35 protein-coding genes are annotated in these 41,076 nt (G+C 67.0%); 20 read left to right on the top strand and 15 right to left on the bottom strand.

What is annotated here, in order from left to right:
- Positions 1-403: 403 nt before the first annotated feature.
- On the bottom strand, positions 404-1,615 hold the full coding sequence (gene tyrS, locus LL964_RS19325) for a tyrosine--tRNA ligase (RefSeq protein ID WP_104588902.1): 1,212 nt from the start codon (positions 1,613-1,615) through the stop codon (positions 404-406).
- 170 nt (positions 1,616-1,785) lie between these two features.
- Here tyrS and LL964_RS19320 point away from each other — a divergent pair, with 170 nt between their 5' ends.
- Positions 1,786-3,204 carry a M23 family metallopeptidase gene (locus tag LL964_RS19320; protein ID WP_104588901.1) on the top strand — a complete coding sequence of 473 codons (1,419 nt, stop codon included), beginning with the start codon at positions 1,786-1,788 and terminating at the stop codon, positions 3,202-3,204.
- Between the two features lie 374 nt (positions 3,205-3,578).
- A complete protein-coding gene (locus LL964_RS19315; RefSeq protein WP_104588899.1) occupies positions 3,579-4,712 on the top strand; it encodes an anhydro-N-acetylmuramic acid kinase in 1,134 nt (377 codons plus the stop codon).
- Between the two features lie 242 nt (positions 4,713-4,954).
- On the opposite strand, the gene LL964_RS19310 is transcribed toward LL964_RS19315, so the two are convergent.
- The 3 genes from LL964_RS19310 to LL964_RS19300 form a co-directional block, all read right to left on the bottom strand.
- A complete protein-coding gene (locus LL964_RS19310; protein WP_047692723.1) occupies positions 4,955-5,182 on the bottom strand; it encodes a hypothetical protein in 228 nt (75 codons plus the stop codon).
- Between the two features lie 75 nt (positions 5,183-5,257).
- The gene (locus LL964_RS19305; protein WP_104588898.1) at positions 5,258-6,622 is read right to left on the bottom strand and encodes an AmpG family muropeptide MFS transporter; all 1,365 of its coding nucleotides are present in this window, start codon (positions 6,620-6,622) and stop codon (positions 5,258-5,260) included.
- Positions 6,619-7,419: an exodeoxyribonuclease III gene (locus tag LL964_RS19300; RefSeq protein WP_104588897.1), complete on the bottom strand. Its 801-nt coding sequence runs from the start codon at positions 7,417-7,419 to the stop codon at positions 6,619-6,621. Before LL964_RS19300 ends, LL964_RS19305 begins: the two co-directional genes overlap by 4 nt.
- Before the next feature lie 118 nt (positions 7,420-7,537).
- Here LL964_RS19300 and pyrE point away from each other — a divergent pair, with 118 nt between their 5' ends.
- From pyrE to LL964_RS19255, 9 genes are all read left to right on the top strand, one after another.
- Positions 7,538-8,197: an orotate phosphoribosyltransferase gene (gene pyrE, locus LL964_RS19295; protein WP_104588896.1), complete on the top strand. Its 660-nt coding sequence runs from the start codon at positions 7,538-7,540 to the stop codon at positions 8,195-8,197.
- A gap of 22 nt (positions 8,198-8,219) precedes the next feature.
- A complete protein-coding gene (locus tag LL964_RS19290) occupies positions 8,220-8,885 on the top strand; it encodes a PALP domain-containing protein (RefSeq protein WP_146092454.1) in 666 nt (221 codons plus the stop codon).
- Between the two features lie 114 nt (positions 8,886-8,999).
- Positions 9,000-9,797, top strand: coding sequence for a ParA family protein (locus tag LL964_RS19285; protein ID WP_104588895.1), 798 nt, complete (start codon positions 9,000-9,002; stop codon positions 9,795-9,797).
- Complete coding sequence (locus LL964_RS19280) at positions 9,797-10,732, top strand: ParB/RepB/Spo0J family partition protein (RefSeq protein ID WP_104588894.1); 936 nt, start codon at positions 9,797-9,799, stop codon at positions 10,730-10,732. The genes LL964_RS19285 and LL964_RS19280 overlap by 1 nt, the downstream gene beginning before the upstream one ends.
- Positions 10,733-10,759: 27 nt before the next feature.
- Complete coding sequence (locus LL964_RS19275; protein WP_104588893.1) at positions 10,760-11,098, top strand: helix-hairpin-helix domain-containing protein; 339 nt, start codon at positions 10,760-10,762, stop codon at positions 11,096-11,098.
- Between the two features lie 19 nt (positions 11,099-11,117).
- Positions 11,118-12,083, top strand: coding sequence for an NAD-dependent epimerase/dehydratase family protein (locus LL964_RS19270; RefSeq protein ID WP_104588892.1), 966 nt, complete (start codon positions 11,118-11,120; stop codon positions 12,081-12,083).
- A gap of 256 nt (positions 12,084-12,339) precedes the next feature.
- Complete coding sequence (locus LL964_RS19265; RefSeq protein WP_104540963.1) at positions 12,340-13,062, top strand: glycosyltransferase family 2 protein; 723 nt, start codon at positions 12,340-12,342, stop codon at positions 13,060-13,062.
- The gene (locus tag LL964_RS19260; protein ID WP_104588891.1) at positions 13,062-13,403 is read left to right on the top strand and encodes a lipid-A-disaccharide synthase N-terminal domain-containing protein; all 342 of its coding nucleotides are present in this window, start codon (positions 13,062-13,064) and stop codon (positions 13,401-13,403) included. The genes LL964_RS19265 and LL964_RS19260 overlap by 1 nt, the downstream gene beginning before the upstream one ends.
- A 185-nt stretch (positions 13,404-13,588) precedes the next feature.
- Positions 13,589-14,182 carry a hypothetical protein gene (locus LL964_RS19255; protein ID WP_323132953.1) on the top strand — a complete coding sequence of 198 codons (594 nt, stop codon included), beginning with the start codon at positions 13,589-13,591 and terminating at the stop codon, positions 14,180-14,182.
- A gap of 95 nt (positions 14,183-14,277) precedes the next feature.
- Here LL964_RS19255 and LL964_RS19250 read toward each other — a convergent pair whose 3' ends face one another.
- The 3 genes from LL964_RS19250 to coaBC are packed head-to-tail and all read right to left on the bottom strand — an operon-like array spanning position 14,278 to position 18,374.
- On the bottom strand, positions 14,278-16,626 hold the full coding sequence (locus tag LL964_RS19250) for a phosphomannomutase/phosphoglucomutase (protein WP_146092453.1): 2,349 nt from the start codon (positions 16,624-16,626) through the stop codon (positions 14,278-14,280).
- Positions 16,627-16,638: 12 nt separating this feature from the next.
- Positions 16,639-17,106 carry a dUTP diphosphatase gene (gene dut / locus LL964_RS19245; RefSeq protein WP_104588890.1) on the bottom strand — a complete coding sequence of 156 codons (468 nt, stop codon included), beginning with the start codon at positions 17,104-17,106 and terminating at the stop codon, positions 16,639-16,641.
- Positions 17,103-18,374: a bifunctional phosphopantothenoylcysteine decarboxylase/phosphopantothenate--cysteine ligase CoaBC gene (gene coaBC, locus LL964_RS19240; RefSeq protein ID WP_104588889.1), complete on the bottom strand. Its 1,272-nt coding sequence runs from the start codon at positions 18,372-18,374 to the stop codon at positions 17,103-17,105. The genes dut and coaBC overlap by 4 nt, the downstream gene beginning before the upstream one ends.
- 96 nt (positions 18,375-18,470) lie before the next feature.
- Here coaBC and radC point away from each other — a divergent pair, with 96 nt between their 5' ends.
- From radC to LL964_RS19215, 5 genes are all read left to right on the top strand, one after another.
- The gene (gene radC / locus LL964_RS19235) at positions 18,471-19,148 is read left to right on the top strand and encodes a RadC family protein (protein WP_104588888.1); all 678 of its coding nucleotides are present in this window, start codon (positions 18,471-18,473) and stop codon (positions 19,146-19,148) included.
- A gap of 86 nt (positions 19,149-19,234) precedes the next feature.
- Positions 19,235-20,923: an arginine--tRNA ligase gene (gene argS, locus LL964_RS19230; protein ID WP_104588887.1), complete on the top strand. Its 1,689-nt coding sequence runs from the start codon at positions 19,235-19,237 to the stop codon at positions 20,921-20,923.
- 168 nt (positions 20,924-21,091) lie between these two features.
- On the top strand, positions 21,092-21,982 hold the full coding sequence (locus tag LL964_RS19225; protein ID WP_104588886.1) for an SPOR domain-containing protein: 891 nt from the start codon (positions 21,092-21,094) through the stop codon (positions 21,980-21,982).
- 9 nt (positions 21,983-21,991) lie between these two features.
- On the top strand, positions 21,992-22,516 hold the full coding sequence (locus LL964_RS19220; RefSeq protein WP_267190502.1) for a hypothetical protein: 525 nt from the start codon (positions 21,992-21,994) through the stop codon (positions 22,514-22,516).
- A gap of 28 nt (positions 22,517-22,544) precedes the next feature.
- Positions 22,545-23,306, top strand: a complete 762-nt coding sequence (locus tag LL964_RS19215) for an SDR family NAD(P)-dependent oxidoreductase (RefSeq protein ID WP_104588884.1) — start codon at positions 22,545-22,547, stop codon at positions 23,304-23,306.
- Positions 23,307-23,480: 174 nt separating this feature from the next.
- Here LL964_RS19215 and LL964_RS19210 read toward each other — a convergent pair whose 3' ends face one another.
- The 5 genes from LL964_RS19210 to speA form a co-directional block, all read right to left on the bottom strand.
- A complete protein-coding gene (locus LL964_RS19210; RefSeq protein ID WP_104588883.1) occupies positions 23,481-24,581 on the bottom strand; it encodes an acyltransferase family protein in 1,101 nt (366 codons plus the stop codon).
- A 137-nt stretch (positions 24,582-24,718) separates the two neighbouring features.
- Entirely contained in the window at positions 24,719-26,062 is a 1,344-nt protein-coding gene (locus LL964_RS19205; protein ID WP_104588882.1) for a glycosyltransferase, read from the bottom strand.
- Positions 26,055-30,020 carry an amino acid adenylation domain-containing protein gene (locus tag LL964_RS19200; RefSeq protein ID WP_425478218.1) on the bottom strand — a complete coding sequence of 1,322 codons (3,966 nt, stop codon included), beginning with the start codon at positions 30,018-30,020 and terminating at the stop codon, positions 26,055-26,057. The genes LL964_RS19205 and LL964_RS19200 overlap by 8 nt, the downstream gene beginning before the upstream one ends.
- Before the next feature lie 520 nt (positions 30,021-30,540).
- On the bottom strand, positions 30,541-30,756 hold the full coding sequence (locus LL964_RS19195) for a hypothetical protein (protein ID WP_146092452.1): 216 nt from the start codon (positions 30,754-30,756) through the stop codon (positions 30,541-30,543).
- Between the two features lie 149 nt (positions 30,757-30,905).
- Positions 30,906-32,792 (bottom strand): arginine decarboxylase, encoded by a 1,887-nt coding sequence (gene speA, locus LL964_RS19190; protein ID WP_104588880.1) that lies wholly within the window; start codon positions 32,790-32,792, stop codon positions 30,906-30,908.
- Positions 32,793-33,027: 235 nt separating this feature from the next.
- Here speA and speE point away from each other — a divergent pair, with 235 nt between their 5' ends.
- Positions 33,028-33,885: a polyamine aminopropyltransferase gene (gene speE / locus LL964_RS19185; protein ID WP_104588879.1), complete on the top strand. Its 858-nt coding sequence runs from the start codon at positions 33,028-33,030 to the stop codon at positions 33,883-33,885.
- Between the two features lie 99 nt (positions 33,886-33,984).
- Here the strand turns inward: speE and LL964_RS19180 are convergent, their stop codons facing one another.
- A complete protein-coding gene (locus LL964_RS19180; protein ID WP_104588878.1) occupies positions 33,985-34,776 on the bottom strand; it encodes a hypothetical protein in 792 nt (263 codons plus the stop codon).
- A gap of 534 nt (positions 34,777-35,310) precedes the next feature.
- On the opposite strand from LL964_RS19180, the gene LL964_RS19175 reads away from it, so the two are divergent.
- A complete protein-coding gene (locus LL964_RS19175) occupies positions 35,311-35,997 on the top strand; it encodes an RIO1 family regulatory kinase/ATPase domain-containing protein (RefSeq protein ID WP_167395458.1) in 687 nt (228 codons plus the stop codon).
- A gap of 240 nt (positions 35,998-36,237) precedes the next feature.
- Here the strand turns inward: LL964_RS19175 and LL964_RS19170 are convergent, their stop codons facing one another.
- Complete coding sequence (locus LL964_RS19170) at positions 36,238-38,202, bottom strand: glycoside hydrolase family 84 protein (protein ID WP_104588877.1); 1,965 nt, start codon at positions 38,200-38,202, stop codon at positions 36,238-36,240.
- Between the two features lie 451 nt (positions 38,203-38,653).
- The gene (locus LL964_RS19165; protein WP_104588876.1) at positions 38,654-38,992 is read right to left on the bottom strand and encodes a P-II family nitrogen regulator; all 339 of its coding nucleotides are present in this window, start codon (positions 38,990-38,992) and stop codon (positions 38,654-38,656) included.
- Positions 38,993-39,178: 186 nt separating this feature from the next.
- On the opposite strand from LL964_RS19165, the gene ubiK reads away from it, so the two are divergent.
- Entirely contained in the window at positions 39,179-39,463 is a 285-nt protein-coding gene (gene ubiK / locus LL964_RS19160) for a ubiquinone biosynthesis accessory factor UbiK (RefSeq protein ID WP_104588875.1), read from the top strand.
- Positions 39,464-39,477: 14 nt separating this feature from the next.
- Positions 39,478-40,998 (top strand): YifB family Mg chelatase-like AAA ATPase, encoded by a 1,521-nt coding sequence (locus tag LL964_RS19155; RefSeq protein WP_104588874.1) that lies wholly within the window; start codon positions 39,478-39,480, stop codon positions 40,996-40,998.
- The last annotated feature ends 78 nt before the right edge of the window (positions 40,999-41,076 follow it).

Here is a 41,076-nt window from a genome sequence, read left to right as displayed (position 1 = left end):
GAGCCGGCCATATTAGCAGGCTTTTCATCCTCGTCAACCCCTCGTGAAGAGGAAGTTGCCGCCGCATCACCTCAATCTGCCGTAGCGTCTTTCCGTGTTGCTAGCCGCCCATCATAGCCGGCTTTTGCGTTTCGTCAACACCCTGGATCAGGGAATTTCCGAACCCTTCTGCGCTGTCACCGCGTTTGCGGGTCCGTTGCGTCGGGGGAGGCGAACTATAGGCCCCTAAAACCGTTTTGGGAAGAGCTTTGTGAAAGAAAAATCACCGCTGCCGCCAGAATCTTGCGCCACGCCTCAGACGCGCAGCCATCCGTGGCTTCAGCAGGCTTCTGAAGCCGCCACACGACATATAGATGTGGCGACATCCATCTGCGATTGCCGCTGCGCATCAGCCTTGCGCGCGTCAGCCGTTGACCAGCATCACCCGAGCGAAATTGCGCTTGCCGACCTGGATCACGCCCTCGAAACCTGGCGCGAACACACGCGCCGCGTCCTCGATGACCTCCCCATCGATCTTGACGGCGCGCTCCTTGAGCTTGCGCGTGGCTTCCGAGTTGCTCGGCGTGAGGCCGGCTGCGGTCAGCAGACCAGCGATACGCAGGCCCTCGGCCGGCACTGCAACCTCCTGCAACGGCAGCAGGCTGGTGTCGCCCTGCCCTGTCACCACGGCATGCCAGCCGGCAATCGCCTGCTCGGCGGTGGCCGCATCGTGAAACCGGGTGGCCAGTTCGCGCGCCAGCCGCAGTTTGACCTCACGCGGATGCAGCTCGCCGGCGGCGACCTGCTCCTTTAGACGCACCGCTTCGGCCACACCGATGTCGAAGGACAACAGATCGATCCAGCGCCAGGTCAGCTCATCGCCGATCTTCATGGTCTTGGTGACGATGTCGATGGCCGGCTCGTTGATGCCGATATAGTTGCCCAGCGATTTGGACATCTTGGCCACGCCATCCAGGCCTTCCAGCAGCGGCATGGTCAGCACGATCTGCGGGGCCTGACCGTAGTGCTCCTGCAGCCCTCGGCCCATCAGCAGGTTGAACTTCTGATCGGTCCCACCCAGTTCGACGTCCGCCTTCAAGGCCACCGAGTCGTAGCCCTGCACCAGGGGATAAAGGAATTCATGGATGGCGATCGGCTGCTGCCCGGCGAAGCGCTTGGCGAAGTCGTCGCGCTCGAGCATACGGGCCACCGTGTGCTGGGCTGACAACTTGATCATGTCGGCGGCCGTCATCTGGCCGAACCACTCGGAGTTGAAACGCACTTCGGTGCGCTCGCGGTCCAGGATCTTGAAGACCTGCTCTTCATAGGTCCGCGCATTGGCCAGCACGTCCTCGCGGCTGAGCGGCTTACGGGTGACGTTCTTGCCGCTGGGGTCGCCGATCATGCCGGTGAAGTCGCCGATCAGGAAAATGACCTGGTGCCCGAGCTGCTGGAACTGCCGCATCTTGTTCAACAAGACAGTGTGGCCCAGGTGCAGATCCGGCGCGGTGGGATCGAAGCCGGCCTTCACCCGTAGCGGCACACCCGATGTGAGCCGGGTTTCCAGCTGATCGAGCTTGAGGATCTCGTCGGCGCCGCGGCCGATGAGGGCGAGGGATTCTTCGATAGTGGCCAACCACGGACTCCAGCGGCGTTTGCCGTCAATAACGTGAATGATGTTAAACGCGGGTTAATTCCGCGCCAAGTGAAAATAATGAACAGGCTCAATGGTTTGACGCGCTGTTACAGCCTGTCTATGGTACCGGCGATTGGGCTCGCACTTCGAGCCAGCGAGGATATGGAACGATGCAGAACTCAGAGCAGGGCCGTGCACGCAAGCGGCGCTTTCACGAACGCCTCCACGTTCTCCACGACACTGCCCTGCATCGCAAGCTCAAGGCGCATCTTCCGGCGGCTTTCAACGACCGCTGGACGCGCCGCCACTGGATCCACGCCAGTCTGTTCGCCACCATCGGTGCAATGGTAGCGACCATCGTGCCAGGCTTCTCCAACGCGATCGATGCCCCGCTGTCCAGCCATTCCACGCTGGCGCTGCCGCTGCCGCCGCTGGTACCCAGCCGCAAGCAACTGGCGCCGAGTACGGAATGGGAAATCCTGCAGGTCAAATCCGGGCAGACACTGAGCACCTTGTTCGGCGAGCTGGGAATTCCGACCGCGGTGATGTACCAGGTGCTGGCGCATCCCGGCACCAAGGAGGCGCTGACCAGGCTGCATCCGGGCGCTGAAATCGCCTTCGACATGCCCACGCCCGGCCAGTTGCGGGCGCTGCGCTTCGATCGTGACGACAGCCACCGGGTGGAACTGCGCCTGCTGGGCGACAGCGTGCGCGAGAAGGTGACCGAGCGCGCAACGACCACGCGCACCGTGGTGGCCAGTGGTGAAATCACCAGTTCGCTGTCTGCTTCGGCCGGCAAGTCGGGATTATCGCCTGCGGCGGTGGCGATCATGACCGACGAGATCTTCAAGTACGACATCGACTTCGACAAGGATCTGCAGCCCGGCGATCGCTTCAGCGTGGTGCTGGACGAAACCTGGCGCGAAGGCGAGCGGATCGGTACCGGCGACATCCTGGCGGCCACCTTCACCACCGGCGGCAAGACCTATACCGGTTTTCGCTTCGAGCGCGCCGGCAAGCCCGCCGAGTATTACGACATCACCGGCCGGCCATTGAAGAAGAGCTTCATCCGCATGCCGGTGGCGTATAGCCGGATCAGCTCCACCTTCGGCGCACGCCGGCATCCGGTGCTGGGCACGATGCGCATGCACAAGGGCGTGGACTACGCGGCGGCCTCGGGAACGCCGATCATGGCGGCCGGCGATGCACGGGTGGTGTTCGTCGGCACCCAACGCGGCTACGGCAATGTGGTCATCCTGGACCACGGCAAGAGCTACAGCACGCTGTACGGCCACATGTCGCGCTTCGGCAAGATCAAGGCCGGCCAGCGCATCAACCAGGGCACGGTGATCGGCTATGTCGGCATGACTGGTCTGGCGACCGGCCCCCATCTGCACTATGAATTCCGCGTGGGCGGGCAGCAGCGCAACCCGATGTCGGTGACCATGCCGCCGCCGGAGCCGTTGCAGGGCGCCGAACTGGCCGCCTTCCGTGCGCAGACCGCACCGGCCATGGCGCGCATCGAGGGCATGGAAAAGCTGATCTACGCCGATGCCAGCAAGCCTGCCAAGGGCAAGTCGCGCGGCTGAGTCCGCGCAGCGGGGCGGCGGCGGAAGCGGCGACGCGGGGTGGATCCGGCGGAAGGCCGGCCCTGCATTCCGGCCACGCCGCTTGGCCGGGCAGCGGCGCAGCCGCGTGACACCGTCTGCTGCGCGCGATGCGGGTCGACACGTTGCACTCCCTGGGGTCGGAATCGCCCGCGTCCATGTTGGCGAACTGGGCGTCCTTGCTGGAGATGTCCGCCACCTGCGGAGCGCGGGGCGTCCCCAGCCGGCAACGGCACCTGTCCAGGCATTCGGCCTGACGGCGATGCGGGTCTCGCTCCTCGGTGTCGAGCGCCAGACCGGTTGACGGGCACGGCCTGGCTGCACAAGCTGGCCGACCGTGCATTTCTGGCTTCGGCATGTCCGTCTTGGAACCCATTGACTCCCCGCTCTACCTGGGCCTGATGTCGGGCACCAGCGCCGATGGCATCGATGCCGCACTGGTGCGCTTTGCCGACGCCAACCATCGCCGCTGCGAACTGGTGGCGGGCACCACGGTGCCGTGGGCGCCGGCACTGCGCGATCGGCTGGTCGCGTTGGGACAGGGGGCGGAAACGGTCTGCATCGATGCGCTTGGGCGATTGGACGCCGAGGTCGGGCTGGCATTCGCCGCTGCCGCCAATCAGCTCATTGCCGAGACCGGCGTGCAGCGCGAGCGTATCCGCGCGATCGGCTCGCACGGGCAGACCATTCGCCACCGACCCAACGGGAATCCGGCGTTCACCTGGCAGATCGGCGATGCCAGCCGGATCGCCGAGCACACCGGCATCACCACCGCGGCCGATTTCCGCCGGCGCGACGTGGCGGCCGGCGGCCAGGGCGCACCGCTGATGCCGGCCTTCCATCTGGCCATGTTGGGCACGGCCAACGAGGACCGTGCCGTCCTCAACCTGGGCGGCATCGGCAATCTGACCCTGATCCCACGCGACGGCACGGTGCTCGGCTTCGATACCGGACCTGCCAATGCCTTGCTGGACAGCTGGTGCCAGCAGCAGCACGGTACCGCGTTCGATGACGAGGGCGCATTCGCCGCCAGTGGCCGGGTGGATGCCGCTCTGCTGCAGGCATTGCTGGCCGACCCGTGGTTTGCGCTGGCGCCTCCGAAGAGTACCGGACGCGAGCAGTTCCATCTGGCCTGGGTGATGCAGGCGATGGGCGAGGCCCGCCCGAGCCCGGCCGATGTGCAGGCGACCTTGCTCGAACTCACCGTTGTCACCGTGGCCGACGCCTTGCTGCGACTGCAACCGCAGACCCGCCGGGTGCTGGTTTGTGGCGGCGGCGTGCGCAATCCGGTGCTGATGGCACGCCTGGCGGCACGGCTGCCGGACGTGGTGGTGGAATCCAGCGCGCGCCATGGGCTGGATCCGGATTATCTGGAAGCGATGGGGTTTGCCTGGCTGGCAGCCGAGCTGCTGGCTGCGCGCCCGGCGAATCTGCCGGCGGTCACCGGGGCGGCGGGACCGCGGTTGCTGGGGGCGATCCATCCAGCCTGAGCAGCGACACGGGGAGAACGGTCGCGCTGTTTTCTCATGGTGGCCGCGTGCGCAGGTGCACGCCTCAGTTGTCGACCGACGCTGCCGCAGAACAGGAACAGGAGGACGCGCAAACCGGTGGCGATGACCTGTGCTGCCGAACGGCCCGGGCGTCCTGGCAGGCGAGCCCTGTCAGCGCAATCGATGAGGTGTGTCTTCCGGGCCGGCACCGAACGCCCAGCGTCCGGACTGCCGCCGCCCGCTCAAGGGTTGTTCCCCGCCGGCAGCGCCTTGAGCGCAGCGATCGCCTCGGCCAGGGCATCGACTTCCGGGTGCTGCAAGCCGCCGGTGACCTCGTATTCGCTGGCGAACAGGCCCTGTTCGAGCAGATGCATGACGGTCTGGTGCTGCGTCCACCCGCGTGCGACGGAAATGCGGCGGATACGGTCCACCAGCAGCGGATCGATGTCACGCAACACCAGATCGGTCATGCCAACTCCTTGTCCCGAGGTTCCGCTGCAGACGCGCCGGGCGATGATCCCCCAGCCGCGCGCCCCATCGCAACCTCAGGCTGCCGTACTGCGGCGCTGCTGCAGGATCAGCATCCCGCACAGCAGCACCACTGGCACCGCGATCAACGCAGTCCCCACGAAGAAGAGCGCGTAGCCCTCCATCAGCGTTCGCCCCTGGCTCAGGGTTTGCACCGACCATCCGGAAAACCCCTTCAAGGCCTTGCCCGGCATGGCATAGAACGAACTGAGCAAGGCGTACTGCGTGGCGGTGTAGCCGATGCTGGTCAGGCTGGACATGTAGGCGATCAAGGCAGTGCCGGCAAAGCCGTTGGCGAAGTTGTCGATCGCCATCGCGACCGCGAACTTGCTGGTCTCAGGCCCCGCATAGGCCAGCCAGGCAAATGCCAGGTTCGAGCACGGGCCCAGGACCGCGCCGGCCATCAAGGTCGCCAGCACGCCCCAGCGCACCGATACCAGGCCAGCGACTGCAATACCGACGAAGGTCGCCACCAGACCCACCGAGCCGCGCACCGCGCCCACGGTGTCTTCGGATAGGCCAAGATCGACGTAAAAGGGGTTGGCCATTGGCCCCATCACGAAGTCGGCCATGCGATAGACGCTGATGGCCACCAGAATCAGCACCGCGCCGCTGCGATGCTCGCGCACGAACGCCAGGAACGGCCCGACGATGGCGTCGAACAGCCCGCGCGGTGTCCACAACGCGGCCCCCTGCGCCTGGACCGCGGCCATCTCGCGCGCGGGCTCGCGGGCCAGCGCCACGGCGACCACGCCCAGCGCCATAAAGGCGGCCATCACCTCGTACGAGAGCTGCCAGCCAACCCGGGCGGCCAGGATCAGGATCAATGCATCGGTCACCAGCAGCGCCGAACGGTACCCCAGCGCCGAAGAGGACGTCAGCAGGCCAAGCTGCTCGCTGTCGTCGGCACTTTCGATGCGCCAGGCATCGATCACGATGTCCTGGGTGGCCGACGCGAAGGCCACCACCACGGCCATCGCGCCGAATACCGCCAGGTGTTCCCAGGCGATCCCCAGCACCAGCAACTGACCGCCAACCGGTTGAATCAACGCCATCCCGACCAGGCCAACCGCGACGACACATTGCGACAGCAACATCCAGCCCCGGCGCCGCCCAAGCCTGCCCAGGAGCGGCACGTCGGTCTTGTCCACGATCGGCGCCCACAGGAATTTCATGGTGTAGGCCAGACCGACCCAGGACAGGAACCCGATGGTGTCCAGCTGGATCCCCTGCTTGCGCATCCAGAAACCGAGCGTATTGCCGACCAGGTACAGCGGAAGTCCTGAGCTGAAGCCCAGCAGCAGCATGGCCAGCACCTTGCGTTGCCGCAGGTTGGCGAGCACGCGTTGCCAGGGACGGCGCGGCTTGACGGCCTCGCTCACAGTGCGTAGTCCACGACGTACGGTGCGTGGTCGGAGAAGCGCTGCTCGCGGTAGATCGCGCAGGCCTGCAGGGCCTCGCGCAGGCCGGGGGTGACCAGCTGATAGTCGATGCGCCACCCCACGTTGTTGGCGCGCGCGGCGCCGCGGTTGCTCCACCAGGTGTAGTCCTGGCCCTGCGGATGCAGCACGCGATAACTGTCGACCCAGCCGCGGCCGTCGGCAGGACTGGCATCGCTGGCCACATCGGCGCATAGCCCGTTGAGCCAGTCGCGCTCGGGCGGCAGGCAGCCGGAATTCTTCTGGTTGGATTTCCAGTTCTTGATGTCCAGGGCGGTGCGCACGATGTTCCAGTCGCCGCACAGCACGTACTGCCGGCCGCTGGCCAGCCACTGGTCCAGGATCGGCCGCAGCCACTGCATCACCTGGAATTTGTAGTCTTGGCGCAATTCGCCCGACGAGCCGGACGGGATGTAGAAGGACACCACACTGAGGTTGCCGAAGCGCGCCTCGATATAGCGCCCTTCCTCGTCGAACTCGGGCCAGCCCAGCGCGGTGCGCACTTCGTCGGGTTCGCGCCTGGCGTAGATCGCCACGCCGCTATAGCCCTTCTTGGTGCTGGCGTCGCGAAACCAGGCCTTGTAGCCGGCCGGCAGGAACTCCGGGCCGGCCAGTTGGTGTTCCTGCGCCTTGGTCTCCTGGATGCACAGCACGTCCGCATCCTGGCCGACGAACCAGTCGAAGAAGCCCTTGCTGGCGGCCGAGCGCAGGCCGTTGGCGTTGAAACTGATGATGCGCATGGGCGGGAATGGGGAATGGGGGATGGGGAATGGTAAACGCATCGCGTACCGGCAGCCTTCCTTGTGCGGCTGGGGTAGGCTTTACGATTCTCCATTCCCGATTCCCCATTCCCACCCCATGACCGACCACCGCACCCGATTCCTGCAGCTGGCCCTGGCCGCCGACGCCCTGCGCTTTGGCGAGTTCACGCTCAAGTCGGGGCGGCTGAGCCCGTATTTCTTCAATGCCGGGCGCTTCGATTCGGGCGCCAAGACCGCGCAGCTGGCACAGTGCTATGCCGATGCGATCGATGCGGCCGGGGTGGACTTCGACCTGGTGTTCGGTCCGGCCTACAAGGGCATCCCGTTGGCGACCGCGGTGGCCTGCGCCTACGCCGCACGCGGCCGCGACCTGCCGCTGGCGTTCAACCGCAAGGAAGCCAAGGACCATGGCGAGGGCGGCAGCCTGATCGGTGCGCCGCTGGCTGGCCGCAAGGTGCTGATCGTCGATGACGTGATCACTGCCGGCACCGCGATCCGCGAGGCGCTGGGCATCATCCGTGCCGCCGGCGGTACCCCGGCCGGCATCGTGGTGGCGCTGGACCGGCAGGAGATCGCCTCCGAGCAGGACCGCCGCTCGGCGGCGCAGGCGGTGGCGGCCGAGGCCGGCATCGCGGTGATCGCGGTGGCCAACCTCGCCGATCTGCTTGCTTTTGCGGCAGGAAACGCCGACCTTGTCGGCTACCGGGAACCGCTGCTGGCCTATCGTGGCCGCTACGGCACCGACACCACGGGCTGACGGCAGGCGACAGGGGGCTGCGATGATGCCGAGACACCTCTCTTTGGCAGTGTTCGCCGTCGTCGTGGCGATGTTCGCCGTTGCGCCCGCCGGGGCGCAGGACAAGGCGGCGGCGAAGAAGCTGTATTGCTGGAACCAGAACGGCGCCAGGATCTGCAGCGACACCTTGCCGCCGGAAGCGGTGAACCAGGCGCGCGACGAGTTCAACGCCAAGAGTGGCTTGCGCAGCGCCGAGGTGCAGCGCGCCATGAGCAGCGACGAGCGGGCGGCGGCGGCGGCCAGCGAGCAACAGCGCCAGGCCGACCTGGCTGCCGAGCAGATGCGCAAGCGCACCGATCAGGCGATGCTGATGTCGTATCAGAGCGAGGACGACCTGCGCCGGGTGTTCAACGAGCGTATCGCCATCGTCGACAACAACATCCATACCGCCCGCTTCAATGTGACCAGCCTGCGCGAGGGCCTGGCCAGCCTGCTGCGTGCGGCCGGCGACCGCGAACTGGCCGGCCAGGCGGTGGCCGACAAGCTGGCAGGCGACATCCAGCAACGCCACCGCGAACTGATGGCGCAACTGCGCCTGCAGACCAGCTTCGAGCAGCAGCGGGTGGCCCTGGACAGCGAGATCGCCGACATCCTGAAGCGCTACCGTGCCATGCAGACGCCGTCCGGCGGTGCCTCCCCCGCCGGCTGAGCCGCCCCGGTCATTCCAGCACGTGCCCCGGCGCCGCCGCAGGCGGCATTTCCCGATCCGACGCCCTGCCCGCATAATGGCCGGTCTTCCTCCTTGCCCACGAGGCTCTCCCGCATGGCCCGGATCATCGCCATTGCCAACCAGAAAGGCGGCGTCGGCAAGACCACGACGGCCGTCAATCTGGCGGCCGGCCTGGCGCGCGCGCCAAAGCGCGTGCTGCTGGTGGATCTGGACTCGCAGGGCAACGCCACCATGGGCAGCGGCATCGACAAGCGCGATGTGGCCGCCTCCACCTGCGACCTGTTGCTGGGCGAGAACAGCGCCGCCGACATCCGGGTCACCGCGCCGGAAGGCTTCGACCTGCTGCCGGGCAACATCGACCTGACCGCCGCCGAGATCCAGCTGATGGACCAGGGCGAGCGCGAGCAGCGGCTCAAGCGCGCGCTGGCGCCGATCCGCGACGCCTACGACTTCATCCTGATCGACTGCCCACCGGCACTGTCGCTGCTGACGCTCAACGCGCTGACCGCAGCCGATTCGGTCATCGTGCCGATGCAATGCGAGTACTACGCGCTGGAAGGGCTGACCGCGCTGCTGGAAACCATCGAAGCGCTGCGCGCCAACCTCAACCCGGCGCTGGAGATCGAAGGGGTTCTGCGTACGATGTTCGATATTCGCAACAACCTGGCCAATGCCGTGTCGGCCGAGCTGACCGAGCATTTCGGCGACAAGGTGTTCCGTACCATCGTGCCGCGCAACGTGCGCCTGGCCGAGGCGCCCAGCCATGGCCAGAGCATCGTGGGCTACGACCGTACCTCGCGCGGCGGGGTGGCCTACCTGGGCCTGGCCGGCGAAATCGTGCGCCGCCAGAACGACCGCAACAAGGCCGTTCGGCCCGTGGAGACCGTCTGATGAGCAAGCCGCCGCTGGCGAAGAAGCGTGGCCTGGGCCGTGGCCTGGAAGCGCTGTTGGGGCCGAAGGGCGCCGCAGCGGCAGCCGCTGCGGCACCGAGTGGCGCCGACGAGCCGGCCCTGCAGCCGGGCGACAGCCTGCGCACGCTGCCAGTCGCCCAGCTGCAACCGGGCAAGTACCAGCCGCGCCAGGAGATGGACGAGGTCAAGCTGGCCGAGCTCGCCGAGTCGATCAAGGCACAGGGGGTGATCCAGCCGATCGTGGCGCGTGAGCTGGCGCCGGGACAGTTCGAGATCGTGGCCGGCGAGCGCCGCTGGCGCGCCTCGCAGCTGGCCGGGCTGAGCGAAGTCCCGGTGGTGGTGCGCGAGCTGGACGACCGCACCGTCATCGCGATGGCGCTGATCGAGAACATCCAGCGCGAAGACCTCAACCCGCTGGAAGAAGCGCAAGCGCTGCAGCGGCTGATCGACGAATTCTCGCTGACCCATGCCGAGGCCGCCGAAGCGGTAGGCCGCTCGCGCGCATCGGTGTCCAATCTGCTGCGGCTGCTGGAACTGCCGGTAGCGATCCGGGTGCTGCTGGAAACCCGTCGCCTGGAAATGGGCCATGCGCGCGCGCTGCTCACCCTGGCCCCGGAACTGGCCAGCAAGCTGGCGCAGGAAGCGGCAGACCAGGGCTGGTCGGTGCGCGAAGTGGAACATCGCGCGCAGCAGTTCGCCGCCGGCAAGGTGCCCGGCGCGCTGCGCAAGGGCAAGCCCGCGCCGGTGGCGCCGCAGGCCGATATCGCCTCGCTGGAAACCGAGCTGTCCGAATCGCTGGGTACCAGGGTGGTGTTCAATCACGGCCGCGGCGGCAAGGGCAAGCTGGTGATCCACTACACCGATCTGGACACGCTGGAAGGCGTACTGGAACGCCTGCGCCTGCACAAGGGTTGAGTCCACGGCCGCGCACGAGGAACGCCGATGCATCCTTCCAAGGTGGACCGTGCGCAGCTCCGGCGCCTGACCGACCTGCCCAATGTGGGGCCGGCCTGCGCACAGGATCTGCAAGTGCTCGGCATCCACGACCCGGCGCAGTTGCGTGACTGCGACGCGTTCGAGATGCATGCCCGGCTCTGCCAGCGCACCGGCGTGCGGCACGACCCGTGCGTGATCGATGTGTTTCTGTCGATCGTGCGCTTCATGCAGGGCGAGCCGGCGCGCCACTGGTGGGAATTCAGCGCCGAGCGCAAGGCGATCCTGGCCAGCCGATCCGCGCCGGCGGCGGGGCCGTCACCGCGCGACCCAGCACCCCGAACTTGATGTCTTCAGGACGACTGCCATGACCATTCTCGTCACCGGCGCCGCCGGTTTCATCGGTGCCTACACCTGCCGCGCCCTGGCGGCGCGCGGTGAGGCGGTGGTGGGACTGGACAACTACAACAGCTACTACGACCCGCAGCTCAAGCGCGACCGGGTGGCGGCGCTGTGCCCCGATACCGACATCCGCGCGCTGGATCTGACCGATCGCGATGGCCTGGCCACACTGTTCGACCAGATTCAGCCGACCCGCGTGGTGCACCTGGCAGCGCAGGCCGGGGTGCGCTATTCGCTGGAAAACCCGCACGCGTACGTCGACAGCAACCTGGTCGGCTTCGTCAACGTGCTCGAACTGTGCCGGCATCGCGGCGTGCAGCACCTGACGTATGCGTCCAGCAGCTCGGTGTACGGCGATTCGGCCACCCCGCCCTTCTCCGAGGACCAGCGCGTGGACCAGCCGCGGTCGTTGTATGCGGCGACCAAGGCGGCCAATGAGTTGATGGCCCATACCTATGCGCAACTCTATGGTCTGCGCGCCACCGGGCTGCGCTTTTTCACCGTGTATGGCCCATGGGGCCGGCCGGACATGGCGCCGCTGCTGTTCAGCCGCGCAGTGCTGGCCGGGCGCCCGATCGAGGTGTTCAACCACGGCAGGATGCAGCGCGACTTCACCTTCGTGGACGACATCGTGGCTGGCGTGCTCGGTGCGCTGGACACGCCCAGCGACGATACGGTGCCGCACCGGGTCTTCAACCTGGGCAACCATACGCCGGTGGAACTGGAAACCTTCATCGAGGTGATCGCGCGGGCCGCCGGTCGTCCGGCCGAAAAGGTCTACAAGCCGATGCAGCCGGGCGACATGCTGCGCACCATGGCCGATACCCGGCGCGCGCAGGCGGCGTTCGGCTTCGCGCCGACCACGCCGGTCGAGCATGGGCTGCCGCAGGTGGTGGACTGGTGCCGGCACTATTTCGGCGACCGGGCCTGAGCGCCCGACGCGCGGACAGCGGCACCGGCCTGGTCGGGCTCGGCCACGCCGCTGCGCGCCGGTACACTGCGGCGTGACGGCGCCGGATCGCTGGCTTCATGCCCTGGGCGGCCCCGAGTAACCTTGCCCTACACGCTTCAGGCCGCTTGTGCGCGTTCCGGCGCAGCGAAGACGAGCGCGCTTCATGCCCGGCTCAGACGCGCAGGGCACAATGCGCGATCTTTTCGCTCCGCTTTCCTCCGGTCACTACGAATCCATGAGCCAACCTCAGCTTTCCGTCGTCGTTCCGGTGTTCAACGAGCGCGATAACGTCGCGGCCCTGGTGGGCGAAATCGTCGCTGCGTTGCGCGGTCTGGTGGCCTTCGAAATCGTCTATGTCGACGACCATTCCCGCGACGACACCCTGGCGGTGCTGCAGGGCCTGAAGGCCACCACGCCGGAGCTGCGGGTGCTGCATCACGTGACCCAGAGCGGCCAGAGCACGGCGGTGCGCAGCGGCGTCAAGGCCGCGCGCGCCAGCTGGATCGCCACGCTCGACGGCGATGGCCAGAACGACCCGGCCGACATCCCCAAGCTGCTCATCGCGCGCAGCCAGGCCCAGCCGCAGGTCAAGCTGTTCGCCGGCTGGCGCGTCAACCGGCAGGATTCGGGGTCCAAGCGCTGGGCCAGCAAGTGGGCAAACGCGATCCGCTCGCGCATGCTGCAAGACAACACGCCCGATACCGGCTGCGGCATCAAGTTGTTCGAACGCGAGGCATTCCTGGACCTGCCGTACTTCGACCACATGCACCGCTACCTGCCGGCGCTGATGCAACGCGCCGGCTGGCGGACGGTGAGCGTGCCGGTCAATCACCGCCATCGCACCGCCGGCGTGTCCAAGTACAACAATCTCAACCGCGCGCTGGTGGGCATCCGCGACCTGCGCGGCGTGGCGTGGCTGATCACCCGCAGCAAGCGCACCGTGGTGGAGGAACGCTGATGGATGCGACGTTGCTGGACCAGCCACTGACCTGGCTGTACTGGACCGGCATCCACGTCACCGGCTGGAAGCTGATCGGCTACGTGGGCGCACTGATGTTCGGCGGCCGCTGGCTGGTGCAGTTCCTCGCCTCCAAACGTGCCGGCAAACCGGTGATCCCGCGCCTGTTCTGGTACATGAGCGTGGTCGGCAGCCTGATGACGCTGAGCTACTTCGTGTTTTCGGCCAAACAGGACTCGGTCGGCGTGCTGCAGAACCTGTTCCCGGCGTTCACCGCGGTCTACAGCCTGTATCTGGACGTCAAACATCGCGGCTGGAAGCGCGATCGGGCTGGGCATTGACGGCCGGGATTGGGGATTCGTCGGTCGTCGGTAGCCGTCGCGCATACGTCGCGTTGATGGCTACATCGCTCCAGACGGGACCAGGTTGTCCGGGTGGCTGGCGGCATTGCGAGAACAAGGTGGCGCTGAGCGCCTGATTCTTACGCGGCGTTGCGCAGGTGGCCGACGTCTTGATGCGTGGCTGGATGATGTTGATGCCACGGCGGCATGGGCAGGCTGTGGGCATGTCCAGCGCATCCGCCCCCTGTTCGGTTTTCGTGCCAGTTCCCACTGCGGCGTACTGGCATCTGTGCCTGCCCACCCATCAAGGCGTGCCGTTGTTTGCGGACTGGCGGTGCGCGCGCGCCGCCGCGGCGACCCTGGCGTTGGCGCGTCATTGGCACGGCGCGCAGTTGCTGTGCTGGGTACTGCTGCCACATCGCTGGTGCGGCCTGCTGCAGGCGCCGGGCAAGGCGCTGTTGCTGCAACTGGCCAGTTCCGCGCGGCTGGCAGCCGGCGAGGCGGTCAATCGCGCGCGCGGCCGCGGCGGGACGGTCTGGCAGCCGGAGATGCAGGCGGCAGCACTTCCTGCAGACATCGATCGCCGACAATTCGCGCGTGGCCTGGTGGCCTTGCCGTTGCGCGCCGGCCTGGTCGACCGGATCGGCGCGTATCCGTACTGGGACGCGGTGTGGCTGCAGCGCCACGGCCCGGAGGCCGTCGGGCGACCGGATGTGCCCGATGGGCGACAGCTGAGCGTCTTGGCAGCGTCAGCGCCGGCGAGCGCTGAGCATGCCTGACCGACCATCACCATCTGGCCGCGGTTGTGCCGTGCGGCGACCAACGGCACTGCCGTTGGCCGGGCAACGCCGCTGGCGCTGTCGGCACATCGCGCTCAGAACGCCAGCGGATGCTCGGGCAACAGCGCCTGCAACTCGCTGCGGAACAGCGCGCGGATGCGCTCCAGTGCCGCCTCGCTGTCGGCTTCGAAGCGCAGCACCAGGATCGGCGTGGTGTTGGAAGCACGCACCAGACCCCAGCCATCGATGAAATCCACGCGCAGGCCGTCGATGGTCGACAACCGCGCCGATTCGAACGGCGATTCCTCCCCGTCCTGCGCGCGCGCGACAATACGCGCCACCAGCGCGTGCGCATCGCCTTCCACCGGCACCTTGATTTCCGGCGTGGACACGCTCTCAGGCAGGGCGTTCAGCACCTCGGACGGGCTCTCCTCGCGCTGGGCCAGGATCTCCAGCAGGCGCGCGGCTGCATAGATGCCGTCGTCGAACCCGAACCAACGCTCCTTGAAGAAGAAGTGGCCGCTCATCTCGCCGGCCAGCTCGGCGTCGGTCTCGCGCATCTTGGACTTGATCAGCGAATGCCCGGTCTTCCACATCAGCGGGCTGCCGCCATTTCGCAACACGTAGTCGGACAGCTTGCCGGTGCACTTCACGTCGTAGATGACCAGCGCGCCGGGATTGCGCTGCAGCACATCGGCGGCAAACAACATCAGCAGACGGTCCGGGAACACCACCGCGCCTTCCTTGGTGACCACACCCAGACGATCGGCATCGCCGTCGAAGGCCACGCCGATGTCGGCGTCGAAGCGCTGCACCATCTTCACCAGATCGTCGAGATTGTGCGGCTCGCTCGGGTCGGGGTGATGGTTGGGGAAAGTACCGTCGATGTCGCAATACAGCGGGATGACCTCGGCGCCGATCGCCTCCAGCAGGCGCGGCGCGAGCTCGCCGGCCACGCCGTTGCCGGCATCCACCACGACCTTGATCGGACGGTCGAGCTGCACGTCGTCGGCGATGCGCTGGATGTACGCATCGCCGATGTCGCGCTGCTCCAGCTCGCCGGGCGTGGCGGCGGTATGCAGGCGACCCTGGTTGATGCGCTGATGCAGTTCGGCAATGGCCGCACCGGACAGCGTCTCGCCGCCGATCACGATCTTGAAGCCGTTGTAGTCGGGCGGGTTGTGGCTGCCGGTCACTGCCACGCAGCTGCCGGCACGCAGTTCATAGGCGCCGAAGTACACCAGCGGCGTCGGCGCCAATCCGATATCGGTGACGTTGCAGCCGGCGCGGCGCAGGCCCTCGATCAGGCCGCTGGTCAGCTCCGGTCCGGACAGCCGTCCGTCGCGGCCCACCACCACATCGCGCAGACCCTGCGCCTGCATGACGCTGCCGATGGCCTGCCCGATCAATGCGGCGACGCCGGGATTGAGATCCTTGCCGACCACGCCGCGGATGTCGTAGGCGCGGAACATGTCCGTGGCGACCTGCACCGCCGGCAACAGCGGCGGTGGCGACGGCGGTGCGTCGGGCTCCACCGCAGCAGCTTCGCTGGCAAGGCTGGCGTCGTGCTGCAGGCTTTGACCGAAGGTCGGTTCATCGAGCGCCGACTCGCCGGCGACGCGGCGTCGGCGCGGCAGCGCCACCCGACCACGGCTGGCCAGCACGGACAACACGGCAATGGCCAGCAGCAGTGCGGCCACGATGGCGCAGCCGACAGCCCCCAGACCCAACGGGCCGCTGTCGCGCTGCGGGACCGCGGCCGCCACGCGCAGGCCACTGGTACCCAGCGGCTTGGCCAGCGTTTCGGCAGCATCGGCCAGCGCCGCGTCGCCCTGCTGCACGACGTTGAAACTGCCTTGGCGCAAGGCCAGGTAGGCGCTGCCGGGCACGGCGATGGCGTCCAGTGGGCCGGTCAGGCGCAGCAATGGCAGCCGTGCATACGCCACCGCCGGCTGCGCACCCAGGCGCACCGCTGCCGCCACGCCCAGACGCACCTGCTTGGCGTCACGCACCACGCGCACCTGCGCGCGCTCGGCGAGCAGCGCCGATTCGAGCAGGCTCAGCCTTGCATAACCGAAGTCCTTCGGATTGGCATAGGCCGCGGCGAGATCGCCGGGCAGCACCTGCACGTCCTCGGCGCCCTTGAAACGCTCGCGGATGGCCGAGGCGGCCGCCAAGGCGTCGCCGTTGCCCAGCGCGGCAGCCACCGCCGGCTGCTTGAGGACGGCATCGAGTTGGCTGGCCTGCGCGGCCATCGCCTGGCTGACCTCCTGCACGGCGCGGTCGCGCGCGTGTTCCAGATCCTGCGCGATGGCCTCTTCATGCCACTGCGCATAGCCGTTCCAGCCGAACCAGGCGGCCAGCAGCAGCAACACGCCCCCCAACACCGGACCGCTCGTACGCACGCTGGACATCGACTGCCTGCGCTCGTTCGCCTTGCTCATGTGACTCCCCAGTCAGCGCACCCCGGTATGGCCGAATCCACCCGCTCCCCGCGCGCTGTCGACGAAAGTATCCACCACTTGCAAGCCCACGCGCACGATCGGAAGGATCACCAGCTGCGCGATACGGTCGCCCGGTTCGATGGTGAAGGCCTCGCGGCCGCGATTCCAGGTACTGATGAGCAGTGGGCCCTGGTAGTCGGCATCGATGAGCCCGGTGCCGTTGCCGAGCACGATGCCGTGACGATGGCCCAGGCCAGAGCGCGGCAACACCACGGCGCACAGTTGCGGGTCGGCCAGATGGATGGCGATACCGCTGGGTATCAGCGCCGCATCGCCAGGCTCCAGGGTCATCGGCGCTTCCAGCGCGGCACGCAGGTCCATGCCTGCGCTGGCCTCGGTGGCGTAGGCCGGCAGCGGCCACACGTCGCCAAAACGCGGGTCGAGCAGCTTCACCTGCAGGGAGTGGATCGGGTAGCTCATGCCTGCAACCTCTCCGCAATCAGGGCCAGCAGCTGGTCGGCCAGCTGGGTCTTGCTGCTGCTTGGGAACACGCGCTCGCCGCCCTGCCAGTAAGCGGTGGCGGCGTTATTGTCGCTTTCGAAACCGCCGCCTTCGATTCCCACCTGATTGGCGATGATCAGATCCAGCCGTTTGGCCGCCAGCTTGCCACGCGCGTAATGCTCCACGTCGTGCGTTTCGGCTGCAAAACCGACCACCAGTTTCAGTGCGCCGGTCTGGGCGGCGACCTCGGACAGGATATCCGGCGTGCGCACCAGCTCCAGAGTCAGCGTCTCGCCGGTTTTCTTGATTTTCTGCGCGACCACCCGTTTGGGCGTGTAGTCGGCCACCGCCGCCGCGCCGATATAGATGTCGGCCGGGAACGCGCCCAGCACCGCATCGCGCATCTGCACGGCCGAGCGCACATCGATGCGCTGCACGCCGGGCGGCGTGGTCTGGTGGACCGGGCCGCTGACCAGCACCACGTCGGCGCCCTGACGGGCGGCGGCGGCGGCCAGTGCGTAGCCCATCTTGCCGCTGCTACGGTTGCCGACGTAGCGCACCGGGTCCAGGTCCTCGAATGTGGGGCCGGCGCTGATCACCACACGCAGGCCCTCCAGCTGCGCGCTGCTGGGAACGAATGCCGGGGTAGCGGCAGACGGGGCGGCAGCGGGCGGGGCGGTCACGGCGTCGGCACCTGCCAGCGCAGCGACGATCGCCGCCGGATCGGCCAACCGGCCGGGGCCGGATTCGCCTTCGGCCAATGGACCGTCCTCCGGACCCACCACCGCCACGCCCCGCGCGCGCAAGGTGGCGATGTTGGCCTGGGTGGCCGGGTGCAGCCACATGCGATGGTTCATCGCCGGGGCAACGGTCAACGGCGCGGTGGTCGCCAGGCACAGCGTGGTGACCAGATCGTCGGCCAGGCCATGCGCCAGCCGCGCCAGCAGATCCGCGGTGGCCGGGGCCACGATGACCCGATCGGCCCAGCGCGCCAGTTCGATATGCCCCATCGCCTGCTCGGCGGCGCTGTCCCACAGCGTGGTGCGGGTCGGTTGCCCGGAGAGCGCCTGGAAGCTCAGCGGGGTGACGAACTGTTGCGCGCCGCCGGTCATGGCAACCTGCACCTGCGCGCCGGCGTCACGCAGGCGACGGACCAGTTCGAGCGATTTGTAAGCGGCGATGCCCCCGCCGACGCACAGCAATAAACGCTGCCCGTCCAGGGGGCGGGCCTGAGTGGAGCCGATCACGTCGGGGTCGTCCTACGGTTACAAGGACAACTAGATTAGCCGATGGCCCTGCCTGCCCTGATAGGCGTGGGCGATAAGCATCGGCAATCTGGCCATATGCACATACACGACTGGCCCAGCAACGAACGCCCGCGCGAAAAACTCCTGGCGCGCGGCGCACCCGCGCTCTCCGATGCCGAGCTGCTGGCAATCTTCGTCGGCTCGGGGCTGCGCGGCCAGGATGCGGTCAAGACCGCGCGCGAACTGCTGCATCGGCACGGCCCGCTGCGGGTACTGCTGGACCGCCCGGCCCCGGCCCTGGCCCGCCTGCCAGGCCTGGGACCGGCCTCGGCCTGCAAGCTCAATGCGGCGCTGGAGCTGGCGCACCGCCATCTGATGAGCGGGCTGGAGCGCGGCGAAGCACTCAGCGACCCGCCTAGCGTGGGCCGCTACTTCTCGCAGCGGCTGCGTGCCCGCGCCTACGAGGTGTTCGCGGTGCTGTTCCTGGACAACCGGCACCGCGCGATCGCATTCGAGGAGATGTTCACCGGCACCATCGACGGCGCCGACATCCATCCGCGCGAAGTGGTGCGCAAGGCCTTGCTGCATAACGCTGCGGCGATAATCGTCGGACACAACCACCCCTCCGGCAATCCGCAACCCTCCGAGGCCGACCGTGCCGTCACCCGACGCCTGCAACAGGGGCTGGACCTGGTGGATATCCGCCTGCTGGACCACTTCGTGATCGGCGACGGCCGCCCGGTATCGCTGGCCGAGCGCGGCTGGCTGGAATGAGCCTGCCGCCCCGACCTGAACCATCGGCCGGATCCTGCGGCGCGCGGTCGGGTAAAATCGCTGGTTTGGTTCCAAGCAGATCCCACGTGAAAGCCCTACTCCGCGCACTGATCGGCCAAGGCATCGAAGCCTTGCGCGCCAACGGCACCCTGCCTGCCGACACCTTGCCGCCGGATTTTGTGGTCGAGCGACCCAAGACCCGCGAGCACGGCGACTTCGCCACCAATGCCGCGATGCTGCTGGCCAAGGCCGCGCGCAGCAATCCGCGCGCGCTGGCGCAGGCGCTGGTGGCTGCCCTGCCGGCCAGCGACGACGTGGCCAAGGTCGACATCGCCGGCCCCGGCTTCATCAATTTCCACCTGGCGCCCACCGCGTATCAGCGCGAAGTGGCGCATGTGATCAAGCAGGGCCACGATTACGGTCGCGGGCTGGCCGGTAACGGCCGCTCGGTGGGCGTGGAATACGTGTCGGCGAACCCGACCGGCCCGTTGCATGTCGGCCACGGCCGCGCCGCAGCGATCGGCGACAGCCTGGCGCGCGTGCTCGATGCCAATAGCTGGAACGTCAAGCGCGAGTTCTACTACAACGATGCCGGCGTGCAGATCGAGAACCTGGCGCTGTCGGTACAGGCACGTGCGCAGGGGCTCACCCCCGACAGCGACGGCTGGCCGGAGAACGGCTACCGCGGCGACTACATCGCCGATGTGGCCAACGCCTATCTGGCCGGCGACACGGTCGACCTGGAAGGCCACCTGGTGACCGGCACCAAGGATCCGGCCGATCTTGAATCGATCCGCCGCTTCGCGGTGGCGTACCTGCGCAACGAGCAGAACCACGATCTGGCCGCGTTCCGGGTCGACTTCGATATCTATTTCCTGGAAAGCTCGCTGTACAAGGACGGCAAGGTCGAAGAGGCGGTGCAGAAGCTGATCGCCTCCGGCCACACCTACGAGGAAGGCGGCGCGTTGTGGCTGAAGTCCACCGACTTCGGCGACGACAAGGACCGCGTGATGCGCAAGTCCGACGGCACCTACACCTATTTCGTGCCGGACGTGGCGTACCACCTGACCAAGTGGCAGCGCGGCTACGAACGCGCCATCACCGAACTGGGTGCCGACCACCACGGTTCGCTGACCCGCGTGCGCGCCGGCCTGCAGGCGCTGGAGCTGGGCATCCCGCAGGGCTGGCCGGAATACGTGCTGCACCAGATGGTCACCGTGATGCGCAGCGGCGAGGAGGTGAAGCTGTCCAAGCGTGCCGGCAGCTACGTCACCCTGCGCGATCTGATCGAGGAAACCAGCGCCGATGCGGTGCGCTGGTTCCTGATCGCGCGCAAGCCCGATTCGCAGCTTACCTTCGACATCGATCTGGCGCGCGCGCAGAGCAACGACAACCCGGTGTTCTACGTGCAGTACGCGCATGCACGCGTGTGCAGCGTGCTGCGCCAGGCACAGGAAAAGGGCTACAAGTACGACCAGGCCAATGGGCTGAACCAGCTGGCGTGCCTGGACGACGAGCATTCGCTTGCGGTGATGCTGGAACTGTCGCGTTATCCGGAAGTGGTGGAAATCGCCGGTCAGGCGCTGGAGCCGTACCAGATCGCGCAATACCTGCGTGAATTGGCGCATGCCTTCCACACGTGGTATCACAACAGCAAGGTGCTGGTGGACGATGCCGCCGAGCGCGATGCCAAACTCACACTCGCCGTCGCCGCCCAGCAAGTGCTCGCCAACGGTCTGGAGCTGCTTGGCGTCAGCGCGCCGGAAAAGATGTAGGCAGGCACGAGGCGACGCCGGGCGGGGCACTCCCCGTGCGGCAGCGCAATGCGCAAGGCGATCGCGACGGCCTTGCGCAGCGGTTGCCGTGCCAGGGCGGCAGCGACAGCGACCGCCGCAGTAAGTCGGGCATGGCGCCCGCAACGACACGATTCGGAGAAGTGGTAGATGGCAGCACGACGCGGTAAGAGTCAGGCACGGCGCAACACCAGCAATGGCACACCCGGCTGGGTGTGGTTGGTGGCGGGCGCTGCGATTGCGGCGGTGATCTTCCTGGCCGCGCCAAACCTGTTCAAGAAGGACGGCGACGGCTTCCTGCGGGCCGGCCCGCGGGCCAATCCCGACGCACAGCCCGAACCGGTGGCCGATGCCGATACCGATACGCCGGCCGAGCTGCCCAGGCCCAGCGCGCAACCGCCCAAGCCGCAGGCCAAGTCGGGCGATGCGCAGACCCAGTACGACTTCTACACCTTGTTGCCCGGCAAGGAAGTCCAGATGTCCGATGCGGAACTGGCGGCCAGCGCGCGTGCCGAGGAAGCGGCACGTGCGCGCGCCGCGCTGGAAGGCAAGCCGGTGCCGCCGGCGCCGGGGGCCGCAGCCAGCGTTGCGGCGGCCACGCCGGCCCCGAGCGTGCCGGTGCCCTTGAACGAAACCGCCGCCAGCGCGCCCAAGCCGTTGCCGGAAGCGACACAGACCCGCCCGGTGGCCACGCCGGCGCCGGCCGGCACCGCAGCGCTCACCACGCCGGCTGCCACAGCGCCCAAGCCGGCGGTTGCCGCCGCCACGCCGGCGTCCAGCCCCACCGTCGCGCCTGCGGTGACCGACAACACCCGCTACATCCTGCAGGCCGGCTCGTTCGGCGCCTCCGGCGATGCCGAATCGACCAAGGCCAAGCTGGCCATGATGGGCCTGGCCGCACGGGTGGAATCGGCCGAGATCAACGGCAAGACGGTGTACCGCGTGCGGATGGGGCCGTACGGCAGCGCCGGCGAACTGGCCGAGGCCAAGCAGAAACTCACCGGCAGCGGCTTGCCTGCCATCGCCATCAAGGCGCAATAAGCACACGTGATGCGCGGCCTCGCCAGCGCGTTGCTGGGACTGCTCGCGCTGATCGGCAGTGCGCAGGCCACCGAGCAGATCCCCGATCACATCCAGATCGACGGCCGCCAGGCAGACCTGCTGGCGGAGCCCTTGTCCGGGCCGCTGGACGACCCCGCCATCTGGAAGCGCTTCGTCGCCACGGCCGGCACGGCACTGGGCAGTTGCACGGCCAATTGGCGTGGTTATCGCGCAGATTGGCGACTGGAAGCGCGGCAACTGGTGCTCGATCGCGTCGTGCTGGGCGCCTGCAACGATGTTCCGCCGGAGCTGCCGCTGGAGGTGTTGTTTCCCGGCCAGCGCGCGCCGGTGCCGGCGGTGTGGGTGGACGGCGAGTTGATCGTCGCATTGCCACGCGCTGCAGCGGCGCCTTCAACTGCGGCCAGCTACCTGGTCCTGCGGCTGCGTCGCGGCCAGGTGGTCGCGCAAGACACGCTGACCGAGCAGATGCTGCGCGAGCGACGCGCTGCCGCCAGCGGCAACGCTGTCCCCTGAGATCCTCTCCCATCCCCTGGAGTTCCCCATGTCCAAGACCGTCATGATCACCGGCGCCACCTCCGGATTCGGCAGCGCTGCGGTGCGCCGCTTCGCCGCTGCCGGCTGGAAGGTCATCGCCACCGGCCGGCGTACCGAACGCCTGACTGCACTCGCGGCAGAACTTCCTGCCGGCCAGGTGCATACGGCCGCTTTCGACATGCGTGATGCACAGGCCTTGTCGGCCGCCATCGACGCGCTGCCCGCCGCATTCGCCGACATCGACGTGCTGGTCAACAACGCTGGCCTGGCGCTCGGTACCGCGCCCGCGCAGCAGGCCGACCTGGTGCAATGGCAGCAGATGATCGACACCAACGTCACCGCGCTGGTCACCCTCACCCACCGGCTGCTGCCGGCACTGATCGCGCGCCGTGGCGCCATCATCAACATCGCGTCGGTGGCGGCGACCTACCCGTACACCGGCGGCAATGTCTACGGCGGCACCAAGGCCTTCGTGCAGCAGTTCTCGCTCGGCCTGCGCTCGGACCTGCACGGTACCGGCGTGCGCGTGACCTCGATCGAGCCGGGCATGGCCGAAACCGAATTCACCCTGGTGCGCACCGGTGGCAACCAGGCCGCGTCGGACACGCTGTACCGCGGCGCCACCCCGATGACCGCCGAAGACATCGCCGAGCAGATCTTCTACGTGGCCAGCCTGCCACCGCACTTGAACATCAACCGGCTGGAAATCATGCCGGTGACGCAATCGTTCGCCGGCTTCCAGGTAGCGCGCGACGACACCTCCACCTGAGGCGCAGCGCAGCGTCCGCGCACCGCAGACGCCGTACCTGACACGCCCGTTCTCGGCAGCGAAGGCGGGCGTTGTGTTTCTGTTCCTGCGCAGCGGAGGACGACCCGGCGCGGGGCGCAGATCGCCGGGGGACCGCAGACACAAAGAACCGCATCGGCATCAGCCATTGCTAGCTTATGCAGTTGCCTTGCTGTACCGCTTGCGCAGCCGCAGGAACGGGCGCTCCACCGCGTCATGCAGCACTGCGCCACCCAGCAGCGCCGCCCCGCCATACGCAGCAAACGCGAGCAGGCCACGCCCCTCCAGTGCTGGGCCGAACCACTGCTGGATGAGGTGGAATACCGCCTTGTGGGTCAGGTACAGGCTGTAGGAGATCGCCGCCACCCAGGCGGCGCCCGGCACCTGCAGCCGGCCGAATACAGTCCCGCTCGCGGTACCCGCCAGCACCAACAGAGCCAGACCGAACGAGAGCACCGGCCAGCCCACCGCGTTGCCGAGCAAGCCGGTGCGCTCGCGAAACAACCACATCGCCAAGGCCAGCACGGCCACGCCTGCAAGCGCACAGGCATTGCCACGCTGCTGCAGCCGCTGCCATGTGTGCGGACGAAACATCTTCAACACCGCCAGCACGGCACCGGCAAGCAAGCCGTCCAGCCGGTTCCAGGTGGGGTAGTAGAGGTCTTCGACGAACCAATTGCGCTGCTGCCCGCCGCCGAGCTGGTCCAGCGCGGTGTTGTGCAGCCACACGCTGCTGCGCAAGGCGATGCCGGCCACCACGACGGCCACGCAGAGGGCAACGAAGCGGGTAGCCGATGGGCGCCGCAGCAACAGCGTAGCCAGCAGCGGAAACACCAGATAGAAATGCTCTTCCACACACAACGACCAGGCGTGCGAAAACGCGGCCTGTCCGCCGTAATCGACCAACAGATTCAAGGTGAAGGTGACGAACATCCACCATGGTGCCAGCCCGGGCGCTTCGCGAAATCCTGGCCATGCCATGTAGACGAGCAGCACCACCGAAAATGCCGGCAGGATGCGAAACGCGCGCCGCAGGTAGAAGTCCTTGAAGTCCAGACGCTGCCCGCGCGCCAGCGGCACGAGTACCTGGCTGCCGATCAAAAAGCCGCTCAACACGAAGAACAGGTCCACCCCCATCCAGCCGTAGCGCGACAGCCACGCCCAGTCCGGCCCCAGCCCGCCGACCACGAACGAATGGAACAGCATTACCCAGACGATGGCGATGCCACGCAACAGATCCAGAGCGGGATAGCGCATGCGGGCGAGATCAACCGGAGGAGCCCGATTGTGCCGTATGCCGGTAGCGCACAGCACATCGCTGGCAACGACGCACTGCCACCCACGGCTGCAGTGCGCGTTCCCAACGCTGCGGCCTGATGCGCAGCGTGCCCCGTTTATGCGACGGCGTGCTGCTCGATCCGTGCGACGGTTGTGGATGGCGCAGAAGCCGGTTCGAGCAGCTGCCAGGCCTCCAACTGATCGATCGCCGTGCGCACACCGTCTTCGTCCCCAATACGTTGACCGAGTGCGCGTGCAGCAGCGCGCATGGCCGGCGCACTCGCCTGCTGGATGGCAGCGGCCAGGGTTTCCGGCCGCAACCCCACCCGTGCGAGCGCCGGCGGTGCCACGCCACGCTGGGCCAGGCAGTGCGCCCAGAACGGTTGGTCGTATCCGAACGGCAACACCACCGAGGGGATACCGGCCGTCAGTGCCGCGCCGGTGGTGCCTGCACCGCCGTGATGCACCGCCACCGCCACGCGCGGAAACAACCAGTCGTGTGGCGCCTGTTCCAGATGGAAGAAGCGCCCGCCATCATCGTCGGCAGCGGTCTCCCCAGCCGCCAGGCCTCCCCAGCCGCTGGCCAGCAAGGCGCGCTGCCCGGTCAGACGCACCGCCGCCTTGACCGTGGCGGTGAGCTGCGCCGCGTCGGTGCTGGTCATGCTGCCGAAGCCGATATACAGCGGCGGTGGCCCGGCCTGCAGAAATGCCTGCAGATCCGCCGGCGGTTGCCACCGCGGCTGCGGAAGTTGCCAGAAACCGCAGACCTGCGCGCTGGGCGGCCAATCTGGTGGGCGTGGGCACAACTGCGAACTGTAGCCATAGATCACCCGTGGCCGGCTGCGATCCGGACCACGCCACGGGTAGGCCGGCAGGCCCAGGGCTGGCCGCACGATGTCGTTGAGCACCGGGCGCATCAGTTGCCAGCCGGCAAAACGCACCACGTGATGCAGCGCCACGCTCACCCGCCCAGGAAACCGCACGGTCGGCATCACCATCAGCGGCAGATGCCGCGAGGCGGTCAGCGGCTGCAGTTGCGCGAACGCCACCGGCAGCCGATAGGCCTGCCCCAGGCTATGGGCCAGGAAGCTGGCGCTGCCCACGCCCAGGATCAGCCCGGCATCGGCACAGGCCGCGCGGCCCTGCTCGGCCCAGTCGCGCGCCCAACTCAGCAGCGGGGCGCGCAAGCTGGTCCACATGCCGCGCCAGCCGCCGCGCATCTCGGCCACGCTCGGGTTGCCCTGCAGCAGCTGCTGGTGGTCACCACTGAGCGGAAAGAAGTCCAGCCCGTTGGCACGGATCAGCGCTTCGAAATTGCGGCTGGTCAGCACCCGCACCGGGTAGCCGCGCGCGCTCAGGCCACGCCCCAGCGCGATGATCGGGCGCACGTCGCCGTGGGTGCCCAGAGTGGCGATGACGATCGGACGATGGGCTGCGGCGTTTGCCGGGATCTCAAGCATATTCGGCTACCCCGTCGCTGGCGGTGGCGATGCTGCCATCGCGCCGCGACGCTGGCGCGGCGGCGGCGTGAAGCAAGGCACACACCCTGGCCGAATGCGTGGGCGAGAGCATCGAATGATGGTCGCTGTCCAAGCCATGCAGGTGCAGCGTACGGACGTAAGGACGCCAGGCCTGCGGCCGATAGTCCACCCAACGCGCATCGTCGCCACCGGAGCTCATGCGGATCTTGGCTTCGATGAACAGTACGTCCTGGTTCAACGCCCGGGGCCGGTGACGTCGCGCCAGATGCAGGTGGTGCTGGGTCACATCGCCCAGATCGCCCAGCAGCGTGGTGCGCTGCTCCAGCAACTGGCGCACGGCCGGCAACGCGTTCAGCCCGTAGTGATCGCATAGCAGGCTGGCCAGCTCGGCCATGGTGGTCGGCATCGGCTGATGGGGCCCCAGGGTCAGGCCGAGCGCATGCACCGATGCGCTCACGTTCTCCGACTCCGGCAATGCAGCGGCCTGATCCAGATGCGGGTAGCTGTCCAGCATCGCCAGCAGTTCGACCTCTTCGCCAAGTTCGTGCAGCTCGGCCGCGATGGCGTGGGCGATCAGCCCGCCCAGCGACCAGCCGATCAGCCGGTACGGACCCTGCGGCTGCACGCTGCGCAGACGGGCCAGGTAGTCGCGCGCAATCGCCTCGATGCTGTCCGGACGATGCTGCGGGTCGCTCAATGCCGGCGACTGCAACGCGTAGACCGGCCATTGCGGGTCGAGCTGACCGAGCAGGGTGAGATACGACCAGCCGAGCCCAATCACCGGATGGATGCAGAACAAGGGTGTGACTCCCGGCGTGCCTGCACGCAAGGGCAACAGCACGCCCAGGGGATCGTTGGCCGGCTGGGCACTGCGCCTGATCGCCTCGGCCAGCCCGGCGATCGTCGGGGCATCGAACAACGCGCCCAGTGGGAGTTCGACACCGAACAACTGCGGGAAGCGCGCGGCCATTTCCGCCGCGCGCAGCGAGTCGCCGCCCAGCTCGAAGAAGTTGTCGTCCACACCGACTGCCGCGATGCCCAGCACCTCGCGTAGCAATTCCGCCAGCTGCCGTTCCAGGGCATCGCGCGGCGCCACTCTGGCACGCGCAGGCACGCCGCCCGGCGCCGGCAGTGCGCGGCGGTCCAACTTGCCGTTGGCTGTCAGCGGCAAGGCCGGAAGCATCACCCACAGGCCTGGAATCATCGATGCCGGCAGGCACTGCTGCAGATGGGCACGCAGCGCGTCGGTCGACGGCTCTGTGCCATGCTTGCCCACCACATAAGCCAGCAGCTGCACCGTAGCATCGCCGTCGTTATGCGCCACCACCGCCACCTGCGCCACCTGGGCATGCAGCAACAGCGCATTCTCGATCTCGGCCGGCTCCACCCGATGACCACGGATCTTGAGCTGTGCGTCGGCTCGGCCGATGAATTCCAGCAGGCCATCGTCGCGTTGACGCACGCGGTCGCCGGTGCGGTACATGGTGCTGCCGTCGGCGGCGAACGGATCGCGCAGGAACCGCTCGCTGGTCAGCTGCCGCTTCCCGCGATAGCCCTTGGCGACGCCGGCACCGCCGATATACAACTCGCCGATTGCACCGGTCGGCAGCGGTTGCCGTTGCGCATCGAGTACGTAGACGCGGGTATTGAGCAGCGGCCTGCCGATCGGGGGTGCCGCCGCATCGGTCAACTGCAGCGGCATGATGGTCGACCAGATGGTGGTCTCGGTGGGTCCGTACAGCTGGGTCAGGCGCCCGACCCGGCCCAGCAACTGGCTGGCCAGTTCCGGCACCAGCGCCTCGCCCCCCACCAGCGCATGCAGGCGATCCAGCGCAAGATCCTGGTTGGCCAGCAGGATGCGCCACAGCGACGGCGTGGCCTGTACCAGGCTGACGTGCGCGTCGGTGATCAGACGCGCCAAGCCGCGCGGATCGTGACCGATCCCCGCCGGCGCGATGACCACGCGCGCGCCCACCAGCAACGGCAGGTACAACTCCAGCCCGGCGATATCGAAGGTGATGGTGGTGACGGCCAGTACGCGGTCGCGTGGGCGCAGCGCCAACTCGTGTTCCATGGCGTGCAGGAAATTGAACAGGTTGCGATGGCTGATCTCCACGCCCTTGGGCGCGCCGGTCGAACCGGAGGTGTACAACACGTAGGCCGTGCCATCCGGCGTGGCCAGCGGTGCGATCGCTTCCGGCAACACCGCCGGGCGCGGGTCCAGCCAGACCATCCCCCCCATCAGATAGCGCTCGCACAGCGCAGGCTCGCACACCAGCGCAATGGCGCCGGAATCGGCGAGCATCTGACGGTTGCGCACAGCCGGGCTCTCCGGGTCCAGCGGCAGATACGCCGCACCGCTCCACATGATGGCCAGCAGCGCCACCAGCAGGTGCTCGCTGCGCGGCAGCGCGACCGCGACGACATCGCCGGGACGCACGCCATCGGCGACCCATTGCCCCGCAACCCGCGAGGCCAGCTCGCACAGCGTGGCGTAATCCAGCGTGCGGCTGTCGTACTGCACCACGACCGCAGCGGGCATGAACTCGGCGCGCTGCAGCATGCCATGCAATAGCGTGGCCGGTTCCGGCAGCGGCGCTGCGGTGTTGTTCCAGGTGTGCAGCAGGCGCCGACGCTCCTCGGCGCCCAGCACATCGACCTGGCCGAGCGCGCATTCCGGATCGGCCAGCACGGCATCGACCAGACGGGTCAACCTGCGGCAATGTTCAGCCAGTTCGTGGCTGTCGTACAACGCCGGATTGGCATCCAGATCGAAGCGCAGGGCAGCGCCATCGCCGCGCTCGTAGCAGAAGACGGTCAGGTCGTCGGCGGGGCCATTGGAAAGATTGTGCGGCACCGCGTACGCATCGCCGAAGCGCAGGCCGTATTCGAAAGCCTCGATATTCACTGCCAGACGCGCGATCTTCTGCTCGGTTCCGAAAATCCCCATGTCGCGACGCACGTCTTCGAAGCGGTATTGCTGATGGCGCAGTGCATGCTTGACCACCGAGGAGACCTGCGTGAACAGTGCGTGGATCGGCTGCTCCGGTTGCATCTTCAGACGGATGTAGACCACATTCGCCACCATTCCAGGTGTGTTTCGATAACGCGCATTGATACGCCCGCTCACCGGCATCGCAAACACCAGGTCGTCGGCGCCGGTGTGGCGGTAGTAATAGGCCGCCACCAGTGCAATCAGGATCTGCGGCAGGCTAACGGTGTAGCGCCTGCCCAACGCACGCAATTTCGCCATCTGACGCGCAGAGAACTCCCCGGTTCCACGCAACGAGCCGGCCATCTCGTAACTGCCCGGCCGCGCCAGCGTTGCAGGTGGTGGCAAATCGGCCAATTGCTCCATCCAGTACGCGCGATCGCGTTGATAACGATCCGAATCACGGTACTGCTGTTCCAACACCGGCAATTCCGTCGCACTGGCGAAGTCGGCAGCCTCCGGCTCAGTGCCGACCAGGTAGGCGCGGTACAGCGCCGCCACGCGCTGAGCCACCATGGCCGTGGTATAGCCATCCATCACCAGATGGCTCATGTACTGCACCCACAGGTGATGATCCTCGCCAAGACGGAACAAGGCACAAAACCAGAGCGGCCCGTTGCGCAAATCTTCCGGCTGACGGATCTGCTCTTCGACCCAGTGCACAGCCGCGTTGCGCGGTGCCGGATCCTCTGCGACGTTGAAGTAAGGCATGGTGCCGGTGTATTCAGGCAGCACAATCTGCACTGGCAATCCGTTTTTCTCGGCAATGCAAAGCCGCAGTGTGTCGAACTCGCGTGCGACCTGTGCACTGGCGCGCAGGATCACCTGCGGTTCAAGCGGTCCGAATAACTCAAGCGCCTCCGATAACATCAAGGTGTTGTCGGTATACATTTTGCTGCCTACCCAAAGACCGCGCTGGGCACGCGTCAGGGGAAAGGCAGGCATGGAGGCTTCAATCTGCATTGCGTGCATTCCTCTGAAGTGGCGCACAGTCCGTCGACGCACCATCGGCCTTCATGTGGTCGATGGATGCCGAATCAGCACCTGCCCTGAAAAAAAGCGATAGATTTAAGAGACACCGCCGACGATCGGCGGCTGCCGGCCATACACGATGGAGACTTACAACCAGGAAATCCGCACAATCGAAACGCCGACGTACAGGTGTCTTCTTCGAAGTGTTGAGTCAACATTAACAATTCGTGCAGGTCGGAACCGTGCAAAAAATCACGAAACCCAAGTGGCGCACGAATAATTTTCACTGAAATGTGATTGAACTGATGTCCTGGATGCATACATTCGCCCACTCCAGCGCGGCTTCCGACGAACGACGGACGTCCTGTGCCAGGTCGACGATAAAGTCCGCTGTGGAGCCTGGCACGCGCTTTACGCGATATATCCTGAGGCACACCTACCTAAGACTATTTCGCTATCGACATTTATTGATTGTTTTATTCACAAGATGATTTTAATAAAAATTCATCTGCGGAAAGATGGCGCGCTTCAGGCAGGCGATCGCGCAATGGGTTTGCGTCTTGTCGGTAAGCAGCATTGCCTGCTGACAATGCGGTTGCATGATGCGTAAAGCATGGAGTGCCGTCCCGTTTCGGCCGCTCTTCCCGCCGCCACCATGTGCGTCAGCAACATGCGTAGGACCGTAACGGCCGGCGAACGACACAGACATGTAAGAAACGGCGAGGCATCCAGAGCCAGTCGTGGTGCCGGTGGTGCGACTGCGCCGCTGTCAAGCGATGTTGCCAACGTATCGACGGCGGCCTCTGCGCCATCGTATTGCGCTACGTGGCGCTGCGGCATGCCGCAGCGCCTGCACGATCAGCCCAGCGGTTCGTCCGACAGATAGGTGTAACCGGTGAGCCCGGCTTCCAGCGCGTCGCTCAGCTCCTGCGCGCGCTCCGGCGGCAGCTGCGCGGCAGCGATGCGCTCGGCATAGGTCGCGCGCAACGTGTCCAGGTGATAGCCGACGTAATCGAGCATCACATCGGTGGTGTCGCCACGCCGTTGCTGCACGATCCGATAGCCTTGCCCGTCCACGGCCACTTCCACCGCATCGGTGTCGCCGAACAGGTTATGGATATCGCCCAGGATTTCCTGGTAGGCGCCGACCAGGAAGAACCCGATGCGGTAGCTCTCGCCGGCGTTGAGGCTGTGCAGCGGCAGCGAGCTGTCCAGGCTTTCGTTTTCGACATAGGTCTTGACCATGCCGTCCGAGTCGCAGGTCATGTCGGCGATGATGCCGCGGCGCTGCGGCGCCTCGTTCAGGCGCTCGATCGGCACGATCGGGAACACCTGGTCGATCGCCCACACGTCCGGAATCGACTCGAACACGCTGAAGTTGACGAAGTACTTGTCCACCAGCCGCTCGTTGAGCTCGTCCAGCACCGGGCGGTGGCTCTTCTCGTCGAAGCTCAAGCGTGCACGCACACCGTGGGCGATGGCATAGAACAGATCGTCGATGCGCGCGCGATGGGTCAGGTCGATCTGGCCAAGCGCATAGGCGCTCAGGCCTTCGGCATGGAAATGCTGGGCCTCCTGGAGCAGTTCCACCGCCGGGCGTACATCCAGTTCGTCGTGGATCTCGCGCAGATGGCGGATGGCGGCCGGCTCGTCGTCGTGCGCGTCGGGCACGCGGCCCTCCGGCGCCTGCTCCACTTCCGAGACGTTGGCGATCAGCACCGCGTGGTGGGCGGTCATCGCGCGGCCGCATTCGGTGACGATGCGCGGCGGGGTCAGGCCATGTTCTTCGCAGGCGCTGGCCAGCGGCTGCACGATGTTGCTGGCGTACGAATGCAGGCCGTAGTTGATCGAGCAATAGCTGCGCGAGCGCGTGCCTTCGTAGTCGATGCCCAGGCCGCCGCCCACGTCCACATGGCTGATCTTCGCGCCCAGACGCGAGAGCTCCACGAAATAGCGCGTGGCCTCGCGCATGCCGTTGGCGATATCGCGCACGTTGGAGATCTGCGAGCCCATGTGGAAATGCAGCAGATTCAGGCTGTCGGCGTACTCGGTGTCGCGCAGCGACTTCCACAGGTCCAGCACCTGGCGCGGCGACAAGCCGAACTTGGCCTTGTCGCCGCCGCTGTTCTGCCATTTGCCTGCGCCCAGCGAGGCCAGCCGCATGCGCACGCCCAGGCCCGGCTTGACGTCCAGCGCGCGCGCCTCTTCCAGCACCAGGGTCAGCTCGGAGGGTTTTTCGATGACGATGAAGGTCTGCAGGCCCAGCTTGCGGCCGATCAGCGCCAGGCGGATGTATTCGCGGTCCTTGTAGCCGTTGCAGACGATCAGCCCGCCCGGGCGCGAAAGTGCCAGCACCGCCATCAGCTCGGGCTTGCTGCCTGCTTCCAGGCCGAAACCCTCGCCATGATGGCCGGCCAGGGTGCCGGCCACGCCACGGTGCTGGTTGACCTTGATCGGATACACCGCGGTGTAGCCGCCGGCGTAGTCCCACTCCGACTGCGCCTGCGCGAAGGCCGCCTGCAGCTTGCCCAGGCGCTGGCCCAGGATGTCCGGAAACCGCACCAGCAGCGGCAACTTGGCCCCGGCCGCACGCGCGGCATCCACCACTTCGGGCAGCGACACCGACGGGCCGTCGACGGTGGGGGTGACCACCACATGGCCGGCGTCGTTCACATCGAAATACCCGTCGGCCCAGTGCGGGATCGAGTAGGTCTTGCGGGCTTGGTCGAGGGACCAATCGCTCATTTCGTTGTCTCGGCTGGGGCAAAAGGGCGTGAATTGTAACGCCTGGCATGCCGAGGGTCCGTTACAATCCGCGCCGACTTCACGCCCCGCTCCTGGTCGGATCGGGGCCGGGCAAGGGTCAGCCGCTGCGCAGTTTGGCTGCACGGGGCTGCGCCCGACCCTCATCCGGCGCTACGCGCCACCTTCTCCCGCCGGGAGAAGGAACCGCCCGCTTCTTTTAGTTTAGGACGTCCGCATGAGCAGCAACGACAACTGGTACATCGAACACTTCCAGCCGACCGGCTCGGCCATCGGCTTTCGCATCAGCGGCAAGCTGGACGAGGTGCAGTCCCCGTTCCAGAAGATCGAGATCTACCAGACCACCGACTGGGGCAAGCTGATGCTCATCGACGGCGCGGTGATGCTGACCAGCCGCGACAACTTCTTCTACCACGAGATGATCAGCCACCCGGCGCTGTTCACCCATCCCGCGCCCAAGCGCGTGGTGATCATCGGCGGCGGCGACTGCGGCACGCTGCGCGAGGTGCTCAAGCACCCGGGCGTGGAAAGCGCCACCCAGTGCGACATCGACGAGCAGGTCACTCGCATGTCGGAGAAGTACTTCCCCGAGCTGTGCGATGCCAACCACGATGCGCGCGCCGAACTGCTGTTCGACGACGGCGTGGCCTACATGGCCAATTGCCCGGCCGGCAGCGTGGATATCGTGATCGTCGATTCCACCGACCCGGTCGGCCCGGCCGAAGGCCTGTTCAACAAGGCGTTCTACGAAAGCTGCTTCAAGGCGTTGAAGGACGACGGCATCCTGGTGCAACAGTCCGAGTCGCCGCTGGCGCTGCTGGACCTGATCAACGAAATGCGTACCGAGATGGGCAAGGCCGGCTTCCAGTCGTTCAAGACCCTGCCGTTCCCGCAGCCGTGCTACCCCACCGGCTGGTGGAGCGTGACCATGACCAGCAAGCAGGCAGGCGCCGATTTCGCCTTCCGCCAGGCCGATGCACAGTCCAAGGGCTTCGACACCCTGTACTACACCGCCCATCTGCACACCGGCGTGCTGGTGGCGCCGCCGTTCGTGGCCAAGGCGCTGGGCGAGTAAGCACGAACCGGCGCTGCAAGGCGCCTGGAGTGCTCGAACCACAACGGGGCGGATGTTGCCATCCGCCCCGTTGCTGCATCCACGATTCCGTGTCGCCGGTCAGAAGCGGACTTCGGCACCCACGTTCAGCACCTCGGCGCGATTGATGGTGATGTCTTCGCCATAGTCGTAGTAATCGTTGGCATACACATAGTTCGTGTACATCACGCTCACGCTGGCGTATTTGCCCAGGTCCACGCCCAGGCCGACGCCTGCGTAGCCGCCGTAGATTTCCTCGCTCGCCTCTGCGACATCGGCGTACCAGGATCCAAGCCGCACCATCGCAAACAGCGGGCTATCACCAAAGTTGAAGCGCGCCGTGCCACCAAGGCCGCCAAACTTCACGGCCGGGATAAAGATATCGTCCGTGCTTTCGCCGCGGTCCAGACGACCGAGCGATGCTTCCAGTCCGATGAGGGTCACCGAGCCTGCGCGCCAGCGATAACCTGCGCTTAGACCGAGCATGTCCTGCTTGTAGCCATCGAACACCTCGGCTCTACCGCGCTGCACGCTGATGAAGGCACCGCTGTCGATGCGGGATTCTTCGCGCGGGGTCGCTGCCGCGTAGGCGGGCGCAGGCGACGATGCCACTGGGGGTGTTTGCGCCGTCACCGTAGTGAATCCGCCGCTCTCGCCGGATGCACCCCCGTCACTCCCGGCTGGGGCCGTGGCAGTAGCGGTCGGCGTGGTGGTCGATGCCGGAACCGTCGGCGCGGCAGCACTCTGTTGGCTTGCCTGCTGCTTTTGCTGCTGGCGGTAGCTATCCCACCCGCGCGAAAGCGATTGCGCCGAGGCCTGTGCCGTGGCGCCAAGCGCCGTGCAGGCCAATAGCAGTGTTGCAGTCCTTTTCATCACGTTTCCCCTGAGTAGTCGTCCATCGTTCCGCATCCTTGCGCACGCAGGCGAACCTGACGGGCGTCGGGAAGTGGCGCAGTTGCCGTCGTCTCGTGGGGGCGTCCCCGCAGCACGCGGTGTCGCCGATGACACTGGCGCAGCCAGGCCTTCATGGCCACAGCCCTCCGCGCGTGATGCAGCCCCCTGACCGCAGCGCGCACAGTGTCTGGAGTCTCAATGCCTGTCAAGAAGAGGTGTGATGTCCGCAGATACACGGGAACCGCTCTATGCGCGCCTGATCGACCATCTACCGCGACACCAGCCGACCTCTACCGCCGGGCACCTGCCTGGCCCGCCGAGCAGCCCTACACGCAGAACCGATCCAAGCCATTGATCGATAAAGCCGTTCCACATCCAGAATACTTCATTTGTTAAACAAATGTAATTTCAATACCGCCAAGTTTTAAAATTGCGCAATCCCGATCCCAAGCGATCACCGTGGACCTGCGTAACGCGTGACACCTCCGCGCCGCCAGCGTCCGGAGAACTGCCATGCACCACCGGCCGCTGGACGCTTCCAGCCTGCACCTCGTCGCTCCCGTCCTGCTCAAGCAGGGCACCCGGCTGCTCGAACCCGATGTCTATCGCACCCACGTGGATGGGCAACTGGCGGTGGTCAAGGACTACACCCGCTATCGCCGCACCCTGCTGGCGCCGATCGCACGGCTGATGGTGCGCCACGAAGCCGGCATGCTGCGCCGGCTGCACGGGTGGCGGCATGCGCCCGCGTTGCTCGGCACCCTGGGCGGTCTGGCGTTGGGCATGGAGTTCATTCCCGGCGACACGCTCAGCGCCAGTGCCGTGGTGGGCCAGGAGGTGTTCCAGCAGTTGCAGCAGGCGTTGCGCCGCCTGCACGGTTTCGGCATCACCCATAACGATCTGCATGGCACCAACGTGGTGGTCAGTGCCGGCGTGCCGGTCCTGATCGATTTCACCTCGGCGTGGCGATTTCCGCGCTGGCTGCGGCGCGGCCTTCTGGCCCGGCAGCTGCAGCGCAGCGACGTGGCCAATTTCCAGAAGATGCGCCAGCGCCTGGCCGGCATCGCACCCACCGCCGACGAAGCCGCGCGCAGCGCCGAACCGGGCTGGGTGCGCGCTATCCGCGCTGGATGGAAGCGGCTGTATCGCCGTCTCAAGCGCGAGGCTCAGCCGGCGCATCAGGCGGATTCGCGCTACTGATCTGCGCGATGTATGCAAGACGCGCCGGCGGCGTGGCCAGGCGATCTTTCACAGGACGGTGCAACGCCCGGCCGGCATCGCGCCCAGCAGTGATGAAACAGCACGCAGTGCCGCGCCAGGCCGGGTGTACGGCGTGGGCAGCGAATGGCCGCGGTGTACGACTGCCTCAGGCGCGATGCATCAGCGTCACCGGTGCCTGCCAGAGAACAGGCACCGGTATTCCATCAACGCAGCATGCCGCTACGGCGTCGTCGCTGGCGCGCGATAGGCGATCAGGTGCGGCGCTTCGGCCACGAACCGATCCAGCACACCGTCAGCGATCTTGACCGGCCCGCCGAAACGCGTAGCGCCGGGAATCGAGGGGATCGCTGCCGCCTTGGTCGCGGATGCGGCCGCATCGGCAAACAATGCCGGCGCCTCGGTACTGCCACGGTTGGCCGCCTCCAGGCCGGCCGCAGTCTGCCGCAGCGCGCGGCCCCAGCCCTCCATCGCCTCCAGCCACGGGCGCGACTGTTCCGCAAAGCCCTTGTCGGCCACGCCGTCGCGGATGAGTTGCGGGGCGGCCACCAGCTCCTCGGCAGTGCGCGCCAACTCGGCAAGCGCCTGCGTGCGCGCTGGGGCATCGCCCAGCGCGATCGCTTCGCGCACATGGTCGAGTACCGCCTTCAGCCGCGGTGCCTGCTCCTGCCATGGCTGGCTGCCGAAGGTCGGTGCCAGGTGCTGGGTATCGAAGAAGGTCAGCAATGCGGCAGTGACACGCGCATCGCCGCCGGCCAGATCGCGCGCCGCCGCATGCCAGGTGCGCTGCGTGTCGTAGCCTTTGTCGTTCCAGGCGAACGCGGTCAGGCCCATCACCGCGACCCGGCTGGGCACTTCCTGGTTCATCGGGTTGGAGACGATGCCCGACAACTCGGCCGACAGGCCGGCCTCGCGCCGCGCGTACGGCGCCATCAGCAGGCGCCCGGCCGAGGTTTCGAAATCGTTGACCGGGTAGTTGTCCCACAACAGCGTCTTGCGACCGAACGCCTTGGTGGCCGCACGCGCATCCGGGATGGAGATGGCCGGCGGCACCACGTCGGTGCCGGTCCATTGCACCACGATCTTCGGATCCAGGTGTTTGCGCAACGCTTCCTTGTAGGGGCTCTCCTTGGCATCGAAGTATTCGGTAGGCACCATGATCAATTCAGACGCCGCATCGTGGCGCGCGACCAGATCGGCCTGCACCAGATTGAGCAGATACGATTGCGCGACGCCAGCCGCCTGCGCGCCGGATGCACCGAAGGTGGCCTTGTCGCGCTCGCAGTTCCATTTGGTGTATTCGATATCGTCCAGCGCCACGTAGAAACTGCGCACGCCCAGCGCGCGGAACGCGTCGAACTTGCGCAGCAGCGCCTTGGCATCTGACGGATCGGAGAAGCACACCGTCGGCCCCGGCGAGATCGCATAGACGAAATCGACGTGATTGCGCTTGGCACTGGCCGCCAGCTTGCCCAGTGCCTGCAAGGTCGCCTTCGGATACGGCTCGCGCCAGCGGTCGCGCGCATACGGGTCGTCCTTGGGGCTGTAGATGTAGGTATTGGCCTTGGTGCGCGCCAGGAACTCGATATGCTTGCTGCGATCGCTCATCGACCATGGCGCGCCGTAGAAGCCCTCGATCGTGCCGCGGATGGGCATGGCCGGGTGGTCCTGGATCGTGAGCGTCGGGATCGCCGGCCGCTCGACCAGCTGACGCAGGGTCTGCGCCGCATGGAACAGCCCATCGCCATCGTGGCCGGCCAGCGTGATCAACCCGCTGCCGAGCGCCGCGCTGGTCAGGGTATAGCCCTCGCTGTGCGTGTCCTGGGTGGCCTTGCTGCGCGCCAGCGCCTCGCGCACCACTGCCGCATCGCCGGTGCCGATCACGATGTGCGGGCGGTCGAACGTGGCTGGCAGGCGCGCTGCGGTGGCGATCCTGGTCACGCCGGCCGTCCCCAGGATGCGGCGTACCAACGCGACGGACTCCGGATCTGCGCCCGGCGCCACCACCAGTACCACCGACTGACCCAGCGTGACCGTGCCGCCCTCCAGCATGATCGAGACCGGCGTGGGGAAGATCGCCGGTTGGGTGACCGGCTGCGCCAGTGCGGGGACTGTCGCCGCTGCCAGGCCCGCTGCCAGCCAGACCGAGAGCGGGCGCAGGCCCGACTTCCTATCGCGTCGCTTCATCCCGAACTCCGGTATTTAATTGGTATTAGGCCCTAGAGTAGGCAAGTCGTCGTGTGGCGACAAGCGGGCCCGGCCACGGGGATATCTAGACCTAAAGCTCAGCCACATGCTGAATCGCGGCATGACGCCTGCGTCGATGCCGGCCTCAGATGCCGGATCCTATCTGCGGTATTGAAATGGTATGAGTGCGCACGTAGCGCGGCACCGCTCGGCCCGTCGCGGACCAGCTGCTCGGATGACGTTGCGCCCCGCGCACCATCTCGCGGCTGCATTGGCCGTCGCTGGCCGGATCCCGCCTGCCCAGGCGTGACCATCGCGCCACGCTGCAACCATGGGCGCATGGCGCCGCGTCGTGGCAATCGGGCGACGACGGACGCGGTATCGCAGCAATCGGCCAATCGCCTGAAGACCAACGGCGCAATGTCGGCCGAAGGCGCTGCCGGCCGATGCCTTACAGCGCGTCGCCGTCCAGCTCGCCGGTGCGGATGCGCACCACACTGCCCAGGTCGTAGACAAACACCTTGCCGTCGCCGATCTTGCCGGTGCCCGCCGCACCGACAATGGCTTCGACCACACGCTCGGCCTGATCGTCGGTCACCGCCACTTCGATCTTCACCTTGGGCAGGAAGTCGACCACGTACTCGGCGCCGCGATACAGCTCGGTGTGGCCCTTCTGCCGCCCGAAGCCTTTCACCTCGGTCACCGTGATGCCCGCCACCCCGCAACCGGCGAGCGCTTCGCGCACATCGTCGAGCTTGAACGGTTTGACGATGGCCATGATCATTTTCATTGGTGCAGATCCAGCGGCATGACAGGGCGCGCAGCATAGCGTGGACAGCCGCAACACTCATCCATGCCGGCTGCACCACCCCGGACCACAGCCGAATGGGACTATTCTTACCGCCTGCCGACTGCCTTGCCGATGTCCCGTGTGTGCGGCCCGCATTAGGCTTTCCACGGACCTGCGGAGACAACCATGATCGATTTCAATCAGCTCGACGACCTCGCCCGCCGCCTCAGCGACCTGGTGCCGCCAGGCCTGCGCCAGTCGCGCGAGGAACTGCAAAGCACGTTCAAGGGGGCCTTGCAGGCCGGCCTGGGCAAACTGGATCTGGTCACCCGCGAAGAATTCGACGTGCAGCGCGCGGTACTGCTACGCACGCGCGAAAAGCTCGACGCGCTGGAGCAGGCGGTGGCCGCGCTGGAAGCACGCGCAACCGGTGCGCCGCCCAATGCGGCGCCCGATTCCGGCACCGTCTGACCTGAGCCGCCACCATGAGCCTGGCACTGGTGCACAGCCGTGCCCGCGTGGGAGTGCACGCGCCTGAGGTTCGGGTGGAAGTGCATCTCTCCGGGGGGCTACCCTCCACCCAGATCGTGGGCCTGCCCGAAGCCGCGGTGCGCGAATCGCGCGAACGGGTGCGTGCCGCGCTGCTGTGCGCGCAGTTCGAGTTTCCGGCCCGACGCATCACCATCAACCTGGCGCCGGCGGACCTGCCCAAGGAAGGCGGTCGGTTCGACCTGCCGATCGCGCTCGGCATCCTGGCCGCCAGCGGGCAGATCGACCGGCAGGCGCTGGCCGAGTACGAGTTCCTCGGCGAGCTGGCCTTGACCGGCGAGCTGCGTGGCGTCGACGGCGTGCTGCCGGCCGCCCTGGCCGCCGCACAGGCGGGGCGACGGCTGATCGTGCCGCTGGCCAATGGCGCCGAGGCCGCCATTGCCGGGCATGGCCAGGCGTTCACCGCACGCACCCTGCTGGAGGTCTGCGCGGCCCTCAACGGCAGCCAGCCGGCGCCGGCAGCCGAACTGGCAGCCCCCGCATCGGGCGCGCGCGCGCTGCCGGACATGGCCGACGTGCGCGGCCAACCGCATGCGCGCCGCGCACTGGAGATCGCCGCAGCCGGCGGTCACCACCTGCTACTGGTCGGCAGCCCCGGCTGCGGCAAGACCTTGCTGGCCTCGCGTCTGCCCGGCCTGCTGCCGGACGCCAGCGATGCCGAAGCGCTGGAGACCGCTGCCATCGGCTCGGTCAGCGGTCGCGGGCTGGATCTCGCCCGCTGGCGGCAGCGTCCGTATCGCGCACCGCACCACACCGCCAGCGCGGTCGCCCTGGTCGGCGGCGGCACGCATCCGCGCCCCGGCGAGATCTCGCTGGCGCACAACGGCGTGCTGTTCCTGGACGAACTGCCCGAGTGGCAACGGCAGACCCTGGAAGTGCTGCGCGAGCCGCTGGAATCGGGTTTGGTCACGATCTCACGCGCCGCGCGCAGCGTGGATTTCCCGGCGCGGTTCCAGCTGGTCGCAGCCATGAATCCCTGTCCCTGCGGCTGGGCGGGGGATGGCAGTGCGCGTTGCCGCTGCAGCAGCGACAGCATCCGCCGCTACCGCAGCCGCATTTCCGGCCCGCTGCTGGATCGCATCGACCTGCATGTGGAAGTCCCGCGCCTGCCACCGCAGGCGCTGCGCAGTGGCAACCCCGGCGAAGACAGCGCCAGCGTGCGTGCCCGCGTGGTCGCCGCGCGGCAGCGGCAGCTTGCGCGTGGCGACCTGCCCAACGCACAGCTCGACCAGCCCGCGACCGACCGCCACTGCCGTCTGCAAGGCGACGACCAGCTGCTGCTGGAGCGCGCGATCGAGCACCTGCAGCTGTCCGCGCGTTCGATGCACCGCATCCTGCGGGTGGCGCGCACCATTGCCGACCTGGACGACAGTGCCGCGATCGCCACGGGCCATCTCACCGAAGCCATCGGTTACCGCAAGCTGGATCGCGCGCTCAGCACCGCCAGCGCGGCCTAGTTGTGTAAACCCACCACGTTGTTCAGTGTGATGTGGATCCTGGAGATGGGAGGTTGGTGTCCGAGGCTGGCATGGGGC

This window comes from Xanthomonas melonis (genome assembly GCF_020783655.1).
Classification (GTDB): domain Bacteria; phylum Pseudomonadota; class Gammaproteobacteria; order Xanthomonadales; family Xanthomonadaceae; genus Xanthomonas; species Xanthomonas melonis.
The sequence above is the reverse complement of the archived record's forward strand: the minus strand, read 5'-3'. Positions and strand labels throughout refer to the sequence as shown.

Coding starts and splice junctions, on each gene's coding strand:
- LL964_RS19320 (WP_104588901.1), top strand. CDS start 1,786: ATGCAGAACTCAGAGCAGGGCCGTGCACGCAAGCGGCGCTTTCACGAA.
- LL964_RS19315 (WP_104588899.1), top strand. CDS start 3,579: ATGTCCGTCTTGGAACCCATTGACTCCCCGCTCTACCTGGGCCTGATG.
- LL964_RS19310 (WP_047692723.1), bottom strand. CDS start 5,182: ATGACCGATCTGGTGTTGCGTGACATCGATCCGCTGCTGGTGGACCGT.
- LL964_RS19300 (WP_104588897.1), bottom strand. CDS start 7,419: ATGCGCATCATCAGTTTCAACGCCAACGGCCTGCGCTCGGCCGCCAGC.
- pyrE (WP_104588896.1), top strand. CDS start 7,538: ATGACCGACCACCGCACCCGATTCCTGCAGCTGGCCCTGGCCGCCGAC.
- LL964_RS19290 (WP_146092454.1), top strand. CDS start 8,220: ATGATGCCGAGACACCTCTCTTTGGCAGTGTTCGCCGTCGTCGTGGCG.
- LL964_RS19285 (WP_104588895.1), top strand. CDS start 9,000: ATGGCCCGGATCATCGCCATTGCCAACCAGAAAGGCGGCGTCGGCAAG.
- LL964_RS19280 (WP_104588894.1), top strand. CDS start 9,797: ATGAGCAAGCCGCCGCTGGCGAAGAAGCGTGGCCTGGGCCGTGGCCTG.
- LL964_RS19275 (WP_104588893.1), top strand. CDS start 10,760: ATGCATCCTTCCAAGGTGGACCGTGCGCAGCTCCGGCGCCTGACCGAC.
- LL964_RS19270 (WP_104588892.1), top strand. CDS start 11,118: ATGACCATTCTCGTCACCGGCGCCGCCGGTTTCATCGGTGCCTACACC.
- LL964_RS19265 (WP_104540963.1), top strand. CDS start 12,340: ATGAGCCAACCTCAGCTTTCCGTCGTCGTTCCGGTGTTCAACGAGCGC.
- LL964_RS19260 (WP_104588891.1), top strand. CDS start 13,062: ATGGATGCGACGTTGCTGGACCAGCCACTGACCTGGCTGTACTGGACC.
- LL964_RS19255 (WP_323132953.1), top strand. CDS start 13,589: ATGATGTTGATGCCACGGCGGCATGGGCAGGCTGTGGGCATGTCCAGC.
- LL964_RS19250 (WP_146092453.1), bottom strand. CDS start 16,626: ATGAGCAAGGCGAACGAGCGCAGGCAGTCGATGTCCAGCGTGCGTACG.
- dut (WP_104588890.1), bottom strand. CDS start 17,106: ATGAGCTACCCGATCCACTCCCTGCAGGTGAAGCTGCTCGACCCGCGT.
- radC (WP_104588888.1), top strand. CDS start 18,471: ATGCACATACACGACTGGCCCAGCAACGAACGCCCGCGCGAAAAACTC.
- LL964_RS19225 (WP_104588886.1), top strand. CDS start 21,092: ATGGCAGCACGACGCGGTAAGAGTCAGGCACGGCGCAACACCAGCAAT.
- LL964_RS19220 (WP_267190502.1), top strand. CDS start 21,992: ATGCGCGGCCTCGCCAGCGCGTTGCTGGGACTGCTCGCGCTGATCGGC.
- LL964_RS19215 (WP_104588884.1), top strand. CDS start 22,545: ATGTCCAAGACCGTCATGATCACCGGCGCCACCTCCGGATTCGGCAGC.
- LL964_RS19210 (WP_104588883.1), bottom strand. CDS start 24,581: ATGCGCTATCCCGCTCTGGATCTGTTGCGTGGCATCGCCATCGTCTGG.
- LL964_RS19205 (WP_104588882.1), bottom strand. CDS start 26,062: ATGCTTGAGATCCCGGCAAACGCCGCAGCCCATCGTCCGATCGTCATC.
- LL964_RS19200 (WP_425478218.1), bottom strand. CDS start 30,020: ATGCCTGCCTTTCCCCTGACGCGTGCCCAGCGCGGTCTTTGGGTAGGC.
- LL964_RS19195 (WP_146092452.1), bottom strand. CDS start 30,756: ATGTCTGTGTCGTTCGCCGGCCGTTACGGTCCTACGCATGTTGCTGAC.
- speA (WP_104588880.1), bottom strand. CDS start 32,792: ATGAGCGATTGGTCCCTCGACCAAGCCCGCAAGACCTACTCGATCCCG.
- speE (WP_104588879.1), top strand. CDS start 33,028: ATGAGCAGCAACGACAACTGGTACATCGAACACTTCCAGCCGACCGGC.
- LL964_RS19180 (WP_104588878.1), bottom strand. CDS start 34,776: ATGAAAAGGACTGCAACACTGCTATTGGCCTGCACGGCGCTTGGCGCC.
- LL964_RS19175 (WP_167395458.1), top strand. CDS start 35,311: ATGCACCACCGGCCGCTGGACGCTTCCAGCCTGCACCTCGTCGCTCCC.
- LL964_RS19170 (WP_104588877.1), bottom strand. CDS start 38,202: ATGAAGCGACGCGATAGGAAGTCGGGCCTGCGCCCGCTCTCGGTCTGG.
- LL964_RS19165 (WP_104588876.1), bottom strand. CDS start 38,992: ATGAAAATGATCATGGCCATCGTCAAACCGTTCAAGCTCGACGATGTG.
- ubiK (WP_104588875.1), top strand. CDS start 39,179: ATGATCGATTTCAATCAGCTCGACGACCTCGCCCGCCGCCTCAGCGAC.
- LL964_RS19155 (WP_104588874.1), top strand. CDS start 39,478: ATGAGCCTGGCACTGGTGCACAGCCGTGCCCGCGTGGGAGTGCACGCG.